Below are 54,626 nucleotides of genomic sequence, written 5' to 3'. Positions count from 1 at the left end.
TCGATCTCCTCCGCATCAGAATCCTCCTCAGAAACTGATGGTCCAACAGCCGCGATGACTGCCCCGGTCAGTAAGGGCCATGGCAGAGACTGCCGATCAGTCACCGACGAACCATACGTACCTATGGGACCCTTCCTCCGCTGTCCGGCACATGGCGCGCACCCGATCGACCCAGGGGCCGCTACGCTCCGCGGGCAGTTGATCCAGCTCCTCCAGCAGCATGGGTCTCTGCCAGCTGTTGAAGACGGTGTCCGCGTATGGGCACAGCCCGGCGAGCATGGGGAACTGCGCTCGGTCGATGTCCACAAGCGCCTCGTCCCAGGGCACACCGGCAGAATGCGCCAGGATGCTCCCGACCTCATCCCGAACCTGCAAGTCGATCACCGAAATACGCTACCGCTCCATCAACCCGTTCACCGGGTCTGGCGCTGGACACCAAGCCGGTTGCGGGCTTGTTTCAGCGCTGTCAGTGGGGCAGGGCATGATCCGGTAGATGCGTTACACCACGTGGACTTCAGATCGCATGTTCGTCTCCTACGGGCAGTACTACCTGCAGGGCGACGACTTTCTTACCGAGTACGACGACACCGACACGGTCGGGCGGATCTTCGCGGGAAACAGTCTCGCAGCCGGAGGCCCAGAACACCTCACGGTGATGGCGGGCACGCACACCGGCTGGATACGGCTGACCACCCGGCACTGCGCGGATGAACCACCTCTGCCTACGCAGGAGTGGGAGACCGCAGTGGACGTGAGCATCTGCAGCACGACTGGCATCCTGCGACTGTTCCGATGGGGCGGGGATGTCGAAGAGGATGCCGGGAACTTCGCCACGGCCGGGGCGGGCTGGTACCGCGTCCGCGTTCAGGTACGCGGACGCGACGAAGGCCATGCACACGAAGGCGACGACCCTGTCGAAGAGCACCTTGTCAGCGTCTGGCCGGCACCGCCGCAAGCCGACACCGTCCATCGCGCAAACGACACCTTCGCCCGCACCCACTACGACCCCACCCGGCCGCCCGGCCAACCCATTCACCCTTGACCACGTTCACTGGTACGCCGTGGAGCGACTGAAGGTGTACGCCGACGAGAACTCTCCCAGCTGGAACGAGCTCAATCGGACGGTGTGACCGGGGACCACATGCCGAACCACTGCTGGGCGCCGTAGGCCTCGAAGCGCTATACCTCGATGAACCGCAGCTTCTCCGCGAGGTGCATCGAGCGGACGTTGGCGGTCTGGGTGGCGAGCACCACTGGTTCGCCGGGAAGCGCGTCGGTGAACCATTCGAGGGCTGCTGCGCACGCCTCGGCGGCGTACCCGTAGCCCCACGCTTCCGGTAGGAACAGGTAGCCGAGCTCGGCCCTCCCGGCAGCCTGACTGAGGTGCCCTGTTTCTCTGTAGAGCGTGATCTGGCCGATCATCGCTCCGTCGAGATCGACTATGAACCGGCCGGGGCGCCGGCTGGGCGCTTCGGGCATCGCGCGCTCGAGCTCATCACGCGGTCGAGGGCCACCGAGGTAGGTGCCCACCTCGGGCGAGGCCAGCAGCTCGATGATTGCCTTACGGTCCCGGGCCTCGGGCTCGCGGAGCACGAGCCGCTCGGTCCTGATCGGGGCAGGTGGCCAGGCAACAGGTCCGAGGTCAGTCATGCCGGACAACCTAACCAGCCCGTTCGGCAGCGATCAAGATTGGCGGACCGCTCCACCCACCGGCCTGCGGCCCCACTCTCGCCAGCGGGACCGGGCCTCTACAAGGCACGCCTGTCATGGCCGCAGGCCGAAGGACCGTGTCATCAAGCTATCCGCCCATCTCACCGGACATCCCGGATACTCGGGGCCGCACAGCACGCGTCACCCGCGCTCCCCAAGACGCTGAGCCGCTTGGCTTCACCAATGAGTTGTGGCCCACCCAACGAGTTTTGGCCCCACCTTCAGGCCGCTCTGCCGTCTCCCTCGCGCTGGTCTGACGTGAGAGTCTTGGCCGCTGGAGAAGGGGTGGCGACATGGCGGAGACGGCAGACCAAGGTGACCGGGCGGTCCTGGAGACGCTGGAGCGGGGCCAGGTCTGCAAGGGGGTGGTGTCGTCCATCGAGCGGTTCGGCGCGTTCGTTGACGTCGGAGGCTTCCACGGACTGGTGAACGCGGCCGAGTTGACCTGGGCTTACCACTTCGACGCGGTGTCGGACGTTGTGGAGGTCGGACAGGAGGTCACCATCGTGGTCCTGGACGTCGATATCGCGCGGGAACGGGCTTCCTTCTCACTGAAGGCGCTTTATCCGGATCCGCTTGAGGAGTTCGCCCGTGTTGAGTTCGGTCGGGTGATTGCGGGCCGCGTGGAGAGGGTCGTGCGGATCGGAGCGTTCGTCCAAGTCCACGAGAATTTCGCGGGACTGGTTCCGATCCATGAGCTCGCAGAACGCGATGCGGATGAGCCTGAAAGCGTCTTGCGGAATGGCGATGAGGTCAGGGTCGAAGTCGTCGGAATCAACCTGCATAGGCGCCGGATCCTGCTGTCTCTCCGCTCGTGATGAGGGTACGGCTCACGGTTGGGGTGATCTGTGTCAAGCCACAGGTCATCCTGTGTTTGTCGCTGCCTGCTGGACGCGGTCTCGGAGGTCGCGTTCAGGAGCGGATGGCAGTACGCCTCCGCTATGACCAGTTCCCTTTCCACCAGTCCTGCAATTGACGTGGAGGCGCTGCGGGCCTGCTCGCGCAGGGTCTTGGTGATGCCGATTCGGTTGAGCCGCTTTCCTGTCGTGCTACCGCGGCTCTTTTTCGACAACTTGGTAAGGTGCGCGGGTCGCACCGCTGGAAGAGTTGTGGCAGCGCACGAGGGGGAGGGCCAGGCGACGATGCAGGCGTCAGAGGTCTCGCGTGCGGTGGCCGCGGCCATGTCGACCGCCTCATCACTTGATCTGAGAGTCGACGACGCGATCGTTCTTCATGACTCGAACAAGCTCACTCTGCGTCTGCTGCCTTGTGACGTCGTGGCCCGGGTGGCACCCGTAGCGCATCAGGTCGCACAGTTCGAAGTCGAGCTTGCTCAGCGGCTCGCCGAATCCGGGTGCCCTGTGGCTGCTCTCGACCCTCGCGTGGAGCCACGCGTATACGAGCGTGATGGCTTCGTGGTCACGCTGTGGACCTACTACGAACCCGTGACACCTCGAGAGGTCTCACCAGCCGACTACGCCAATGCGCTCGAGCGGCTGCATGCCGGCATGCGCAAGCTCGATGTCCCGACGCCGCAATTCACGGATCGAGTCGAGCAGGCTCAACAGCTCGTGGCCAACCGCGACCACACTCCGGCGCTCGCCGACGCGGACCGGGCACTGCTCGGCGACACGCTGCGAAACCTGAGACGAGTGATCGGCGAGCGCGGCGGCGCCGAGCAGTTGCTGCACGGCGAGCCGCACCCGGGCAACGTGCTCGCCACGAAGAACGGGCTGCTGTTCATAGACTTTGAGACGTGTTGCCGTGGGCCCGTCGAATTCGACCTTGCCCATGCGCCCGAAGAAGTCACCGAGCACTACCCGGGTGTCGATCAAGACTTGCTGCGGGAGTGCCGGACCCTCGTGCTGGCGATGATCACAACGTGGCGCTGGGATCGAGACGACCAACTCCCCAACGGGCGCCGGCTGGGCACAGAGTGGCTCAGCCAGATCCGAGCAGCGCTCGATCGAAACAGCCTTGATACCCATGGCTGATCGCGGACCTTCGAGGTCGTAGCCGGCCTGGCTGTTGATGTCGACCGGCAAAGGCCAGGATCACGTGCAGCGCATCCGAGCGGGATGCGCTGATGTCGATGTCGATGACGGCGACGGAACCCTTCTCAGGCACTAGAAGGGAGCCCATTCTCGCGGGCGAGGCCGGCTTGCCAATCCTGGTCCCGTGCGCGCGGGCGGGCGTTGGGGCGGATGCCGTCTCGGCCGACCGGGCTCCGCCAGTTCCTCGTGCAGCAACCGCGGGGTGTCGCGGTCGAGCAGTACCGAGTTGCTGCCGACTGCATCCGGCTGATGTCGGCCGGCGTGTCACATCTGGCCGGCTTCGTGCTTAAGGAGGTGAAGCGGCGCGGAGGGACCGCGCCCCGGTCACAGAGCGGTGGTGTGGGTATGGATCCCGTGACGGCGGTGGTCGTCGCAGCGGCCGGCAGCGTGCTGCGCCTCGGATACCGATGGCTCAAGTTCCGTGCGCAGGCCCGGCACGCGGAACTTGACCAGCAGGGTCTCTTGGAGCGGACGCGGTCGCTGCCGCCCGGCAGCCGCCTCATCGAGAGGACCGCGTACCACGACGTCGACATGTTGGTGGGCAGCTTGCCTGCCGCCGACGGACCGACGGAGGGCTGTCCGACGTGAGTACCGAGCAACCCGCTGTGTCCGCGGCCGTCGGTGGCCCATCCCCTGTGCAAGAGGGACCGGGCGTCTTCAAGCGAGAGGATTTCGATTCCTTCTACCGGAGCGAAATGAGTGCGGTGACGGTGTTCCTGATGCACCAGGGCGCCTCTGTCTACGAAGCTGCCGACGCCGCGCACGAAGCCATGGCCAAACTCCTGCCCGACCTGTGGCAGACGCTGGAGCATCCCCGGACCTGGCTGCGGGTCACGGCGCAGCGCTGCTACTGGCGCCAGAACAACGTGCGCGCCTCGCCCGCCGATCCGGTGCCTGACCGGCCGGGCAGCACGTGCCCCCTCACCGAGGCGGTCTTCTCGGAGTTCCAGCAGAGCGTCCTGGGCGCCTTGCGGCAACTTCCGCCGACGATGCGCACAGTGATGGCCTGGGACATTGACGGTTTCGGGTATGCAGAGATCGCCGACGAGCTCGGGCTCACTGTCGGCGCCGTACGGCAGAACATCAGCCGGGCCCGCAGGCGGTTGATCAGTCTCCTCGATCTGGACAAGGGGGACGCACATGCCTGATCGCATGTCCCGTGAAGGTGGGTTCGGCGAGGCCGAGCAACGGCTGGCTCAGGTGCTGGCCTCCAACCGGGACCAACTGCTCGTCAACGTCACCCACGCCCTCGACACCGACGCCGGCCTGGAAGCACTGGCTCCGCTGCGTCGTGAACTCTTCCAAGGGCTCAAACTCCGCCACCTGGCCGTGCCTTTGAACAGCACGGCGAACAACGCGGCGGGCCGACCGGCCAACTCTTCGGAAGCCAGTGGCCTTGAGGAGGTGAACAGGCGGCTGGTACAGGCCACGGGTTTGATGGCAGGGATCAGCACTGCCACGCCGTCCATGGCAGAGGTGCACACCCTGGCCTGCGAGGCCCGCACCACTCTTCAGCTCCTGCACGAGGGGGTGATGGAGCGAGACGTGACCCGTGACCAGGTGCGCGCCCTGTTCCGGACTCTGAAACAGCAGATCGCTCACATCAGCACGGCCATGCTGGGCCCTGATCCCCAGGCACCCAGGCATGTGGTGGAGGCGTGGCTCATCGGCATCCGCCCACTGAGCGACCTTGAGCGCACGGTCCTGAGGCTGTTCGGGGAGGTGGACGACAACGTGCCCCGGGCCTGAGGCGCAAGCAACTGCTTCTGATCGTCGGGGGGTTGGGATCGTTTTTGGGGAGCGCCTGTGCCGCTAGGGGGATCGACGGTCAGATGTGGTGCCCGTGCCAGCCGCTCGTCCCCGACCTCCTCACCCTGTCCGACGGGGCCTCCAGGAGATCTACAACGCTGAGGACCGTTGCCACGCCGAGAAGGCGGTCACCGCATTCGACAAGACGTACGGGGCGAAGTGGCCCAAGGCCACGGCGAAGGTCACCGGCGAGGCCGAGGAGCTGCTGGCGTTCACGACTTCCCCGCCGAGCACTGGATCCACCTGCGCACAACAAATCCAATCGCATCAACTTTCAGTACGGTCAAGCTTCGAACCAAGGTCACCCGCGGCGCCGGCAGCCCGACCGCCGCCCTCGCGATGGTCTTCAAGCTCGTCGAGTCCGCCCAGGCCCGCTGGCGCGCGATCACCGCACCTACTCTCGTCGCCCCGGTCCGAGCCGGCGCCCGGTTCGAAAACGGCGGCCTCGTCGAGCGAGCACCGGCCGCGGCAGCCTGACGGCCCCGTCCACTCGTCGCGCTGCGCTACAGGGAGACAAGGACCAGCCAATGCCCGAACCCACCGTCCCGCGCACCGCGTTCATTCGCGCCTACAAGGAGGCCACCAACAGCCATGACATCACCCAGCTCGTCTCGCTGTTCGACCCCGAGGCCGTCTACCGGTTCTCCGACGGATCGCACCACGGCTGCGCCGCGATCCTCTCAGCCATCGCCGAGACCTTCGCCGCCATCCGCGCGCCCCTCGTACTCACCCAGGCCCAGGGCCTGCTCCATCTCGCGGTAGTCGCACTCGATGGACCAGCGGCTGGTGGCGTGCCGGACCAGCACCGCCAGTGGGGTGTCGGCGGGCAGGTCGGTGATCCAGGACCGAAAGGCCACCCCGCCGCGAATGCGTTTCCAACGGATCAGCAGCGTGCACCGGGGTAGCAGGCTGAGCCCCCGATCACCGGATCGACCACACCGAATGGGTCTGGAAAGTCAAGATGTCGGCGCTGTGTGCGTAGGGTCCGATGAGTTCTCGACGCAGACGGGGTCTACATGGTTATGACTACGCAGGTGCTCAAGACTCCCGAGGCCGACCTCGCCTACGATGTCCACGGCCCGCTGCCGGCCGCCGACAGACGCCCGCCGCTGTTCATGGTAGGCCAGCCCATGGACGCCAGCGGCTTCGGCGCCCTGGCGTCACATTTCCCCGACCGCACCGTGATCACTTACGACCCGCGTGGCCTCGGCCGCAGCATCCGCAAGGACGGCCGGGTCGACCATGCGCCCCAGATCCATGCTGCCGACGTGCACGCCGTCATCGAGGCGCTTGGCGCGGGCCCGGTCGAGATGTTCGCGAGCAGCGGCGGTGCGGTGACCGCGCTCGCCCTCGTGGCGGCGTACCCCGATGACATGACCACCCTGGTGGCGCACGAGCCGCCGCTCATTCCGGTGCTTCCCGACGCCCAGGCTGCCGAGCGCGCGCAGGCCGGCGTCCGGGATGCCTACGAGGATAGGGGCCAGGGTGCCGGCATGGCGGCCTTCATTGTGATGACGTCGTGGAGGGGCGAGTTCACCGGCGAGTACTTCGCCCAGCCCGCCCCGGATCCCGCTGTGTTCGGGATGCCGGCCGAGGATGACGGCTCCCGTGACGATCCGCTGCTCTCCGACCGGTCTTGGGCGGTCAGCAGCTACCGGCCCGACGTCGACGCGCTGACCGCGTCGCCGACCCGGGTCGTTATCGCAGTGGGCGAGGAGTCCCTGGACACCATCACCGGACGCACCTCGGTGGCCACGGCCAAGCTGCTCGGTCAGCGGGCGACGGTGTTCCCGAGCCACCACGGCGGCTTCCTCGGTGGCGAGTTCGGCTACGTCGGGCAGCCTGAGGCCTTTGCGCGCAAGCTGCGCGAGGTCCTCGACGACATCAGTTGACGATCGCCCTTCTCATGGCCACGCGGTGTGTGTCTGATTCCCCGACGTTCGGCCACATGGCGAGTCGGCGTACACCGCGTGACATACAGTGGCGTGACGATCACCCCGGTTGCTGCACGCCGCGTTGCCAGCAGCGGGTTCGGCCGCCGGCCGCGGTCATCTGCCCACAGCTGGTCGCACCCGTCCACGACGGCGCCATCATCGTCTACGGCAAGCTCATCGAGCGACCCAACGACCACTGCCGACCGTCGAGGATCTCACCGCGCTGCTGACCTCGGCGGGGGAGCGCTGACGTCGAGACAGTTACCGCTCCCGGACTGTGTAGGTCAGGTGGGTCACCCGCTGCGTCGGCTCCGCGCGGACCGGCTCCAGCGCGACCCTGGATGCGTCCACGCCGTCGAAGAGGCGGGTGCCGGAGCCGAACAGCACGGGTGAGAGCGCGATCGAGAACTCGTCGATCAGGCCGGCGTTCATGTACTCCAGGATCGTCGCGCCGCCGCCCGCGATGCGGACGTCTCGGTCGCCGGCGGCCTCGCGGGCCTGGTCGAGCGCGGTCTCGATGCCGTCGTTTGCGAAGTGGAAGGTGGTCCCACCCGGCCGCTCCCAGGGGTCACGCTTCTCGTGCGTCACGACGAAGACCGGGGTGTGGAAGGGCGCCTCCTCCGGCCATGCCGGCTCGCCGAGGTCGAACATGCGCTTGCCCATGACGCTCGCGCCGGTGCGCTCGAACGTCTCCCGCGCGATGTCGTTGTCGCGGCCCTCCTCGCCGCCCTCGCCCAGCTTCAGGTTCTCCCGGATGAACCGCAGCGGGAAGGCCCACTGCTGCAGCTCCGTCCACTGCGCCATCCAGCGCTGCACGTCCGGGTCGTCCTGCTTGTCGGCCGCGAAGAAGTCGTCAACGGCCACGGGCTCGGGCGCGATGAAGCCGTCCAGCGACATCGTCACGCTGAAGAACACCTTCCCGGCCATCAGCCCTCCGCCCCTTTCTGCGCGAGGTCGGTGACGTAGGCCGCCAGGTTGCTCAGGGTCTGCCGGCCGCCCTCGAGCGCGTGGTACTTCTCGACCGCCTCGTCGCGCAGTTCCTTTGTGGGGAACACCGTGCGCATCTCGATCCGGGTCGCTGCGCCGTCCGGCGCGAATGTGAGGACCGACTCGAAGGCGTTCGGGTCGTCGCGGGACTCACCGTGGAGCAACGCGATCCGCTCCGGCGGGGCGATCTCGGTCCAGGAGATCCACTCCTGGTAGTCCGTCCCGTCCGGCCCGTGTAGCACGAAGTCCCACACCCCGCCGACGCGGAATTCGAACGCCCGCGTGGTGGTGGTGAACCCCTCCGGACCCCACCATCGCGACAGGTGCCGCACCTCGGTGAACGCCTCGAACACCAGCTCCCGCGGGGCACTGATGACCCGGGAGATCAGGATCTCGCGGTCGGCCGTCGCTGACTGCGCCGGCGCGTCCCGTTCTGTCGCTGCCATCGGTCACTCCTCCTGACTTGCCTGCTTGAGGTCCTGCACGTACTCGTCCAGCCGGTCGAAGCTCTCGTTCCAGAACCGCTCGAACCCGCCGGCCCACTCGTGGACCGGCCGCAGCCCGCGGGCGTCCAGGCCGTACAGGCGCTGCTTGCCTGCCTTGCGATCCCGCACCAGTCCGACCTCCCGGAGCACCCGGAGGTGTTTGGACGCCCCCGGCTGGGTCATCCCCAGCTCCTGGGCCAACTCGGTCACCGGCCGCTCACCCGCCCGCAGCAGTACCAGGATCTCCCGGCGCTGCGGCTCGGCGATTGCGTTGAACACGTCCGACGTCGTCGCTGCTCGTGCCATGGGCACCATCATATTCCGATATCGGCATGCGTCAAGCCGGTTAGGAATCGGACGAATCTTGTCGGATGGCGATTGCGTAGCCTCTCCGCCGCCGAGCAACGAAGCGGTCCCACGGCAAGCCGCTTCCTGGGGCCACTTCAAGGCTCCCGATCTTCACCCGACCGTCACGAAGTGGGGCCGGCCGGAGTCGCCTTGGTGGAGCCAAAAGAAGACGCTCCGGCCAACCCCTGGCTAGGGCGTTCGCTATCGGCCCCTCCGAGGCCAGTTGAACTGGCCCCAGTGGGAGGGGCGTTCGGGGGCACTGGGGGGTGGTGGCGAGGCGGAGTGGCCCCACCTTGGCTCTTGCGGTGGAACGGTGGTTGTGGTCCGCCGAGGGTGGGTGCTGTGGATGTCCTTGTCCAAGCAGGAGTTGTTTGAACGGATCCGCCGGGACAGCTGGCAACAGCAGCTGTCGATCCGGGCCTTGTCGCGGAAGTACGGTGTACACCGGCGTCTGGTGCGGGAAGCTCTGGCCTCGCCGGTGCCGAAGCCACGCAAGCAGCCGGCGCGAACATCGCCGCGGATGGAGCCGTACAAGAAGACGGTCGACGACTGGCTCCGCGCCGACTTGGAGGCGCCGCGCAAGCAGCGGCACACCGCGAAACGGATCGGTACGCGACTGGAGGAGGAGTTCGGGGTCACGCTTCCGTACACCACGGTGCGCGACTTCGTCACCGCACGCCGTCGGGCGATCGCTGCCGAAGGCACGCCCGCCGAGAGTTTTCTGACCCGGCACAATGCGCCTGGTGCGGATGCAGAAGTGGACTTCGGGGAGGTCTGGGTCGACCTGGCCGGACAGCGGGTGAAGTGCTATCTGTTCGCGTTCCGTCTGGCCTAATCGGGCCGGGCAGTGCACCGCATCTCCCGCTCGTGCGGGCAGCAGGCGTTCTTCGAAGGGCACGTGCACGGGCTGTCCGTGCTGGGCGGCGTACCGGCCGGGCAGGTGCGCTACGACAACCTCACCCCGGCGGTGAGCAAGGTTATTTTCCGCAGCCGGCTGCGGGAGGAGAACCCGAAGTGGACTGCGCTGCACGAGTTTTGCGGGTTTAGCCCGTTTTTACTACGAGCCGGGGCTGCGGGGAGCGCATGAGAAGGGCGGAGCGGAGGGCCAGGTCGGTTACTTCCGGCGCAACTGCCTCCCCCGTTCCACGGGTGGAGACGCTGGAGGATCTCAACCAGCGGATCACTGCGTTCGAGGAGCGCGAGCTGAACCGGCGTATCGGGTCGCGGATCCGCACGATCGGCCAGGACTTTGCCCGGGAGAGTCCGCATCTGCTGCCGCTGCCACCGGACCCGTTCGAGACGGCGATGACCTTCCAGCCGAGGGTTGGACCGCTACAGCCGGATCACGGTGATGATGTGCTCGTACTCCGTCCCGGTCCGGTTCATCGACCGCAAGGTCACCGTCCACCTGACCGGCGACACCCTGGTCGTCTATGACAACCGGTGTGAGATCGCCCGCCACGCGAGGCTCGCCGACCGCGGTCTGGAGCACCTGGCCCTGGATCACTACCTGGAGGTGCTGCTGCGCAAGCCCGGCGCACTGGACCGTTCCGAGGCCCTGCACCAGGCCCGCGCCGAGGGCGCCTTCACCGCTGAGCACGAAGCGTTCTGGGCGATGGCCCAGCAACAGCTCGGCGAGATCGAGGGAACGAAGACCCTGGTCAGGATCCTGCTCTTGCACCGCCACCAGCAGCACGCAGACGTGCTTGCGGGCCGCCGTCGCGCTGGGCACCTGCAGTGACGACGTGGTCGCCCTGGAGGCCCGCAAGTCCGCCCAGTCGGCCGGCCGAGCCCCCACCGTCACTGCGGCACCGGCGCCCGCGGGCCCATCCGAGCCGCCCGGCCCGCAGCTGCCGCAGGTCAGCCACCTCACCCCGCGCCGCCTGGCCAGGCCCCTGTCTGGTCGGGGACTCCGGCACCGGCAAGTCCCACCTGCTGATCGGCCTGGGCACCGCGGCCGCCATGGCCGGCTACCGCGTCCGCTACACCGCCGCCGCCCTGGTGAACGAGCTGGTCGAAGCGGCTGACGACAAGCAGCTGGGCAAGAACATCGCCCGCTACGGACGCGTCGACCTCCTGGAGATCGACGAGCTCGGCTATCTCGAACTTGACCGTCGCGGCGCCGAGATGCTCTTCCAGGTTCTTACGGAGCGTGAGGAGCAGAACAGCATCGCGATTGCCTCCAACGAGGCGTTCACGGGCTGGAGCAAGACCTTCACCGACCCCCGTCTTTGCGCGGCGATCGTGGACCGGCTCACCTTCAACGCCAGCCTCATCGAGACCGGCACCGAGTCCTATCGCCTGGCCCGCACCAGGGCGAACAAAGCCAACGGGACCTGGTGATCGCCTGTGACCAGCAGGGACGAGGGGCCCTAAGCAGCCGTGATCGCGGCGAGCAGTCCCTCGGCCGCGTCGAAGGCGATCGCCCCGTCGAGCGGGTTGGAGTAGATGCGCGACCAGGTGATCAGCCCGTCCCGGATGCGGGCGAACATCACCATGTCGAAGGCGAACTGCTTCCCGGTGGCCAGGACGCGGCCGTGGAGGCGGTAGTCGGCGACCACGAGTTCGGGATCGGTCGTCTCGTGCACCTGGACGTGGTCCACGGCCGTGAACTTCTGCAGCTTCGCCCCTTCTTGCAGGTGGGCCCGGAAGGCGTCTCGTCCCGGCTCCTGCACGGGTGCGCTCGGCGGCAGGTAGGGCATCTCGAAGACGGCGTCCGTGGTGAATAGGTCGGCCATCCCCTCGCCGGGGCCGTCGGCTGTCAGACGGAGGAAATGCTGGAGGACTTCACGCGGTGCCGCAGTGGTCATGGGACACTCCTCTCGACATAACCGGGGCGATGACCCCGGTTGCGTGATTGAATATACGGGGCGCAGGCCCCGGTTATCAATACTCCAAACCCCCGTCCCTGGAGGGCAGTTGACCACCGAGCGACAGCGCCCCTTGCGCGCCGACGCACGCCGCAACCGGGAGCGCATCCTGCAAACGGCCCGCACAGCCTTCGCCGCCGAGGGCCTCGCGGTCCCGCTGGACGAAATCGCCCGCCGGGCCGAGGTCGGGCCGGGCACCGTCCACCGCCACTTCCCCACCAAGGAGGCGCTGTTCGAAGCGGTCGTGCGCGAGCGCCTGGAGCAGCTGACGCTCGACGCCCGCGCCACCCTGGCCGAGGCGGAGGCCGGGCCGGCGTTCTTCGCCTTCCTCGCCCGGATGACTGCCGAGGCCGATGCGAAGCAGGACCTGACCGAGGCCATCACGGCGGAGGGCGGCCCCATGGGCGTCGAGGCCGAGGAACTGGCGGCACAGCTGCGCGAGTTGTTCGGCGCGCTCGTCTCCCGCGCCCAGCAGGCCGGGGCGGTGCGCGACGACGTTGACGCAGCAGACGTGCAGGCTATCGTCGTGGCCGCGCTGACGGCCGGCCGCCGACGCGGCACGAGTGAGAGGTCCGGGAGGCTGGCAGAGGTTGTCTTCGACTGCCTGCTCCCACGCCACACCCACGCCGACGGGAATACGGCATGACGCACTCGCTCGACGCGCCGGAGATCACCGCACGCGTTGAAATCCGATCAGGCGCTCGCCGCTCCGCACCTCTGCCAGCGGTGGTCCCAGATCAAGCCGCCCACCGGGGCCACTGCACAACGCCCGATCTTCACGAATCATCCGCGAACTGGGGCCAGTTCAACTCGCCTCGGTGGGGCCGATAGCGAACGCCCTAGGTGTGTTGCCCGGGCAGGTTGGTGACGCGGCCAGCTTGGCCTTGGCGTTCCTTTCGACGTACGTCTGGTGGGCTGTTCGCTCAGGCCGAGTGCGTGGTCGCGCCGCGCGTGCGTGTCTTGGTGTACAGGGCGAACTGTGCGTCGTCGTACTGCTCCTTGAGCGTTGCGACGAGGTCTGCGACGGTCGTGCTCTGTTTGACGGCGCCGATGCCTTGGCCTGAGCCCCAGACGTCCCTCCATGCCTTCGGCTTCGCGGTGTTGCTCGTGCCGAAGTCCATGGCGGTCGGATCCGACTCGGAGAGGTTGTCCGGGTCGAGTCCGGCAGCGGAGATGCTGTCACGCAGGTAGTTGCCGTGGACGCCGGTGAACAGGTTGCTGTAGACGATGTCCTTCGCGGCGCTGTCGACGATCATCTGCTTGTATGCGGCCGAGTTGTTCGCCTCAGTGGTGGAGAGGAATGCGGAGCCTACGTACGCGAGGTCCGCGCCTGCGGCCAGCGCGGCCAAGATGGAGCGGCCGTGGGCGATTGCGCCCGACATCAGCAGTGGACCGTCGAACCATTCCCGAATTTCCTGCACAAGGGCGAACGGTGACTGCGTGCCGGCGTGGCCGCCGGCCCCGGCGGCCACCCCGATCACACCGTCGGCACCCTTTTCGATGGCCTTGTGCGCGAACTCGTTGCTGACGACGTCGTGGAGCACGACGCCTCCGTAGGAGTGCACAGCGTCGTTGATCTCCGGCCGTGCACCAAGCGACGTGATGACGATCGGCACCTGGTGCTTCACGATCACGTCCATGTCGTGCTCGAGGCGGTCGTTGGAGCGGTGCACGATCTGGTTCACCGCGAACGGGGCGACGACGGCCTGCGGGTGCGCGGCTGCGTAGGACGCGTTCTCCTCTGTGATGCGCTCGAGCCAGTCGGACAGGAGCGAGGCGGGCCGAGCATTGAGGGCCGGAAACGAGCCGATGACCCCGGCCTGGCACTGGGCCATGACCAGCTCGGGGCCGGAGGCGATGAACAGCGGCGAGCCCAAGACGGGAAGCGTGAGGGGCAGCGAGAGAACAGGGGGCAACGGCATGACGAGTCCTTCAGCGGGTTGGGGGGTCAGCCCTGTGGCGGGCGTGGCTCTCTGCGCCGGCCATCGGGTTCCGAGCGCAGGTGCAGAGCGGATTCACAACGCGGTGCATCTTGAGACAGTCCACGACTCCTGAGCGGGAGTAACTCGCCCCCGCTGACTGGCGTCCGCAAGGTTTTCGCCCCGGGCCCCGACCGCGAGGGGCATCGAGTTGGCGACGGGCATCGAGTGAGTGCCGGCCACGCTCACGCGCGCTTCGCGAACGCGTGTCGTGGCGCGTCAACTCCCCTTGAGGTCCAGGGCAATGTCGGTGATCATGTCTTCCTGCCCGCCGACCAGCTTGCGGCGGCCCACCTCGACCAGGATCGCCCGGGTGTCCAGGCCGTACTTGCGGGCGGCGGCCTCGGCGTGCCGCAGGAAGCTGGAGTACACGCCGGCGTAACCGAGGGTGAGGGTCTCGCGGTCCACCCGCACCTCGCGGTCCTGCAGCGGTCGTACGACGTCGTCGGCCGCGTCCATCAGCGGGAACAGTTCGCAGCCGTGCTCCCAGCCCATCAGGTCGGCGACCGCGACGAACGCTTCCAGTGGGCAGTTGCCCGCCCCGGCGCCCTGCCCGGCGAGGGAGGCGTCGACGCGGGTGACGCCGTTCTCGACGGCGACGACCGAGTTGGCCACGCCCAGGCCGAGGTTGTGGTGGGCGTGGATGCCCAGTTCCGTTGCCGGGTCCAGGAGGTCGCGGTAGGCGCGGACGCGGTGGCGGATGCCGTCCATGGTCAGTCTGCCGCCGGAGTCGGTGACGTACACGCAGTGGGCGCCGTAGGACTCCATCTGCTTGGCCTGACGGGCGAGTTCGGCGGGCTCGGCGAGGTGGGACATCATCAGGAAGCCCGCCACGTCCATGCCCAGCTCTCGCGCGGCGGCGATGTGCTGGGCGGAGATGTCGGCCTCGGTGCAGTGGGTGGCGATGCGGACCGAGCGGATGCCCAGGGAGTGGGCCTGCTTGAGGTCGTGGACCGTGCCGATACCGGGGAGGAGGAGTGTGGTGGGGATGGCCTGGTGTACGGCTCCCACGACCGCCTCGATCCACTCCCAGTCGGTGTGTGCGCCGACGCCGTAGGTGACGCTGGAGCCGGACAGGCCGTCGCCGTGGGCTACTTCGATCGCGCGGACTCCGGCCGCGTCGAGGGCGCCGGCGATGGTGCGGGCCTGGTCGAGGGTGTAGCGGTGGCGGACGGCGTGCATGCCGTCCCGCAGGGTGACATCCTGGACGTACAGACGGGTCATCGGGATGCCACCTCCGGGGTGCGGTGGGCGGCGATGCGCTCAGCGGTGCGCAGCGCGGCCGAGGTCATGATGTCGAGGTTGCCGGCGTAGGCGGGCAGGTAGTGGGCGGCGCCCTCCACCTCGAGGAAGACGGACACCTTCACGGCGTCGCCGGGGGCGAGGGTGCGCAGCGGGTCGGCGGCGGCCACTCGCTCGAACTGCACCTTCTGCTTGAGGCGGTAGCCGGGGACGTACGTCTGGACGCGGGCGACCATCTCCTCCACGGAGTCCGTCACGGCGGCGTCGTCGCAGTCGCCGACCAGGCAGTGCACGGTGTCCCGCATGATCAGGGGCGGTTCGGCCGGGTTGAGCACGATGATCGCCTTGCCGCGGGTCGCGCCGCCGACCTTCTCAACGGCGGCGGACGTGGTCTCGGTGAACTCGTCGATGTTGGCCCGCGTGCCGGGACCGGCGGATCGCGACGAGATCGAGGCGACGATCTCGCCGTAGTGGACCGGGGTGACCGCGTTCACTGCGGCGACCACCGGGATGGTGGCCTGGCCGCCGCAGGTGACCATGTTGACGTTGGGGGCGTCCAGGTGGGCGTCGCCGTTGACGGGCGGGACGACGTACGGGCCGAGGGCGGCCGGAGTGAGGTCGACGACCGTACGGCCCAGAGCGCGCAGCACCTCGTCGTGACGGCGGTGGGCGCCGGCGGACGTGGCGTCGAAGACGATCGAGAGGTCCTCGAACTCGTCCAGGCCGACCAGGCCGTCGACACCGTCGTGGGTCGTGGCCACCTTGAGGCGGCGGGCGCGGGCCAGGCCGTCCGAGTCCGGATCGATGCCGGCCATCGCGACGATCTCCAGGGATTCGGAGAGCCGTAGAATCTTGATCATCAGGTCGGTTCCGATGTTCCCGGACCCGATGACGGCGGCCTTGGTGGTCATGCGGAGGCTCCTTCGCTCGCGAAGGTGACGCCGACGGTGCCGAGGCCTTCGATGCGTGCGGTGAACTCGTCGCCCTCGGCGGCGACCGCCATCGGGCCGAGCGCGCCGGTCAGGACGATGTCGCCGGCCCGCAGCGGGTCGCCCAGGTCTGCCAGGGTGGCGGCGAGCCAGCGGGCGGCGGTGAGCGGGCTGCCCAGGCAGTCGGCGCCGGTGCCCTGGGAGACGGTCTCGCCGTTCTTGGTCAGGGTCATCCGGACGTCGCGCAGGTCGACGCGGTCCAGCGGGACCGGCGTGCCGCCGAGGACGAACAGGCCGCAGGAGGCGTTGTCGGCGATGGTGTCGACGATGGTGATGTCCCATTCGGCGATCCGGCTGTCCACGATCTCCAGCGCGGGCAGCGCGAAGGCGGTGGCACGCAGCAGGTCGGCGACGGTGGGGTCGCGGTGCGGTAGGTCGGCGTCCAGCACCAGGGCGACCTCGGCCTCGATCTTGGGCTGGAGCAGTCGTCCGGCCACGATGGGCTCGCCCTCGCTGACCGCCATGTCCGCGAACAACGCCCCGAAGTCGGGTTGTCCGACCCCGAGTTGGCGCTGCACGGCGGGTGAGGTCAGCCCGATCTTGCGGCCCACGAGCCGTCGGCCGGCGGCCACGCCCCGCTCGACGTGCATCCGTTGCACGGCGTAGGCGGTCTCGATGTCGCCGTTGGGGAGGAGGGCGCGGACCGGGGCACAGGGGGTGCCGGTGCGGGTGGCTTCGGCCAGGACGTCGGCCACCTTGGTCACGAGGTCGGTGTTCATGCCCACAGGTATAGGCGCACGCCTCGGGGTGCGGCAAAATATGTTCCATGACACGGAACAGCTCCCAGGGCAACATGCTCGACAAGGCAGTAGCTGTCCTGAACTGCTATCGGCCGGACGGTGGCGAGTTCCGTCTTACGGAACTCGCAGGGCGGACCAAGCTGCCGAAGACGACCGTGTTCCGGCTCTGCGCCGAGCTGGTGCGGCTCGGCCTTCTGGAACGGGACGCGGAGACCTACCGGCTGGGCGGGGCGTTGTTCGAGCTGGGGTCGCTGGTGCCGCGCCGGCAGGACCTGCGGGAGGCCGCGCTGCCGTTCCTTCAGGACCTCTTCGAGGCTACGCACGAGACCGTGCACCTGGGGGTGCGCGAGGGCCACGAGGTGGTCTACGTCGAGCGCATCCACGGCCACGACGTGCTGCGGCTGCCGTCCCGGATCGGCGGGCGGCTCCCGCTGACGTGCACCGGGGTCGGCAAAGCCCTGCTGGCTTTCTCAGGTGCCGATTTGGTCGAGGAGGTGCTGGCGGGGCCGCTGCCGCGGCTGACGCCACGGTCGATCACCGACCCGGCGAGGCTTCGGACGGCCGTCGAGCAGGCGCAGGTCGCAGGCCTGGCTTACGAGGAGGAAGAGGCTGTGGCGGGGGTGAGCTGTATCGCGGCACCCGTTTTCGGCGGGCCGACCGCAGTGGCGGCGCTGTCGGTGGCGGTGCCATGCGGGCGGTTCCGGCCGGCTCAGCTGGCGCCGGCGGTGAGGACGGCGGCGCTGGGGTTGTCGCGGGCTCTGCGGTCCGGCCGGTGATCTGCTCGGCGGATGCCCCTATGGGTTTCGTCAAGCCGGCGGGGCGGGCTGGGGTCGCAGAAGGTGGCGTCGCGGAGCATCGCGAAGAGCACGTCGGCTCGTCGTCTCGCGAGGCGGAGGAGGCTTGGGTGTGGCTCTTGGCGGCGCTCGTTCGACCCTCCGACCCTCACAGCCGCAATCGCTGAAGGCTCCTTCACTCGACGAACTCTCGCGCCGACAGCCGTGGGCGAGTTCGGCCTGCAAGCTGCGACCGAGCCGCGTACGAACACCTTCTGGAGCCGGCCGTGTCGCTGTCGACCGGTGCTATCCCCCGGCAAGGATCGTGTGCATGAGGGCGCGAAGCTCAGCGGCCAAGGCGGGACGTGAGAAGAACTGGCGGGTCTGTGCGAGGTCGTTGACGACGGCGAACGCGGCGTGGACGCGGACCCGCGCCTCCTTCGGCTCCCTGATCGATGCCGCGGCGCTCGTCGTCTCAGCCCAGTACGCGGCGAATGCACGCTGGAAACGGCGCAGTTCCGTGCGGTCGCGTTCGGGCAGGTTGTGGCCTTCGGTGAAGTAGGCGGCGACGAAGTCCCGGTAGTCCAGGACTGTGTCGACGTAGGAGATGACCAGGAGGTCGAGGGTGTCGCTCGCGGGAAGGCCGGCCGTCTGCGCGGCCGTGACATTCTGCCGCAGGCGTTCGCGGATCCGGCTCGCGGCGGTCTGGAGCAGGTCGATCTTGCCCGCGAAGTGGGTGTAGATGCTCGGCCCGGCGATGCCGGCCGCGGCGCCGATGTCCTCCATGGCCACTGCGTGGAATCCACGCTCCCGGAAGAGCCGGGCCGATACGGCGAGCAGCTGTTCGCGCCGGGCGTCCAGGAGGGCCGGGGGGCTCGCCGTCGAGTGCTGGGGTGCGGAGGCGGCGGTCAGGTCGGTCGCCAGGACGTTCAGGACGATCGCCGTGAGGAGCTTCTCGAAGGCCGCGCGCGGCAGCCGGACGCGGTGGTCGGAGATGCTCCCCAGGACGCTGAGCGCCCCCCAGGTGAGCAGTGACGCCTCGGAGGGCTCCAGCTCGGGGCGCTGGTTCCGCAGTGCGCGGATCAGTGGCGTACTGATCCGCGCCGCGTGCTTGCGCACCTCGACGGCGTCCTCCGGTGCGAGGTGGCGGCGCTCGCGTCGCCAGAGGATGCCGAACTCCGGCCAGGCGACCACGAGGGCGGCCAACTGCGCGTAGGCCTCGGCCGGTTCGGGGCGGGCCTCGCTCCCGGTGCACCGGTCGAGTGTCACCTCGGCCTCGTCGAGGCCGGCGCGCAGGACATGAGCGAGTACCGCTTGCTTTCCTCGGAAGTGGCGGTAGAGCGCCGGCCCGCTGAGCCCGGCGGCTGCGGCGATGTCCTGGACGGAGACGTTGTGGTAGCCGTCGCGCGCGAAGAGTCCGGCGGCGATCGCCCCCAACTGGTCGCGTCGCGTCGGCTTTCCCGGCCGGGAGACGGCGCCGGTGGGCGCGGTCACTTGTCACCGGCCCATGGCAGGAAGTCCGGGAGGCCGTCGGCGATGCGACCCGGGAAGTTTGGCGGCCGCCGTTCCAGGAACGAGGTGACGCCCTCCACGGCGTCTGCGCTGAGAGTCAGTGCGGACACCAGTTGAGTCTCCAGTTGGTGGGCTTGGGCGGGCGAGTCGAGTGCCGATACACGATAGATCATCTGCCGGGTGATCGCGACGGCCACCGGAGCGGTGTGGTCCGCGATCTCGTGCGCGAGCGCGTAGGCCGCGTCCAGCAGCGCTTCGGGCTCGTGGACGCTGTGCAGCAGACCTGAGCGCAACGCCTCCTCCGCGCCGAACACCCGCCCGGTGAGCGTCCAGTCCAGGGCGGTGGACAGGCCCACCAGACGGGGCAGGAACCAGGTGGAGCCGCCCTCGGCGACGATGCCGCGCCGGGTGAACGGGAAGCCGAACCTGCTGTCGTGGGCCGCCAGCCGGAAGTCGGCGGCCAGTGGCACCGTCGCCCCCGCGCCCACCGCGGCGCCGTTGAGCGCGGCGATCACGGGCTTGTTCATGGCGAACATACGGGCGGAGACACTTCCGGCGGGCTCCAGCTCCAGCGGCAGCAGGTCCTCCTCTCCCTCTCCGTCGACGTCGAAGCCGCCCCCGGAGAGGTCGGCGCCGACACAGAAGTCGCGTCCGGCACCGGTGAGGACGACGACCCGGATCCGCTCGTCGGCGTCAGCCTGCGCGAACGCGTCCCGCAGCTCCTGCGCCATGCGGAGGGTGTAGCCGTTGCGTGCCGCGGGGCGGTCGAGCGTGATCGTCGCCACTGGGCCGGTCGGCTGATAGCGAATCTGCTGGTAGGCGGGCATCTCTAGCCTCTCTTGTTAATCATCCTTAGGTTGAGTCTCATCCATTCCTAGCCTTGACAGCAAGGGTCGAGGTGAATGAAGTTAATGACCATTAGGATGCTATGAAGACTGAGAGGGCGTCGCATGACCACGACGGCATACCGATCCCCATGGCTGACCGACGAGCTGGACGCCGTGCGCAACCTGGCCCGCACCTTTTTCACGAAGGAGGCAGCGCCGCGTGAGGAGGAGTTCGCCCGACAGGGATTCCCCGCGAAGGAGCTGTGGCGCCGGGCGGGCGAGCTGGGCCTGCTGTGCGCGTCGATCCCGGAGGAGTACGGGGGTGGCGGTGGAACGATCGCTCACGAGACCGTGCTGATCGAAGAGCAGATGAAATCAGGCGCCGGAGCCATGCCCATGATCGTCCACTCCGGCATCGTGGCCCACTACGTCAACGCCTACGGCAGCGAGGAGCACAAGCGCCGCTGGCTGCCCCGGATGGCGAGCGGCGAACTGCTCGGCGCGATCGCCATGACCGAACCGGGTACTGGATCCGACCTCCAGGGCATCCAGACCCGGGCGGTCCGCACCGGGGACGAGTACCTGATCAGCGGCGCGAAGACCTTCATCACCAACGGCCACAACGCCGGCCTTGTGGTCATCGTGGCCAAGACCGACCCCGGCCAGGGCGCCCGCGGCGTCTCGCTCCTGGTCGCCGAAGTGGATGAGGACACGCCTGGATTCCAGCGCGGCCGGGTGCTGAAGAAGATCGGCCAGCACAGCACCGACACCGCGGAGCTGTTCTTCGACGAACTCCGGGTCCCGGCGGCGAACCTGCTCGGCCCCCGCGAGGGCCTCGGCTTCGTACAGCTGATGGAGCAACTGCCTCAGGAGCGGCTGCTGATCGCCGCCATCGGACTCGCCTGGCTGGAGGCCGCCGTCGACGCCACGGTCGCGTACACCAAGGAACGGCACGCCTTCGGACGGCCGCTGTTCGAACTGCAGAACACCCGTTTCGAGCTGGCGGACTGTGCCACGACCGCGCGGGTGGCCCGGGTCTTCCTGGACGACTGCGTCCAGCGCCACCTGAACGGAGACCTGGACGCCGCCACCGCCTCGATGGCCAAGTACTGGATCACCGACCGGCAGACCGAGGTCGTGGACCGCTGCCTCCAACTGCACGGCGGCTACGGCTACATGACCGAGTACCCGATCGCCCGGATGTTCGCGGACGGCCGGATCCAGCGCATCTACGGCGGAGCCAACGAAGTCATGAAGGAACTCGTCGCCCGCTCGCTGTGAGCGGCCGCCGAGGCCGAGGAAGGAATCCACGGGTATGACCACGGAAGCTTTTGTGTACGAGGCGATCCGCACCCCGCGCGGTCGTGGCAAGCAAACCGGCTCCCTGCACGGGACGAAGCCTGTCTCCCTGGTGGTCGGACTGATCGACGAGATCCGGGCCCGGCATCCGGGACTGGACCCCTATCTGATCGAGGACGTGGTGCTCGGCGTCGTCTCCCCGGTCGGCGACCAGGGCGGCGATATCGCCAAGACGGCGGCGCTGGCCGCCGGACTGCCCGAGACCACTACCGGGCTGCAGCTCAACCGGTTCTGCGCCTCCGGTCTGGAAGCGGTCAACACGGCCGCCCAGAAGGTCCGTTCGGGCTCCGAGGAACTGGTGCTCGCGGGCGGCGTCGAATCGATGTCGCGGGTGCCGATGGGCTCGGACGGCGGTGCCTGGGCCAGTGACCCCGACACCAGCTACGGCACCGCCTTCATCCCGCAGGGCGTCAGCGCCGACCTGATCGCGACGATCGAGGGCTTCTCCCGGCGGGAGGTCGACGAGTACGCGGTGCGCTCCCAGGAACGCGCCGCGACTGCACGCGACAAGGGCTGGTTCGCCCGCTCCGTCGTACCGGTCCGTGACCGCAACGGACTGACCGTGCTCGACCAGGACGAGTTCATCCGCCCCGAGACCACCGCGGAAGGACTCGGCGGGCTCAAGCCCTCCTTCGCCGCCATCGGCGAGCAGGGCGGCTTCGACGCGGTGGCCCTGCAGAAGTACCACTGGGTCGAGCGGATCGACCATGTGCACACACCCGGCAACTCTTCCGGCATCGTCGACGGCGCCTCCCTGGTGCTGGTCGGCAGCGAACGGGCCGGACGCGCGGCCGGGCTCAGGGCCAGGGCCCGGATCCTGGCCACGGCCCTCTCCGGTGCCGACTCCACGATCATGCTCACCGGCCCCGCACCGGCCAGCCGCAAGGCCCTGGACAAGGCCGGGCTGAGCATCGACGACATCGACCTCGTGGAGATCAACGAGGCGTTCGCCGCCGTGGTCCTGCGCTTCGTCAAGGACATGGGCCTCCCGCTGGAGAAGGTCAACGTCAACGGCGGCGCCATCGCGATGGGCCACCCGCTGGGCGCGACCGGGGCGATGCTCGTCGGCACCGTCATCGACGAACTGGAACGCCGGGACCAGCGCTACGGCCTGATCACCCTGTGCGTGGGAGGCGGCATGGGCATCGCCACCGTCATCGAACGCTGCTGAGACCGCCGTGGGCCACCAGGTACCGAGCAGACAGGAAGAGTTGATGAGTCAGCAGAACCACATCCGCTGGGAGCGGGACGCGCACGGAGTCGTCGTCCTCACCATGGATGCCCCCGGTAAATCGGCGAACACCATGGACCGCGCCTTCGTCGAGGCCCTCGCCGAGGTCCTCGACCGGCTGGAGGCCGAGCGGGACGACATCGCCGGTGTCGTGATCACCTCCGCCAAGAAGACCTTCTTCGCCGGCGGCGACCTCAACGAGCTGATCCGGGCCACCCCGGACGACGCGGCGCAGACCATGGACTTCGCGACCCGGATCAAGTCGCTACTGCGCCGTCTGGAGACCCTGGGCCGCCCGGTCGCGGCCGCGATCAACGGCGCCGCGCTCGGCGGCGGCCTTGAGATCGCGCTGGCCTGCCACCACCGGGTCGCGCTCGACGCCCGCGGCAGCGAGATCGGCCTGCCCGAGGTGACGCTCGGACTGCTGCCCGGAGCCGGTGGAGTCGTCAGAACCGTACGGTTGCTCGGCATCACCGACGCGCTGCTGAACGTCCTGCTCCAGGGCCAGCGGCACAAGCCGGCCCAGGCCCTGGCCATCGGCCTGCTGCACGAAGTGGTCGACAGCCCCGAGAAGTTGCTGGCCCAAGCCGGGCGATGGGTGCTCGACCACCCGGACGTCGCCCAGCCCTGGGACTCCAAGGGGTACCGGATGCCCGGCGGCATCCCCGCACACCCGGCACTCGCGGCCCAGCTGCCCGCTTTCCCGGCGAACCTGCGTAAGCAGATCAAGGGCGCCAACTACCCCGCTCCGGTAGCCATCCTGGCCGCCGCGGTGGAGGGCGCTCAGGTGGACCTGGAGACCGCGTTCACGATCGAGAGCCGTTACTTCGTGGAACTGGTCACGGGTCAGATCTCGAAGAACATGACCAAGGCGTTCTTCTTCGACCTGCAGCACATCAACGGCGGCGGCAGCCGCCCCGTAGGCCACGACGAGTGGCGCGCGAGGAAGGTCGGCGTACTCGGCGCCGGGATGATGGGGGCCGCCATCGCCTACGTCTGCGCCCGCGGCGGCATGGACGTCGTACTGAAGGACGTGTCCGTCGAGAACGCCGAGAAGGGCAAGGCCTACTCGGTCGGTCTGTTCGAGAAGGCCGTCGCCCGAGGCAGGACGACACACGAACAGGCGGACGAGACACTCACCCGGATCACGCCCACCGCCGATCCGCAGGACCTGGCCGGCTGCGACCTCGTCATCGAGGCGGTGTTCGAGAGCCCCGAGGTCAAGCAGCGCGTCTTCCAGGAGATCCAGGACATCGTCGCGCCCGGCGCGCTGCTCGGCTCCAACACCTCGACGCTGCCGATCACGACTCTGGCCGACGGAGTGAAGGACCAGGAGAACTTCATCGGCCTGCACTTCTTCTCACCCGTCGACAAGATGCCCCTGCTGGAGATCGTCGTCGGTGAGCGGACCTCGGACGCCGCCCTCGCCAAGGCCATCGACGTGGCGCGGCAGATCCGCAAGACGCCGATCGTCGTCAACGACAGCCGCGGCTTCTTCACCAGCCGGGTCATCGGCAAGTTCCTCGACGAAGCGGTGGCGATGGTGGGGGAGGGGATCGACCCGTCCTCGATCGAGCAGGCCGGCAGCCAGGCCGGTTACCCGGCTCCGCCCCTGCAGTTGATGGACGAGCTCACGCTGACTCTGCCGCGCAAGATCCGTGAAGAGTTCGTGGCCGCAGCGCGGGCCGAGGGCCGGACGTGGCAGCCGCACGGTTCCGAAGCGGTGATCGACCGCATGATCGACGATTTCGACCGCACGGGCCGGTCGTCCGGCGCCGGTTTCTACGAGTACGCCGACGGCAGGAGGGTCGGCCTGTGGCCGGGTCTGCGGCAGCACTTCACCGTGCCAGAACACGAGATCCCGTTCCGGGACATGCAGGAGCGGATGCTGTTCGCCGAGGCGGTGGACACGGTCCGCTGCTTCGATGAGGGCGTGCTGCGTTCCGTGCCGGACGCGAACGTCGGCTCGATCCTCGGGATCGGTTTCCCGGCCTGGACCGGTGGCGTCATCCAGTACGTCAACGGCTACCAGGGAGGCCTGCCCGGATTCGTGGACCGGGCGTACGAACTGGCCGAGCGGTACGGCGACCGGTTCACCCCGCCCCGCTCCCTGGTGACCAAGGCCGAACGGGGTGAGCGCTTCGAGTGACCCGACCGCGGCCGCGGGCCACAAGACTCGGCTCAGTCAGACCGACACAGATCACGCCGGTGGCCGCTGCCAGGGCAGCGATCCGCCCCGGGCGTTGAGGCCATCGCCACTGGTCTCTCGCACCGTGGCCTGCAACCGCATTGTGTCGATCCATCGCGCCTTCTCCTGCCGTATCGGACGGAAACACATCCGGAGATGGAATCTCCGTTTTACTGCTCCGGCACCGTAACACAAAACGGAGATGCAATATCCGCTTCAATCTAAGTGAGTGGGACCGGCGGCCTGTCGGCGCAGCCGGACCCGTGGATGGCGCGGCCGTACGATGTGCCAGGACGATCACGCGCCCCCGAAAGTGAGACCCCTGCATGGCGGCACACTCCGCATCCGGCGAGGCCGGCGGTTCCGGCGGGACGCGTACGCCCAGGCCGCGGCGCGACCGCGAGCGGAACCGGCGCAAGCTCCTCGTCGCCGCCCGCGAGGTGTTCCGTGAACACGGTCTGAAGGCAACCCTGGACGACGTCGCCCACCATGCCGGGCTCGGGGTGGGCACGGCCTATCGCCACTTCGCCAACAAGCAGGCCCTGATCGACGAGCTGGTCGACGACATGTTCGCGCGCGTCGAGGAAGCCACCCGGGAAGGGGCGGAGGACGCCGACGCCTGGCGCGGGCTGACGGTCAGTCTGGAGCGGGTCGCCGAACTGCAGGCGCTCGACCGCGGCCTGCGCGAGGTCGTGCTTCACAGTGACCGTGCGGTGCCGGCGGGACTGCGGCACCAGGAGCAGATCAGGCGCAACGTCGACCTCGTGGTCGAACGGGCCAAGGAGCAGGGCGCGCTGCGTGCCGACGCGGAGCCCTGGGACCTGGTCGTGATCCAGCAGATGCTGGCCGCGGTGACCGAACGGAGCGGGCAGTCGGATCTGTGGCGCCGCTATCTGCGGCTGTTGCTGGACGGCCTGCGAGCCGGTCCGGAGCGGACGGAGCCGCTGCCCGGTGAGGACTCCGGCAAGCACTTCGACCTGCGGAGAGCGAACGGGATCGACCCGCCGTCGCCGGACTCGGACACCTCGGGCTCACCACGCGACTGAAGGAAGATCCTCGACTCCGGCTCTTGGCGCCGCTCGATCGACCCCCACATACGCAGACGTTCGGCGTGGCCGGCGGCACGGCGGACGCCGAGGACGGTGTGATCGTCGCGGCGACAACGCTCGACCCCGCAGCCGACCCACGCGAGGTCGACCCGATCCTCGGCCGCTGTGCCATCCGGTGCGAAGTCGCGGTGCGGTGACGGGCAGCGGCCGGCCGCGTGCGGTATGAGGGCGGTCCCGAGCACCGCGACGAGATCGTCCTGGTGCTCGGGACCGGGTGGCCGAAGGCGTGACGCTACTTTCCGAATGCGTCGCTGAACTGCTCCCAGGTCTTGTCCGAGACCCAGTTCGCACCGCACGAGGGAATGGCCCCGTCGCTTTCGGCAGCCACGATGTAATGCTGGCCGACCGTGAAGGTCAGGTTCTCCGGGAAGTCCGGGTCGTTACTCACCAGGATCGTGCGAGTGCCACCACCGCGCAGCCAATGGTCGACGTGGAAGGAGATCAGGGGCCCCTTTACAGAGGTGACCGTCCCATAGAAAAGCGTCGGGTAACCCGCCAGTTGGTCGGGAACAGGTGCCTGGCACTTGCCGTTGCCGTTCCCGGTGAGATTCAGCTCCTTGACGGCTTCGGTCGCGGGGCCGTTTCCGGAATTCGCCGTGATTCCCGCGGTGAGACCACCGCCGAGGAGCAGCGCGGCAGCCGCCGCGAGCCCGAAGAGACGCTGGCGCCCCCTTCCCGCGGTGATATTCGTGGTGGGAGTTGTGGTGTCGAAGTCGGTGTTCATGGCAGCCTCCACAAGACGATTGATGTCGGGCAGCGGAGCTCGTGAGGTGAGTGCGGGGTCCGCGTCCCTCAGTAGGGTCAGCAACTCGTTGTCATTCACTGACCGCTCCTTCCTTCACTCATCTTGTGTCCGGCGTGCTCGGCGTTCTTTCGCGCCGACTGGAGCCGTTCGGCGATTTTCTTTTTCGCCCGATGCAGCCGCACGCTCACCGCATTGGCCGTCAATCCGGTCGCCTCCGCGATCTGCCGCGGCGCCAGTTCCTCCCACGCCCACAGCCGTATCACCTCGCGATCCAGCTCCCCGAGTGCGGCCAGTGCGGCATGCAGCTCGCTGTGATCGGTGACCACGGGCACGGGTGCCTGCGACACAGGTGCCTGCTGAACACTCATCAACCGTTCCACCAGGCGGAGCCTCCGTCCGTCCGCCCGGCGGGCATTGGCCAGGCAGCCCCGCGCCACCCCGTAACACCAAGGGAGCACCTCATCGCGATCGGGCAGGGACCCGTTTCTCAGCCCAGGTACATGGTCGATGCGACGCCACAACACCAGCATCGTCTCGGACAGGACGTCCTCGACCATGTCAGGGGCCGTTCGTCGCAACAGATACCGGTGCAGGGGTTCCGTCACCACGTGCGCCAGTCCTTCGAAGCGTGCCCGTCGTTGCCGACGGGCCTCCTGTTCCGTCATGGATTCCACGCCCCGTCCGTGTCCGACACCGACCGGCTCCTTTCAGCAAGGGCGTTTTATCCGGATCGGCCGGTGCCAGTGGCTGCGGTGTGCTCGGTGTACATCGCCTCGATCTGCGAGGCGTAGTGCTCATGGATGGGCCCGCGGCGCGTCTTGCGGGTGTGGGTGACGAACTCGCTGCCGGGCTGCCAGTCGTCGGTCAGCACGAGGTGGGCGCGAACCTGTTCAGGGCGGGACAGGACAGAGTTGGCCGCGGCCAACCCCGTCTCGATCGCCGCGCGGACCGTGGGATGCCGGCACAGTCCGGCAAGTCCGCCGTCGAGGCCGAGTCGTGCGGCGAAGGCGTTGACCGCATCGGGATCGGGCACCAGGAGAGCGGTCACGAAGGGGCGAGCATCGCCGATCACGACCGCGTGCGCGAGCAGAGGGGAGTGGGAGAGGACGGCTCCCTCGATGACGGAGGGCGAGAGGTTCTTGCCGCCCGTGCTGATCATCAGGTCCTTCTTACGGTCCACCAGGGTGATCGCGCCGGTCGAGTCGATGGTGGCGACATCGCCGGTCCGCAGCCAGCCCTCGGCGTTCAGCGCGGCGGCGGTCTTCTCGGGGGCGCCCCGGTAGCCGCGCATGACGATCTCGCCGCGGACCAGTAGCTCGCCGTCCGCGGCGATCGAAACTTCCACGCCCGGCAAGGGGCGGCCCACCGAAGCCACTGGGGCCTCACCGGGAGGCGAGTAGGTCGCCATCCCCGACAGTTCGGACATGCCGAGGCCATTGCTCACCGGGATACCCAGGCCGCGCAGGTTCAGCAGCAGGCTCGGCGCGATCGGCGCGGCTCCCGAAGCCGCCACCCGCAATCGGTCCAGGCCGAACCGCTCCCGCAGCGGTGCCAGCTCCGCGGAGTCCAACGCCGCCCAGCGGTCGGCGAGTTCGGCGGTGAGTCGGCCACGCTCGGCGGCCTCGGCGTAGCGCAGGCCGAGACCGGGGGCGTCGGACAGCGCCTGGCGGCGTACCTCGTCGGGTTCGCTGGCCGCGGCCTGTTCCAGTGCCGCGCGGAGGCCGTTGTGGAGGCGTTGCCAGATCTGTGGCACCGCTCCGAAGACCTGGGGGTGGACGTCGGCGAGGGCGGCGGCGATGTCACGGGGCTTGTCGACGGTCGTCAGCTCGGTTCCCGCGGTCATCTGTGTGTAGTGCGAGGACCAGCGGTCGGCGATATGAGCGGAGGGCAGGAAGGAGATCATCCGATCGCCGGCGTTGATGCCGAGCCGTTCGTTCGCGCCCGCGCACTGGGCGAGTTCGGCACGGTGGGTGATCTCGACGCCTTTGGGCTGCCCGGTCGTACCGGAGGTGTAGATCAGCGTGAGCACGTCCTCCGGACGCACGGAGCGCCAGATCGCCTCGAAGTCGAAGCCCTCGACCGTACGGGAGGAGACGTCGTCCAGCGACAGGATCCCGGGGAAGGCGCCGTCGACGGTGACGACCGTCGCATCCACCTCGCGGGCGGGGTGGTCGAGCACGGGCAGGAAGCACTCCTCCGTGATAACCAGACGGGCCCGCGAGTCCGTGAGCAGGTGGGCGACCTGCTGGGACGAGGAGGTGTTGTAGATCGAGAATGGGATCGCCCCGAGATGGAAGACGGCCGTGTCGGCGACGTGGAAATCGGGCCGGTTGCGCAGCATGAGCGCGACCGTGTCGCCGCGGCGCACACCGAGGGCCGTCAGCCCCTCGGCAAGTGCCCGGACCCGGTCGGCGTACTCGGACCAGAGCAGCGTCGTCGTGTCACCGACGGTACGCAGGGCGAGCTGGTCGGCCTGGCGCGCTGCGGTCCGCTGGAACACCTCGCAAAACGTCCGGGGGGCGGTCGGCGTCACCGGGCAGCTCCTTTGCTGTCGGGGGAATCGGGCCTACTCGAAGGAGGCTGCCGGAGTCCCGCGGTGCCCGGCACGCACCGGGCGTGGCAACACTGTCGACCCACTATTGGCGACCAGTCAATAGTTGCCGGGTGATTTCACCTCCGTTTCTTGACGGGTCGCCAATAGGCAGCGAGAGTGTCCGCACCCCGGCACCTCACACCCGGAGCCTTCGCGCCCACGATCGACCCGAAGTCGATCGCCCCATCCAATTCGAATCGCCCCGCGCAGTCCGGTGGCGCCGGAGGCGGCGCCCGGCGTACCACGTACCACGGCTTCCGCCGACCTTCGCCGACGGGGGCCGTGAAAGGATGAAACCGTGACAGCCCCCTTCCCCGCCGAAGGGCGGGCACGGACCCGAATGGAGCCGGAAGCCCGCCGTGACCAGATCATCGCCTGCGCGCGCCGGGCCTTCGGCGAGAAGCCCTACGGCGCGGTGTCACTGGCGGACATCGCACGTGAGGCCGGCGTCACCCGGGGCCTGGTCAACCACTACTTCGGCGGCAAGCGAGAGCTTTACCTGGAGGTGCTGCGCGAGATGGTCGCCGTGCCCGACTCCGTGCTGGAGCGGCTGCCCAAGGGCACCCTCCAGGAGCGGGTGAACGGCGTCGTCGACCGCTTCCTCAGTGTCGTCGACCGCAACCGCGGCATGTGGCTCGCGACGGTCGACGCGCTGTCGCACGGCCACGATCCGGACGTCGACGCCGTCATGCGGGAAGCGGAGGAGACGACCGTCGACCAGACCCTGCGCGCACTCGGCATCGACCCGGACACCGAGGCGGACGAACCGCTGCGCGGCATGTGCCGGGCCTTCGCCGCGATGACACGGTCCGCGACCAACGAGTGGCTCAACCGCGGCACCCTGAGTCGTGGGCAGACGTTCGCCTTGCTGGAGCGCACCCTTCTGCTGATCATCACGGAGTTCGGGCCGGAGAGCCGCGGGGAGTGACGGAACGCGGGCCCGAGTGACCCCGCTGATCTCGACGTACCCCCTGCGTACAGACCTTCCTGACACCTGGGACCCGGCGCTCTCCGGTGCCCTCGCCGACTCCTCACGCCTCCTGTTGTCGGGTCGCCAATAGCGTGTTACGTTCCCGAATACGACCCCGGCGGTACCGCGAGCCCCCCGCCCGGCGGCACTTGAGCCCCCGCGACCGGTCGCGGATGCATGCGCGCCCCATTGCTCTGGAGCGCATCGAGGCTCCCCATCGAGACCGCCCTGCAGTCGAGTGCGGCACATGCCCTCGGACCACCGAAATCACCGAACCGTCGCATCTCGCGCAACTGAACAGACTAGGAAAGGTCATGAAATGGGAACTTCACTGGCCCGCCTGGGATCAGCTCCCGCAGACTTCGACCTCATCGGGATCGAGCCCGCCGCCGTGCAGTCGTGGGAGGACGGCAGGCGCACCGATGGAAGCGCCGGGACCTACGAGTGGTGGTACTTCGACGCCCACCTCGACGACGGCGCGAAGCTGGTCATGGCGTTCTTCACCAAGGACTTCGCCGACGTCGGCCGGCCGCTCTCACCCATGATCCGGATCGACCTGGACCTTCCCGACGGTACGAGTCACCGCAAGATCGCCGAGTGGAAACCCGAGGAGTTCTCGGCGTCCCAGGAGGGGTGTGACGTCCGGATCGGCGACCACTTCTTCCGCGGCGATCTGCACACCTACACGATCAGCGCCCGGATCGAGAACGTCGCCGTCGAGGTCACCCTCACCGGCGACATCCCCTCATGGCGGCCCGCGACAGGCCACTGGTACTTCGGCGCGGAGGGCGAGAAGGAGTTCAACTGGCTGCCCGCGGTCCCCCAGGGACGGGTGAAGGCGACCTACACCGTCGACGGTACGACCCGCACCTCCGCCGGTGTCGGCTATCACGACCACAACTGGGGCAACGCCCCGATGAACTCCCTCATCAACCACTGGTACTGGGGACGCGGCAGCGCGGGCCCCTACGCCGTGATCGCCTCGTACATCACCGCCGAGAAGGCGTACGGCAACACGCCACTGCCCGTCTTCATGCTGGCCAAGGACGGCCGGGTGATCGCCGACGACCCGGCCAAGGTCTCCTTCGAGACGCTCGGCGATTACACGGACGTCACGACGGGCAAGCCGGTCGGGAACGTGGTCCGCTACACCTACGCCGATGGCGACGACACGTACACCGCCACCTTCACGCGCTACCGCGATCTGTCCCTGAACAAGCTGATCGACAGCCTCCAGGGGCCGAAGAGGCTGGCGGCCAAGCTGGTCCGCTTCGACGGCGCCTACCTGCGCTTCGAGGGCGAGTTGCGCATCGAGCATCTCAGGGCGGGGAGTGTGGTCGAGAGCCACACGGATTCCGCGATCTGGGAGCTGATGTACATGGGCAGGACGCAGTAGCGGAAAGGCTGTTTCGTAGCGGAGGGCTCAGACACCCCCACGCTCACCGGGCTTCGCCGGTCGCCATCCGGAGTGCCGCATCGTGCACCAGCCGGGCGTGCATTTCGAGCAACGCCACCAGTTCGACGGAGTTCCCGCCGATCTGGCGCTGCACGAACAAGCCGTCAACGCCTGCGATGCCATAGGTGGTCAGCGTTCGGATCGCGTCCTCGTCCAGCTCCGGGAAAAGGGTCCGCGCAAACTCGGCGATCCTGCGACGGGCGGTCTCCCGGACCTGGAGGAAAACGGTCCTGCCCCGGGGCTCACTGGGCCGTCGCTCCAGGGCGAGCATGAGGCCCAGGCGCAGAAAGTCAGGGGCGTCGACCAGTGACTTCGCCACGCTGGTGGCCATGACGGTGATCCGCTCCAAAGGCGTCCCCGTGCCCTCATCCGGCAGCTCCACCGCGGTCAGCCAGGTGTCGAAGCTGCGCTCGATAACGGCGGCGATCAGGTCGTCCTTGTCCTTGAAGTGCCAGTAGATCGAGCTGGCGGGCAGCCCGCACTTGACGCTGACGGCCGCGATGGACGTGCCCTCGTACCCGCGCTCACCCGCGATCTCCACGGCGGCGTCGAGGATGCGCTGCCGCGATTCGATGCCGTTCGCGCGCTTCTTGCGAGTGGCCTGGGACCTGGTCATGAGCACTCCCTCCCGATCATGCCTGCTCTTGACTGTATCCGGCACCACGCTTACCGTAGTAGTCATTCCAATTGGATCGATCGCTACGGTAACCTGAAGGTCGTAGCCCTCGATCGCGACGCCGAGATCTCCTCGCGTGTCCGAGCCCTCTCCGTGGACTGAGAGGGCCCCGGCGCCCACGTCGCCGCGCCCGTCGTCGCGCAGTTCCCCCGCCGCCGACAGGCGTCACCCCGACAACAGCCCTTCGCCCACCGCGACCATCACCGCAAAGCGAGGAACGACATGACCACTCCGACCGACCTGCCGACGATGCAGGAGACGACCTATGACGTCGACGGTAAGAAGATCTTCGTCGCGGAGACGGGTGACGGCCCGCCGGTGGTGATGCTGCACGGCGGCGGTCCCGGCGCCTCCGGCGTCTCCAACTACACGCGCAACATCGCCCAGCTGGCCGAGCGGTACCGGGTCATCGTGCCCGACATGCCCGGTTACGGCCGCAGCAGCAAGGGTGTCGACAGCGCCGACCCCGTCGGGTACCTCTCCGGCCTGATCCGCGGTCTGCTGGACGAACTCGGCCTGGACAAGGTCCACCTGGTCGGTAACTCCTACGGCGGCGCCTGCGCGCTGCGGCTCGCCCTGGACACTCCCCACCGGGTCGACCGCATGCTGCTGATGGGCCCCGCCGGCGTCGGCACCACCCGCACCGTGCCCACCCGCGGCGCGAGGAGCCTGCTCGGCTACTACACCGGCGACGGACCGTCCCGGCTGAAACTGGAGACGTTCATCCGCAACTACCTCGTCTTCAACGCCGCCAGTGTCCCGGACTCCGCCATCGAAGACCGCTACCAGGCCAGCATCGACCCCGAGGTCATCGCCTCTCCGCCCACCAGGCTTCCCTCCGGGCCGGGCGCACTGCGCACCCTGTGGAAGATGGACTTCACCCGCGACCCGCGCCTGAGCCGGCTGTCCGTCCCCACCCTCGTGTTGTGGGGCGCCGAGGACAAGGTCAACCGCCCCTCCGGTGCCCGCATGCTGGCCGACCGCCTGCCCAACTGCGACCTGTACATGGTCGCCAACACCGGGCACTGGGTGCAGTTCGAGCAGGCCGGCCTGTTCAACCGTCTCTGCTCCGACTTCCTGGGAGGCCACCGATGAACACGTATGAGGGGCACGACGCCCCGTCGGTCTTCGGAGCCGTCCACCTCGGCTACATCATCATCGAGACCAACCGCTTCGCCGACTGGCAGCGGTTCGGCACCGACGCCATCGGCATGCATCACGACGCGCTCTCCCGTGACCTGATGCGCTTCCGTCTCGACGAGCAGGAGTGCCGCTTCCTGCTGCGGCGCGGCCCCGCCGAAGACGTCGTCACCACCGGCTGGCACATCGACGACCATGTCTCCTTCGAACAGATAGAGGCCCGCATCCGCGCCCACGGCGTGCCCCTAGTCGTCGGAACCGACGAAGAAGCCGCCCTGCGCGGTGTCGAACGCCTGCTGCGCTTCCCCGGGCCCAAAGGCATCACCCAGGAGATCTACACCACCCCGGTGAAGTCCGCCGAGCCCCTGCGCATGCTCGCCTCCGGCTTCGTCACCGGCGATGCCGGCATGGGCCACATCGCCCTGAGCTCCACCAGGCCGACGCAGATCCGCGGCTACTTCAACACCGTCTTCGACGCCCGCCTGACCGACTACATCGACGAGACCATGAGCGGCCTCAAAGTCAAGATCCGCTTCCTTCGCGTCAACGAACGCCACCACACCATCGCGGTGGCCAACCCCCTCAGGGTGCCGATCGACCCGATCCCCACCCGTGTCCAGCACCTCAACATCCAGGCCGCCACCCTCGACGACGTCGCCCAGAGCTACCAGCGCGTCCACGAACTCGGCTTCGGCTCGCTGACCGTCGGTCAGCACAGCAACGACCGCGAACTCTCCCACTACGCCCGCACCCCCTCCGGCTTCGACTGGGAAGTCGGCTGGAACCCCGTCGTCGTCGACGAGGCGACGTGGGAGCCCAGCACCCATCAGGGCATCAGCATCTGGGGACACCTCCCGGTCGGTGAGACCATCCTCGACAAGCTCGCCCAGTTCCGGGCCAGCGCCCGCTCCCTGGCCCATCCGGAAAACACCGTCCCCGCCCTCAGCGGTACGGGCATCGCCGACGACTGAACTGAGGGTGAGAACAAACGCGTCGTGCGGTTAGTCCGACGCCTCGGTGAGCCGGTCCAGATCCGCGTCCGTCAGACGCAGCGATTCCACCGCTAGGAGCGCGGGAAGCTGTCCCGCCGCGTAGCAATGGCCGACGAGGGCGCATCCGGTCTTTCCAATAGTTGCCGGCGGAGCCGCCGACGTCGTTCAAACCGTCTTTCCCGTGATCGCCGGGCGACAGCATGTGGAAGCGGGCCCTGCCCCCACAGCATTCCGCAGGATTGGCCCGGTACGGCTGTGACCGTATCCCTCACCCGTCGTACGGCACACGTTGTACGGGCCAGTGACGGTGCCCGGGGGATGTGCGGGTGAGCGGCGGACGACACCTTTGGCACGACGAACTCGACGCCATGTCTTGGCTCTTCGTCTCTCGCCCTGCCACATCCCATTGCGCGCGAACCGGCCGGAGCATTTCGGCGCGGTCCGCGGGAGGACAGACCATGCAACGCCTATTCGCCGGCATCGCCGCCGCCTCGCTTCTGCTCGTGGCCACGGCCTGTGGATCGTCCGGAAATTCCGGCGACTCCGCGTCGGAAAGCGGGGGCATCACCAAAGTCGAGGTCGGAGTCATTCCGATCGTCGACGTGGCCCCCATCTATCTCGGCCAGAAGCAGGGGATCTACAAGAAGTACGGTCTCGATGTCTCGATGACCACGGCGCAGGGTGGCTCGGCGATCGTGCCGGGCGTGGTCAGCGGCCAGTTCCAGTTCGGTTTCAGCAACACGACGTCGCTGATGGTCGCTCAGAGCAACGGCATACAGGTGAAGGCGGTCTCCAACGGTGCGGCGACCACCGGCGTGGACGGCGACGACTATGGCGCGCTCGTCGTCAAGAAGGGCAGTCCTCTCAAGTCCGCGAAGGACCTGGAGGGCAAGACGGTCGCCGTCAACACGCTGAAAAACATCCTCGACACCTCGGTCCGCGAGTCCGTACGCAAGGCCGGGGGCGACCCGTCGAAGGTGAAGTTCGTGGAGCTGGCCTTCGACCAGATGCCCGCGGCCCTGGAAAAGGGCCAGGTGGACGCCGCGACGGCGGTCGAGCCCGCGCTGACCACCATCCTGAACCAGGGCGGCGTGGAGATCGCGTCACCGTATGTGGACGTGGCCAAGGATCTCACCGTCGCCATGTACTTCACCTCGCAGTCGTATGCGACGAAGAACCCCGCTGTGGTGAGCAAGTTCCAGCAGGCCACCGCAGAGGCGCTGACCTACGCGAACAGCCACCCGGACGAGGTCCGCGACATCGTCGCCACGTACACAGAGATCCCAGCTTCCGTCCTGTCGAAGGTGACGCTGCCGAAGTGGCCGGAGGACATCAGCCGGTCCTCGGTGGAGACTCTGGAGAAACTCGGCGAGCAGGACGGCCTGTTCAAGACCGCCCCGGACCTGGATGAGCTGCTGCCGTGAGGATTCCGAACATCGCACTCGGAGCGGCAGGGCTCGCGACCTTCGTCGCCCTCGGCGAGGCTGCGCCGCGGCTCGGCCTGGTCGACGCCGACTACTTCTCGCCCCCGAGCAGGATCGCCGGCGCGCTGCGCGAGGAACTCGGCGACGCCGCCTTCTGGTCGGCACTCGGGGACACGCTGACAGGCTGGGTCATCGGCCTGGGGATCGCGTCGGGCGCGGCCGTCCTCTGCGGCCTGCTCATCGCCGTTGTGCCATTTCTGCGCCAAGTGACGGCGTCGACGATCGAGTTCCTGCGTCCCATCCCGTCCGTGGCGCTGATCCCGCTGGCGGTACTGCTGTACGGCTCCGAACTGCGCTCGGTGCTTCTGCTGGTGGTGTACGCGTCGTTCTGGCAGGTGCTCATCCAGGTGCTGTACGGCGTCCAGGACGTGGACCCCGTCGCCGACGAGACGGCACGGTCGTACGGGCTCGGGACCTGGGCCCGCATCCGGCATGTGACGTGGCCGACGGCCCTGCCCTACGTCATGACCGGGATCCGGCTCGCCGCGGCGGTTGCGCTGGTGCTCGCCATCACGGCGGAACTGGTCATCGGAGCACCGGGATTGGGGTCGCTGATCGCGGTCGCCCAGGCGTCACAGGCCGTGCCCGACATGTACGCGCTGATCACGGTGACCGGAGCCCTGGGGCTCTTGATCAACCTGGGGGCCCGAGCGGTGGAGCGGCGAGCCCTGGCATGGCACCAGTCCGTACGCGGGGAGACCGTACTGTGAGGGCGCTGACACGACAGGCGCTGTTCGCGGTCGGCCTGCCTGCGGTGCTGCTGGGACTGTGGTGGGCCGCGTCGGACGGGAGCACCGACCCGTTCTGGCCGCCGCTGCGCACGATCTTTCAGACCTTCCCCTCGGTGTGGACCGGCGAACGCCTGCGCGCAGACCTGCTGCCCAGTGTGCTGCGCCTGGCCGGCGGCTACACGCTCGCGGGCGTCGTGGGCATCGGCCTGGGCACCGTCATCGGTTCCTACCGTGGGGTGCGCGCCTTCTGCGAGCCCGTACTGGAGTTTCTGCGGGCAGTGCCGCCCCCGGTGCTGGTGCCGGTGATCATGCTGTTCGCGGGCATCGGCGACACGATGAAGATCGTGGTGATCGCGAGCGGCTGTGTCTGGCCGATCCTGCTGAACACGGTGGAGGGCGTGCGCGCGGTCGACTCGGTCATGCTGGAGACAGCGCGTTCCTATCACATCCGCGGTGTCGGGCGGATGCGCAACTTGGTGCTGCCCTCGGCGAGTCCGCAGATCGTCGCCGGTCTGCGCCAGGCCCTCTCGATCGGCATCATCCTCATGGTCATCAGCGAGATGTTCGCGGCGAACAACGGCATCGGCTTCAGCGTGGTTCAGTTTCAGCGCAGTTTTGCCATCCCCGACATGTGGACCGGAATCCTGCTCCTGAGCCTGCTCGGATTCCTGCTCTCCCTTGCCTTCTCTTTCGCTGAGCGGCGGGTGCTCGGCTGGTACCACGGCCTGCGCGCGTCCACCCGGCGGTCGTGAGTGAACATTCCGAAAGGGCGAACCATGCTCGACGTACGTGGCCTCCGGAAGACCTACCAAGGGTCCGGCCGGCAGGTGGAGGCGGTCCGCGACCTCACCTTCACGGTGAAGGCCGGTGAACTCGTCTGTCTGGTGGGACCGTCGGGCTGCGGCAAGACGACCCTGCTGAAGTGCATGGGCGGCCTGCTCAGCCCGACCTCGGGACAGGTTCTCCTCGACGGCGTACCGGTGACCGGCCCGCCGCCCGGAATGGCGATCGTCTTCCAGGAGTACGGGCGCAGCCTCTTCCCCTGGATGAAGGTCGCTGACAACGTCGAACTCCCCCTGAGGGAGAAGCGGATACCGAAGGCGAAACGCCGGGAGCTGGTCACCGACGCACTGCGGTCGGTGGGACTCCCGGACGCCGCCGACGCCTATCCCTGGCAGTTGTCCGGGGGGATGCAGCAGCGAGTGGCTATCGCCCGCGCGCTGGCCTACGAGCCCCAAGTCCTTCTGATGGACGAGCCGTTCGCCGCGGTCGACGCGCAGACCCGCGCCGACTTGGAGGACCTGGTGCGGGTCCTGTGGCACGAGCGCGGGATCACCATCCTCTTCGTCACCCACGACATCGACGAGGCGGTCTACCTCGGCGAGCGGGTAATCGTCCTCTCCGCCTCGCCGACCGTCGTGCAGGACGAGCTCCACATCGACCTGCCCGACGAACGGGATCAACTGCACACCCGGGTCGCCCCTCGCTTCACCGAACTGCGAACCCACGTCTACGAGCAGATCCAGGCGGCGAAGCGAGCCGTCCGGACGGACTCCGCGTCCACGGCATCGGCTGCGGCGACCGCGTCCGCGACCGGCGGGCATCCGACCGACTGAGCCCCGGCCGACGGTCCTCGTGATCGCCGCCGCTGTCACCGTCCCGGTCCCCGGGCTTCGCGGGGAACGGGACAGGGCGGCGGCGATCTCCATCACCGTACCCGGAGACGAACTCTCCGCTTTGCCGTAGGGTGACGGCATGAAGGACGCCATGATCCGGGTGGTCATCGCCGACGATCAAGCTCTGCTGCGGGGTGGATTCCGCATTCTGATCGACTCGGCCGACGACCTGGAGGTGGTGGGAGAGGCGGAGACTGGCCACGAGGCCATCGAAGTCGTCCGCCGCACCACACCGGACATCGTGCTGATGGACATCCGTATGCCGGAGCTGGACGGCCTGGCGGCCACGCGGGAGATCACCGCGGATCCGGATCTGGACAGCGTCCGCATCGTGATCCTCACCACCTACGAGGTGGACGAGTACGTCCTGCAGGCCCTGCGGGCCGGGGCCTGCGGCTTTCTGGGGAAGGGCATGCGCCCCGCGGAACTGCCTGAGGCCATCCGAGTTGCGGCGCGCGGCGAGGCCCTGCTGTCACCCAAGGCCACCCAGACCTTGATCACGAGGTACCTTTCACTGCCCGACGGACCGCCGGCCGCCCTCCCTGGAGAACTGGCCGAACTCACCGACCGCGAGCGGGAGATCGCGGCGCTGGTGGCAGAGGGACTGTCCAACCAGGCGATCGCCGAGTACCTGTTCATCTCCCGTCAGACCGTCCGCACCCATGTGCACCGGGCCATGGCCAAGGTCGGGGCTCGGGACCGGGCACAGCTTGTGGTGATCGCCTACCAGACAGGGCTCGTTCGCCCCGCGGCCGCAGAGCGCTAGCCCGGGACCGAGGCCCGAGGGGCGCCGGCCGGAACCGGGGTTCAGGGGTTCGTAGGGAGCGCGGGAAGGAACGCGTCCACGCTGAACTCCTCACGGCCCTCCGCGATGTCGAGGCGACCACCGACGGAGGCGGCTCGCTCGCGCAGACCCAGCAGGCCACGACCGGTGCCCCAAGGGGAATGCCGCCCGTCCTCGGTGCGGGTCACCGGGTTGACCACCGTGATCCGAAGCCGGTGGGCGGCGAAGGACAGACGGATCGTCGCGGACCGGGGCGTGGCGTACTTGAGCGCGTTGGTCAGTGACTCCTGGATGATGCGGTAGCCGGCCATGCTGACGGCCGGGCTCAGGCTGAAAGTGCTTCCGCCGCGCTGTACGTCGACCACCAGGCCGGCGGCCCGGAAGCCGTCGAGCAGATCGTCGAGGCGGTCGAGAGCGGGTATGGGCTCCGACAGGAGTGGCTCGCCGTCGGGCCGGCGCAGGACGGTGAGCATGGTGCCGAGTTCGGCGAGGGTGGTGCCACTCGCCGTGATGACGTGCTCGATGGCCGCCTCGGCCGCGTCGGGCTCCCGTCGCAGCAGGTGGGCGGCCGCCCCGGCCTGGAAGTTGATCACCGTGATGCTGTGGGCCACGATGTCGTGCAGGTCGCGGGCGAGCCGTAGGCGCTCCTCGGCGACCCGCTGGGACGCCTCCACCTCCCGGGTCCGTTCGGCGCGCAGGGCGCGGTCCTTGATGGCCTGGATGTAGGCGCGGCGGTTCCTGGTGGCGTCACCGATGGCGGTGGCCGCGCCGAGCCACGCGATCAGCATGAGGTTGGCCGGGTCGAAGATGTGAACTCCTGTCACGATCGATGTGAAGAGCTGGATCATGGTCCCGGCGATCGCGCCGGTGATCAGAGCGCGGGTACGCGGGGCCGCCACGGCCTCGGAATACAGGGCCACCAGACAGCACACGATTCCCGGGCCCGGCTCCTCCATCCACAGCAGGGCGACGAGGTAGCCGACGGTCGTCCCCGCGAGCGCGGCCACCGGCATATTCCGTCGCACCGTCAGCGGCCCTGCAGAAAACAGGGAGAACAGCATCGCGGGCCATACCGAGACGCCCTCCCGAAAGAATCCCGGGAGAATGAGCGCGACCCCGACAACGGCGATCAACCCATCGACGAGGAACGGATTGCCGAGCACCCGGCCGCGGATTCCGTTCAGCACACTCACCCTCTCCGGAGTCCGGCCGGTCTTTTCTCGCGACAGGGCGCGTCCACACAGTTAACGCCGTTCACGGTACGCACCACAACCGGCCGGGACACCTCAACCGCCGTACCGCACTGCGGTCGACCCATCCGCGGCGAACCTTCGCGTACATGGATCCACCTGCGCCTTCGCGGTGTCCAACGGATCCGGTCGACGGTTCGCCCTACGCCGACCCACGTACACCGCGGGGCAGGATACGGCGGGCACCGTATGCGCGAGAGACGGCATTCAGGGGACGCAGGAACCGGTTTTGAGAAGGCAGTTTGAATCCATGGCTTCCCCCCACGCGACGAGACCATTGCATCTTCTTCGGTCTCACCCGACCGTGCCGGGGAAACTGCGACGGAATGGCCCGGTATCGACCCGGCGTGACGCTCTTTCTCAGGAAAAGCACAGTATCAGCTGCTTGTTCGTGTCAAGGAGTGTCGCCCGTCGTCCATGACGTCACACAAACCCGCACTCCGAGAAGGATGTTGATGTGAAGCGCCGAATTTTCCTTTCCGGCATGGCAGCCACCGCTGCAGGAGTGACCGCCACCACGTACTACGGCGTAGCGCAGGGCGCGGCGGCTGCGACCGTAGGCACGCTGACGTTCCCCAAGGACTCCTACACAACGAAGGTCAAGACCGTCACGACGGCCGACGGTGCCGAGAAGAGCGTCACGTACCGGTTCTGGGAGAACATCGTCTACGTCGCCAATCCCGTGGACCCGACCTACCAGTGCCTCAACGTCGAGCAGCCGGTCGAGATCGACGGGCAGGCCGTCGACGCCTCCCACGCTCCGATCTTCTTCTCCATCCCGCTCGGCGGCTTCAACTCAGGCACGCCCACCGGCCGCACGAACCCCGGCGGCGGCTCCAGCCCGTCCCCGAGCGACAGTTCCTCGGCCGACCCCAGCGCCACCCCGACCGCGACGCCCACGACCAGGCCGCCGCTGCCCCCCGGGGCGGGCGACCAGGGCGACAACTCGGCGCTGGCCCTCGCGGCCGGCTACGTCGTGGTCACCTCGGGCGCGCGTGGACGGGACAACGTCAAGGACGGCAAGTACTACGGCAAGGCTCCCGCCGCCCTCGTAGACCTGAAAGCGGCACTGCGGTACGTCCACAAGAACAAGGGAGTGCTGCCCGGCAACCCCAGCAAGATCATCACCAACGGCGGCAGCGCCGGCGGCAACTTCTCCTCGATGATGGGCGCCTCGGTGGGCAGCCCGCTGTTCGACTCCTACCTCCGGGAGATCGGCGCGGCCGAGGCGAGCGACGCGGTGTTCGCCTCGGCGGTCTTCTGCCCCATCATCGACCTCGGCAACGCCGACAAGGCCTACGAGTGGATGTTCGGCTCGGCCGAGCTGAACGGTGAATTGGTCGACCAGACGGCCTCGAAGCAGCTGACCGCACAGTTCGCGGAGTACCAGGCGTCCCTGCGCCTCCAGGGCGTGGGCCGGTTCGGCCGGGTGACGGCCGCCAACTATGACCGCTACTTGCTGGAGAACTACATACAGCCGGCCGCGACCAGCCAACTGCGGGCCCTCTCCGAGGTCGATCGGACGACCTACCTGACCGCCAACCCCTTCATCAAGTGGGCGGGCGACAAGGCGTCCTTCTCCTGGGACGGATACATCGCACACATCGCCCGGTCCCGTTCCGTGCCCGCCTTCGACGACAAGGCCATGGCACAGCCGGAGCCGGGTTACTTCGGCGACGAGACCCACAACTCCCGGCACTTCACCAACTTCGGCCTGCGGTACGCGACCGGTGACAAGACCGCCACGATCGATCGCGACATCCCGCACAAGGTCAAGCTGACCAACCCGATGACCTACCTGGAGGAGCGCAACCCGCGGCGGGCGAGGCACTGGTGGCTGCGGATCGGCACCAGCGACACCACGCACTCCCTGACCGCGATCACCAACCTCGCCCTCAAGACGCAGAACCTCGGTGACGACGTCAACCTTAAGATGTACTGGGACGGCGGCCACGGCGCCAACGAGGACCCGGGCGACCTGATCAAGTGGATGGGCGAGATCACCGGCTACACCGTCGGGTAGCACTACAGCGAAACCCGGTTGAACACCCACGAAGGACACCCTTCCACCCCGGCCTGGCCGTGACAGAAAGCAGAGAGCCCGACGCCTGGGCGGGGCGCCGCACGGTGCCCCGCCCAGGCGTCGCGAGGAAGCACAGACGATCAATCTCATTCTCTGTTGGTGCGGTTGAGTCGAGATGGCCGGATCGGGTAGTGGCTGGGTCCTCTGGTGTGGTTTCGTGCCCTTCCACGTAGATGTTCAGCGCCGTGGCCGCGGACGGTGCGATGGAGATGGTCCGAGAGCCGGTATCGAGCCGGGGTACAGGCACAGGGGTGTAGTTCCGAACGGCGAGTTCGGCAGTTTCGCCGACACGGAGGCCCACACGAACCGTCCGGCGAGGCCGGGTTCCTGCGCTAGGACTATGCGCTCGGGGCCGGCCGGCTGGCCGATCGCGACCGGCGTGATCGAAGGTGCCTGCCGGCATCTGATCGCCGACCGGCTCGACATCTCCGGCACCCGCTGGGGCCGCGACGGTGCCGAAGCCGTCCTCAGCCTCCGCGTCGTGCACAGCAACGGCGACTTCGACGCTTACTGGCGATCCCACGTCGCCCGCGAACACGAACGCCTTTACCAACCAGCTGGCCAGGGCGAGTACGCCGTCAGAGCCTGATCGCCACCTCACTCGAAACGAGCCGCACCCAACTCAGTTGGTCTGGTCCCCGGCGCTTGCATGCCGGTTGATGTATCAGTTGATGTGGTCCCACCTCGCCGGGGCGAGCCGGCCCGCCCCGGTAGGATCTCCTGATCATGGACGTGGTCGCGGGAAACGAGATGGTCGCCATCCCGTCGGGGCGGGTGACTCTGTCGGACCGGCGGACGCAGCGCAGTTGGTCGGTGGAGCTTGCGCCCTACCGGCTCGCGGCATTTCCAGTCACCCAGGCGTTGTATGCGCAGATCACCGGCCGACGGCCGAGCGCCGCTCACGGTGACCAGTTGCCCGTGGAGTCCGTTTCCTGGTGGGACGCGGCACGGTTTTGCAACGCGCTGTCCCTGCAAGAGGGGTTCACGCCTGCCTACCACCTCCCTGCCGACGGCGAAGGTATCGAGTGGGACGCATCCGCCGACGGGTACCGGCTGCCGACCGAAGCCGAGTGGGAGCACGCCTGCCGTGCGGGTACGACCGGGCCGCAGTACGCGCCGCTGGATGAGATCGCCTGGTACCGCGGCAACTCGAGCGAGCGCATCCATGCCGTAGGCGGCAAGCACCCCAACCCGTGGGGTCTTTACGACATGCTGGGCAACGTCTGGGACTGGTGCTGGGACGTCTACGACCCCGAGGTCTACGGCGCCTACCGGGTGCTGCGCGGCGGTGGCTGGTTCGATGAGCACTGGAGTTGCCGGGCCTCTGCGCGGCGCCGTAGCCACCCGACGTTCCAGGTCGACGACGTGGGGTTCCGCATGGCGCGCTCCGTCGGGTGAGGACCGGTTCCCGCGCGTCGTCGGGAAAGGGCGGGGTCTGTATTGATGTGCGGCTCCGCCGCGTGGGCCCGCCGAAGGCGCCCACCTCCGCCTCCACCAGCGTCCGGGAACGCCATGGCCCCGCCCCGCGTTGCCACGAGCATGACGACGAATAGGTCGAGGCCCGAGGTGCTGCGATACACCGCCTTCTCCAGCACCCCCGAAGGCGGAAACCCCGCCGGTGTCGTTCTGGACGCCACCGCCCTGGACGACAGCGCCATGCTGGCCATCGCCGCCGACCTCGGATACTCGGAGTCCGCGTTTCTGACCGCGCCCCCGGAGGGCCTCGGTGGCCAGGAGGGGCGGGCGTACAGCATCCGTTACTTCAGTCCCAAGGCCGAGGTGCCGTTCTGCGGGCACGCCACCGTTGCGACCGCCGTCGCGCTCGCCGAGCGGATGGGCCCCGGGGAGTTGGTGTTCGCGACGCGCGCCGGCGCGGTGCCGGTGGAGGTGGTCGAGGAGGGCGGGACGCTCCGGGCCACGCTCACCAGTGTCGAGCCGCACATCGAGGAGATCACCGACGCCGACCTCGCGGAGGCGCTCGCCGCGCTCGGCTGGCCCGCCGCTGATCTCGACCCGGCCTTCCTGCCCCGTATCGCCTTCGCCGGCGCCCGCCATCTCGTTCTCGCGGCGGCGACGCGCGCCCGCCTCGCGGATCTCGCGTATGACTTCGCGCGCCTCGAAGCCTTGATGCACCGCTTGGACCTGACCACAGTCCAGCTGGTGTGGCGGGAGTCGGCCGCCGTCTTCCATGTCCGTGACCCGTTCCCCGTCGGCGGCGTCGTCGAGGACCCGGCGACCGGCGCCGCGGCCGCCGCGTTCGGTGCTTACGCCCGTGATCTCGGCCTGGTTTCCGAAGACGCCGTCCTCACCCTGCACCAGGGCGCGGATCTGGGCCGCCCTGGCGAGCTCACGGTGACGCTGCGCGCGGGTGAACTGCGCGTCCGTGTCAGTGGTGCAGGAGCTCGCATCAGCTGAAGCGCAGCCATGATGGCAGCGCAGGCACAGGTCTTCCCGGTGATCACAGAGCATCGCAATTCCATATTCCGTGATCGCTAGGCCCGTGCCTCTTCTGCTCTCGGGGTGCTCCATCGCGCCTATCCGCGCGAGCTCTCAGGGCTCCTACCAAAGTGGTGGACTTGACCTGGTCAGCGGTCGGTATAGCGCACGGGGCCGCCGGGTAGGGGGACGTGGTCAGCCGCGCCGCGCACGCGATAATCCCGGCGACGTCGGTGGTCATCCCCGGGATACTGGTCGCCCATGGATGAGGTCGAGGTCGTTGTCGCCCATTCCGAGCGCGCGACTGTGCGCGTCGGTGACGTGTTCTTGAAAGTGGATGCCGATCAGGCGCGGATTGATGTCGAGGTCGAGGCGATGGCCCTGGCGCCGGTCCCGACCCCGGAGGTCCTGTGGCGCAAGCCGCCCGTGCTGGCGATCGCCGCGCTCCCGGGGACGACGCTTGGGCGCCTCGGCGGGCCGTCGACCGGGTCGCCAGCGGCGTGGGCCGCGGCCGGCGCCGCCATCCGGAAGCTGCACGACGCGCCCCTGCCGCCCCGGCCCGGCCAGGCCGGCCGGAGCATCGTCGCGCTGGCGGCGGAACTCGACAACGAGTGCGAGTTGCTCGTGACGAACGGCCTCCTGCCCGCCGACCTGGTCACCCGCAACCGCCAGGTCGCCGAGGCCGCGCTCCGGCCGTGGACTCCGGCGTTCACGCACGGCGACCTGCAGATCGCGCACGTCTTCGTCGACGGCGACGAGATCACCGGCATCATCGACTGGTCCGAGGCGGGGCAGGGTGATGCCCTGTACGACCTCGCCACCTTCACGCTCGGACACGAGGAGCACCTCGACGACGTCGTCGCCGGCTATGGCACCGACGTCGATCTCGACGTGATCCGCGCGTGGTGGTCGTTGCGAAGCCTGCTGGTGGTTCGCTGGCTGAGCGAGCACGGTTTCGACCCGTTCGCGCCGGGCTGTGAGGTCGACGTGCTGAGATCCCGTATGTGAGGCTGCGCGGGTCCGACTGCTACGTACGCGTTCTGACGCAATGAGCAGGTGGTTTTGTTCACGGAGCACGACAGCGGTTGTCCAGCACTCCGGGAGGCGCCCGCCCGGGGGCGAGGTCGATGTTCACGAGAACGGCCAGCACGTCGGCTGGAAAGGCAAGGTAGACCGGCTTGACCCTCGATCCTCGGGGGTGTCCCCGGAACGTTCACCTCGCCTGCGGTACACACACGTGGTGCGATGAAACAGGGGGTCGGGAAGGAGAGAGCGATGATCCCACCGGCAGGTGAGCGCAAGAGTGGCACGGGCCCTATGTCGGTCCGCCCGCTGGATGAGGCGGACCTTGATCGGGCCGACGAGGTCTTCAGGGTCGCCTTCGGGACGTTCCTCGGGGCTCCCGAGCCGAAGACGTTCTTCGGGACCGTCGACTACGTCCGCACTCGCTGGGCGGCCGATCCACAGGCGGCCTTCGCGGCGACGGTCGAGGGCGAAGTCGTTGGATCGAACTTCGCCGCCAACTGGGGCAGCGTCGGGTTTTTCGGACCGCTGACCGTACGTCCGGATCTGTGGGACCAGGGCATTGGCAGGCGTCTGATGGAGCCGGTCATCGACTGCTTCGACACCTGGGAGAACCGCCACCTCGGCCTGTTCACCTTCTCGCACAGCCCCAAGCACCTTGAGCTCTACCGCCGTTACGGCTTCTGGCCCCGATTCCTCACCGCCATCATGAAGAAGCAGGTCACTGACGGTGCCGCAGTCCCCGGCCGAGTGCTCTACGGCGAACTGCCCGCCGCCGAGCGGCCCGACGCACTGAGCCTCTGTCGCGCACTGACCGAAGCCGTGTACGAGGGCCTGAGCCTGGAACGCGAGATCGTGGCCGCGCACACGCAGGGACTCGGTGACACCATCCTGCTCCAGGGCGCCGGCTCCGAGCTCGACGGCCTGGCCGTCTGCCACTGCGGAGCCGGGTCGGAAGCCGGCGAGGACGTGTGCTTCATCAAATTCGGCGCTGTACGTCCTGGTCCGGAGGCCGCCGACCGGTTCGAACGACTGCTCGACGCATGCGAGCAGCTGGCCGCCGATCGCGGACTGGGTCAACTGGACGCTGGCATGAACCTGGGCCGCCCCGATGCCTACCGGCGCATGATCGACCGCGGTTTCCGCACTTGGTTGCAGGGCGTGACCATGCACCGGCCCAACGAACCCGGCTACAGCCACCCCGACGCGTATGTGATCGACGACTGGCGTTGACCACCGCCGCGCTCGGCCCGTTAGGAAGGCCCGGTGCTGTCGGAACCCGTGAATATTCCGAGCCAGTCGTCGCGGATCTCCCAGCGGATGCGCAGGCGGCGGAACCAGTGCAGCAGCGCGATCGCTCCTCCCACGACCCAGTGGTAGACGCCCAGGCCGGAGCCGTGCCCAGTGCCGCGCCGGGCAATGTGCGGGGTGATCTGCAACCGGCGGGCCTTGTCCCGGTAGACCTCGTGGTCATAGTCGCTAGCGGCGCAGGGTGGTTTCGCGTTCCAGGTGGGACAGTTTCTCGGGGTTGCGTACGGCGTAGAGCCCCGTGACGAGGCCTTCGTCGATGCGCATCGCCAGGACAGTGTCGATCTCGCCGTCCAGCCGGACGATGAGTGCCGGGTCGCCGTTGACGTGGGTCGGCTGCAGGGACATCGCGGCGGCGATCCTGCCCAGTACTTGGGCGACCTGGTCGGCTCCCACGACGGGTGCGAGTGCGGCCTGCACGACTCCGCCGCCGTCGGTGAGCAGGACGACGTCGGGGGCAAGGATGTCGAGCAGGCGTTGCAGGTCGCCCGTTTCGACGGCCCGCTGGAACGCCTCGACGGTGCGGCGGGTCTGGGCAGGGGAGGCGACCCTGTGCGGTCGGCGTGCGGCGACGTGGGTTCGTGCCCGGTGGGCGATCTGTCGGACCGTGGCGGGGTTCTTGTCGATGGCCTCGGCGATCTCGTCGTATCCGAGGTCGAACACGTCGCGCAGTACGAACACCGCCCGTTCGGTCGGGGCGAGCGTCTCCAGCACCAGCAGCATTGCCATGGAGATGCTGTCGGCCAGCTCGATGTCCTCGGCAACGTCGGGCGCGGTGAGCAGGGGTTCGGGCAGCCAGGGGCCGACGTAGGACTCCCTGCGCCGGGTGAGTGTACGCAGATGGCTCAGCGCCTGCCGGGTGGTGATGCGGACCAGGTAGGCACGCTGGTCCCGCACGATGTCGGGATCGACGCTCGTCCACCGCAGCCAGGTCTCCTGCAGGACGTCCTCGGCGTCCGCGGCCGAGCCGAGCATCTCGTAGGCGACGGTGAACAGCAGGTTGCGGTGGGCGACGAACGCCTGGGTCACGCTGTCCATGCGGTCGCCGCGAGTGGCCGGCTCGGATGCGTCCTTTGTCCCGTCGCTCACCGTTCGGTCGTTCATCGTCGGCTCCTGCCCGTTCGCTGTCGACTGCGCCGTACACCAGACGCCGGCCCCCACCGCTTTGTGACACCCGCGAGCGGTGACGCACGCCACATCGCCGTGCCGTCACAGGGGCCGGGCCGTCGGCATCTTGTGTTCGTCATGTGCAGCAGCACGCGACCCCACGAGTCACGAGTGAGGACTACGTCATGGAACCTCGTTTCAACCTGTTCGACAGCCCGACCGCCGCGAAGGTCGCCAAGCGGTTCTACAACACCTCGTTGGCCCTGGAAGGGTCGACGCTGCCGAAGGCCCTACAGGAACTGGTGCAGCTGCGGGTCAGTCAGATCAACGGCTGCGGTTTCTGCGTCGATGCCCACACCAAGGAGGCGGCGGCCGCCGGTGAAACCGCGCTCCGGCTCAACCTGGTCGCCGCCTGGCGGCACAGCACCGTGTTCACCGAGGCCGAGCGGGCCGCGCTGGCACTCGCCGAGGAAGGCACCCGGCTCGGCGACCACGGTGTGTCAGACGAGACCTGGGCCCAGGTGCGCAAGCACTACGACGACGATCAGGTGGGTGCGCTGGTCTGCCTGGTCTCCCTGATCAACGCGGCCACCCGGATGAACGTGATCGTCCACAATCCGGGGGGCTCGTACGAGCCCGGCAAGTTCGCCAATATGTCGAGCTGACCGGCAGGCGGAGCGCGGCTCGTCTCGGATCGTTCGATGTGGGGCGGGCCCGTACCTGCCGCGGACGGCAAGGATGTGCACCGTCCCATGCCGCGAAAGGAATCGTCGGATGGCGGCTACCAAGAGATCGTCCTGGAGCTGCGCGACGTATCCGACATGACGGCCGAAGGTGTGCAGGGCCTCGACCTGCTCGGCGGTGGCCGCACCGCTCAGGCCCCCAGCGCGCACGCATATCCGAAGATCCGGACGGTCTTGGCCTGCACCACGGCCAATGCATCGGAAAGAGTGAGCTCGGGCCGGCGCTCGTTGCGGACGTCGGTGACCTGTTCCGCGCACAGATGCTGCAGCGCCGCCCCCATATCTCTGCGAGGCTTCGGCGGCAGCCGGGAAGCTCTGCTCCGCGAGGATCTGGAACGCCAGCGCGAGCAGGGCATTGCCGGCAGCACCAGCGTCACCATGCGGTGCCGGGAGAGGAAGCCTTGCGGAGGCGATCCCCCTGGCCGGTCCAGCCATGGTGATATTCGACGATTTCCCGGACCGGCGAGGGAAGACGCTGGACCTGTGCTCGCAGGGTCGGCTCCAGCAACTCGTACAAATCTGTGAGGATCTGTCGGACCGTTCGGGCTGGGGGAATCGTCACAATGAATCCTCCGCAACAGGAGACACGATTCAAATACGGCCGTTGCGAAGCGCAGCCGGTGCCCGTCGGCGCGACGGTGCAGCGCCCACCTCCGTCCCGGCGGACGAAGCCGTTTCCCCGCTCACAGCCGGCAGAGAATCTATCCCTCATACGCCCCACCCAACCTCGTGGTTGCGCCCTCGAAGAGGTGAACCACTCCGCGACTGACCGGAGCCTGCCTTCGCACCTTCTATGGGTGGAGCACCAGGCAGGTGGTGGTGGCGTGTGCGATCAGTTTTCCTCGTTCGTCGAAGACTTTCCCTTCGGCTGTCGCGGTGCTGCGGCCTGTGTGGATGACGGTGCCTTCGGCGGTGAGGGTTTGTCCGTCGGTGTGTGCGGCGCGGATGTAGTTCACCTTCAGTTCCAGGGTGGTGTAACCGACGCCTGCGGGCAGGGTGGTGTGGACCGCGCAGCCCATGACCGAGTCGAGCAGGGTGGCGGCGATGCCGCCGTGAACGGTGCCCAGCGGGTTGGCGAAGTCGGGGCGGGTCTGCAGTGAGGCGACGAGACGGCCGTGCTCGACTTCGTCGAAGCGCATGCCGAGGAGCCGGCCGATGGAGGGGGTGTCGGCGGGGTGCTCGGTCTTGAACCAGCGCATGAGTTCGAGGCCGGTCAGAGCGGTGAGATCGGTGGTGGTCACGGATGTTCCTTGCTTTCGTGTTGATGGTCAGGCCGCGCAGCGGTACGGCGTGTGCCGTGTCAGCCGAGGGGGTTGGCGGTATCGAGCAGGGCGGCCAGCGCGGGGGCGTACATGCGGGCCTTGATGGTGGCGAGGGTGTCGCCGGCCTTGTTCACCTGTGTCCGGGCGAGTTCGATGGCGACCGTACGGACGGCGTCTTCGGCGACCGCCTGGTCGACGATGCCGGCAGTTGTGGCATCGGCCCCGCCGTAGCGGTGGGCCGTGAGCATGGCCCGGTGTGCGGTCTGCGGGGTCAGCCGGGCCTGGATGAGGGCGGACATGCCGGGCGAGAAGGGGATGTTGATGTCCGCCTCGGGCAGACACCAGTAGCCGCGGTCGGCGCGCATGACGCGGAAGTCGTGGGCGAGGGAGAACATCGCGCCGGCGGCGAACGTGTGCCCCTGGAGGGCGGCGACAGTGATCATCGGCAGTGACAGCAGCCGCGCGAACAGGTCCTGGACCGAGACGATGTAGTCCTGTTGCTGGTCGGCGTGGGCGAACAGCCAGTCCAGGTCAAGGCCGTTGGAGTAGAACTTCCCGGTCGCGGCCGTCACCAGGGCCCGGGGGCCTTCGGTCTTCTCCACCTCGTCCAGCGCGGCGCCGACGGAGGCAAGCCAGTCTGGGTGGAAACGGTTCTCGCCGTCCCCGAGGTCGAGGACGAATACGTTGTCATGGCGATCGAGCGTGGGCATTTCGGCTCCCTCACTGTGCGCTGGTCAAGGGTGGGGGCGCGTTACGGCCTGGGCTCGGTGCCGGAATCGGGCCGCGCCCGTAGTGCGTGGGTCAGCAGGTCATGGATCTCGGCCGCGGCCGCATCCAGCGGGGCGGAGCTCTGTTCGACGCGGCACATGATCACCGCGCCTTCGATCGCGGCGATGATGAACGCGGCCAGCCTCGTGGCTCGCTGATCGGGCAGTCCGTGCCGTACGAGCGGGGCTGCGAGCGCCTCCTGCCAGCGGGCGAACACGGAGGCGGCGGAGCGGGCCAGCTGCGGGGCATCGTCGTTGGTCTCCACCGCCACGGCCACGACGGGGCAGCCAGCCCGGAAGTTGCTCTTGACGAGCCGGTCACGCCACCGCGTGAAGAACTTGTCGATCGCCTGTACCGGGTCGTCGTCCTGCATTGCGGCGTCGAGCAGACCGGCGATGAAGTCACCTGCGAGAGCCACCGCCTCGTCCAGGAGTTGGGTCCGCCCGCCAGGAAAGTGGTGGTACACCGAGCCGCGGGGGGCGCCGCTGTGCTCCAGGACACGGTCGATGCTGGTGCCGCCGGCCCCGTACTCACGCAACAGCGCAGCGGCACTGACGATCATGCGCTCACGGCTGTCGCTCTTGCGGGGGCTCATTTGGAGGGCCTTTCTGGCGCGGTCGTACGGACCTCGCCCGCGTTGACTACCTAGCGGTAACATATGGTGTATGGCATAGAACATGCAAGGGGTGGCTCATACGACTTCCCGATGGAAGTGCAGGCGTCACCGGGGCGGGCGGAACCTCCCGTTCGACCCCGTCCTGACGCATGTCGGACTGGCCGAATCCCTCGTGCGAGCTGGCCACTTGGGCGCGGCCTGCGGCCACTGGGGCGCCTTCCTGGGCCACCGTCCGCATCTGCGCTCGGCCCAGGTGGAGCGGCGGGTGGGGTGCCTGCGCCTGCGTCGGGCTATCGACAGGCGGCAACCGTTGTCGACCGGGCGCAGGAGGCCGCGCCGGCGTCGACGGCTTCTACTGCCGCCCCGGCCTGGTCGGCGCCCACGAGAAGGCGGGGTCGAGGGCGACGTCGGCCGCTTCCGACGCATCGACTTCGTCCTCGTCCCGGAGGTCGGCTCGCTGGCCGAGCTGAACATGCTGGTCGAGCGGTGGGACGGGGAGGGCGAGGCTCGCCGGATCCGGATGCGACCGCGCACGGTCGTTGCTGGAACTCACCGACAGGCGTTGCTGCCTGTCATCGACGTACTCACTGACCGCTTGGGCTTGCTGCTCGACCAGTTCGTATGGTTCCGATTCCGGCGACCGGCACGTCGATGTGCTGTTGGGGACCAATCTCGAGTTCATCCACCACGCGGCCGAGACCGCGTTGCTCCGTGACCTGTGGGGAGCTCACTGCGCCACTCCCGGGTAGACCCCTGCGCGCCGGGGGTTGGTGCCATTGCTGTGAACCGTCCATCCGGTATATTTTCTGACTGTTGATACGGCTGGCTGGGTTGGGTGGGTCAACTCCTGTGGGGTGGTGGGGAGTTGTTGGGGTGGGCTGGGTTCTTCTGGTCGCCTTCTGGCCGTCTTCCTGGTCGTCTTGTGGTCGTTTTCTGGTTCGTGTTTCTGGTTGTGGTGTTGCTGGTGTGCTGGTCCGTGTCTGGGGGAGGTTCGGGATGGTGCGTGGCGTGCAAGTGCAGGCGCAGGTGGTGATCTGCGGTGGGGGGCCGGTGGGGATGCTCCTGGCGTGTGAGTTGGCGGGGCGTGGGGTGTCTGTAGTGGTGGTGGAGGTGGAGGCTGGGGTCTGCCAGCGGCCGAAGGCGACGACGTTGCATGCGCGGACGGTGCAGTGTCTGGTGCGGCGGGGTCATCTTGCGGGACTTGCGGCGGCCGGGGAGGGCGGCGGTGCGGGGTCGGGTGGTGTGTTTCATTTTGGGGGGTTGTCGGGGTTGTTGATTTCGGTGCCGGTGGGGGAGCCGGTGGCGGTGTTGAAGTGTGCGCAGGTGGTGTTGGAGCGTCATTTTGAGGGGCGTGCGCGGGGGTTGGGGGTGCGGGTGTTGCGTGGTTGTCGGGTGGTGGGGGTGCGTGAGGAGGCGGAGGGGGTGCATGTCACGGCTGAGGGGCCGGGTGGCCGGGTGGAGTGCACGGGGGCGTATCTGGTGGGTGCGGATGGGGCGCGGAGTGTGGTGCGGGAGGAGGCGGGTTTCGCCTCGCGGTCGTATCCGGCGACGGTGTCGGCGATGGCGGGTGATGTGCGTTTCGAGGGGAATGGGGGTTTTGTGTCGGGGTGGCATCGCACGCCGCGGGGGTGGGTGGTGGCGAAGGAGGTGGGGGGTGGGGTGGTGCGTCTTCGGACGTTGAATTGTTCGGGTGCGGTTGGGGGTGTGGGGCGTGGTGTGGCGTTGACGGTTCAGGAGTTGGGGCGTGAGGTGTCGTGGATCGCGGGGCGGGAGGTGGGGGTGCGGGATGGCCGGTGGTTGAGCAGGTTCAGTGATTTCTCGCGGCTGGCCCGTTCCTATCGCAGGGGGCGGGTTTTTTTGGCGGGGGATGCGGCGCATGTGCATTTCCCGATCGGCGGGCAGGGGTTGAGTACGGGGTTGCTGGACGCGGTGGATCTGGGCTGGAAGCTGGCGTTCGCGGTGCACGGTCACGCGGGTGCGGGGCTGCTCGACAGTTACGACCTGGAGCGGCGCCCCGCGGCGCAGCGGGTGATCGATCACACGCGGGCGCAGCTGGCGCTGATGCGGCCCGGTCCCGAACTCGATCCGCTGCGGGCGCTGTTCGGTGAGCTGCTGGCCCGCGGCGGGGGTGGGGAGGGCGGGGTGCTGGCGTCGATGGTGAGTGGGCAGGACACGGTGCTGCCGGCGCGGGGGGCGGATGCGCCGCCGTGGGAGGGAAGGTTCCTGCCCAATACCGGCCTGGTCACCCGGGAGGGCCGTACCGATGTGATCGGCCTGCTGGCTGAGGGGCGGCCGCTGCTGCTGCTGTTCGGCGGGCCGGGCAGCAGCGGGGGGTATGAGGAGGAGGCGCGGGGGTGGGCCCATCTGCTGCGGGTGGTGTATGCCGAGCCGGTGCCCGAGTTCGGGTGTGAGGCGCTGCTGGTGCGGCCTGATGGTTACGTCGCGTGGGCGTCGGGGGGTGTGGGGCCGGCTGCCGCTCTGGCGGCGTATTTCGGTGCGCGCCGGGGCGTGGGGGCCGGGAGTGTGCGGGCGGGGGCGGCCGGCTGACGAGGCCTGGCCGCGGTATGGCTGTGGGGGTTGGCCGGCTGACAGGCCTGGCCGCGGTGAGGGTGTGGGGTTGGCGGGCTGACGGGGCGT

At 68.3% G+C, this 54,626-nt stretch carries 57 protein-coding genes and 5 pseudogenes (1 of these 62 running past the window's edge); 37 read left to right on the top strand and 25 right to left on the bottom strand.

Going from position 1 to position 54,626, the window contains the following annotated elements:
• On the top strand, positions 1 to 38 hold the 3' end of the coding sequence (locus tag OG219_RS00315; protein ID WP_266821607.1) for a transposase. 211 nt of this gene lie to the left of the window's left edge; only the last 38 of its 249 coding nucleotides appear in the window; the start codon falls outside the window, past its left edge; the stop codon is at positions 36 to 38.
• A 58-nt stretch (positions 39 to 96) separates the two neighbouring features.
• Here the strand turns inward: OG219_RS00315 and OG219_RS00310 are convergent, their stop codons facing one another.
• On the bottom strand, positions 97 to 384 hold the full coding sequence (locus tag OG219_RS00310; protein WP_266821605.1) for a hypothetical protein: 288 nt from the start codon (positions 382 to 384) through the stop codon (positions 97 to 99).
• Between the two features lie 109 nt (positions 385 to 493).
• Between OG219_RS00310 and OG219_RS00305 the strand changes: the two genes are divergently transcribed.
• Entirely contained in the window at positions 494 to 1,042 is a 549-nt protein-coding gene (locus tag OG219_RS00305; RefSeq protein WP_266821603.1) for a hypothetical protein, read from the top strand.
• A 137-nt stretch (positions 1,043 to 1,179) separates the two neighbouring features.
• Here the strand turns inward: OG219_RS00305 and OG219_RS00300 are convergent, their stop codons facing one another.
• Positions 1,180 to 1,650, bottom strand: a complete 471-nt coding sequence (locus OG219_RS00300; RefSeq protein WP_266821601.1) for a GNAT family N-acetyltransferase — start codon at positions 1,648 to 1,650, stop codon at positions 1,180 to 1,182.
• A 353-nt stretch (positions 1,651 to 2,003) separates the two neighbouring features.
• Here OG219_RS00300 and OG219_RS00295 point away from each other — a divergent pair, with 353 nt between their 5' ends.
• The 6 genes and pseudogenes from OG219_RS00295 to OG219_RS00270 all read left to right on the top strand — a co-directional run.
• A complete protein-coding gene (locus OG219_RS00295) occupies positions 2,004 to 2,528 on the top strand; it encodes a S1 RNA-binding domain-containing protein (protein WP_266821599.1) in 525 nt (174 codons plus the stop codon).
• 324 nt (positions 2,529 to 2,852) lie between these two features.
• A complete protein-coding gene (locus tag OG219_RS00290) occupies positions 2,853 to 3,704 on the top strand; it encodes a phosphotransferase enzyme family protein (protein ID WP_266835952.1) in 852 nt (283 codons plus the stop codon).
• A gap of 405 nt (positions 3,705 to 4,109) precedes the next feature.
• Positions 4,110 to 4,352 carry a hypothetical protein gene (locus tag OG219_RS00285; RefSeq protein WP_266821597.1) on the top strand — a complete coding sequence of 81 codons (243 nt, stop codon included), beginning with the start codon at positions 4,110 to 4,112 and terminating at the stop codon, positions 4,350 to 4,352.
• A gap of 107 nt (positions 4,353 to 4,459) precedes the next feature.
• Positions 4,460 to 4,912, top strand: coding sequence for an RNA polymerase sigma factor (locus OG219_RS00280; protein ID WP_266821595.1), 453 nt, complete (start codon positions 4,460 to 4,462; stop codon positions 4,910 to 4,912).
• Positions 4,905 to 5,513, top strand: a complete 609-nt coding sequence (locus tag OG219_RS00275) for a hypothetical protein (RefSeq protein WP_266821593.1) — start codon at positions 4,905 to 4,907, stop codon at positions 5,511 to 5,513. The genes OG219_RS00280 and OG219_RS00275 overlap by 8 nt, the downstream gene beginning before the upstream one ends.
• Before the next feature lie 139 nt (positions 5,514 to 5,652).
• Positions 5,653 to 6,050: pseudogene (locus OG219_RS00270) on the top strand (transposase); the annotation flags it as partial.
• A 225-nt stretch (positions 6,051 to 6,275) separates the two neighbouring features.
• Here the strand turns inward: OG219_RS00270 and OG219_RS00265 are convergent.
• Positions 6,276 to 6,421: pseudogene (locus OG219_RS00265) on the bottom strand (IS701 family transposase); the annotation flags it as partial.
• A gap of 174 nt (positions 6,422 to 6,595) precedes the next feature.
• Here OG219_RS00265 and OG219_RS00260 point away from each other — a divergent pair.
• Positions 6,596 to 7,465 (top strand): alpha/beta fold hydrolase, encoded by an 870-nt coding sequence (locus tag OG219_RS00260; protein WP_266821590.1) that lies wholly within the window; start codon positions 6,596 to 6,598, stop codon positions 7,463 to 7,465.
• 303 nt (positions 7,466 to 7,768) lie between these two features.
• Here OG219_RS00260 and OG219_RS00255 read toward each other — a convergent pair whose 3' ends face one another.
• From OG219_RS00255 to OG219_RS00245, 3 genes are read right to left on the bottom strand one after another with little or no spacing between them, the layout of a single operon-like run.
• Complete coding sequence (locus OG219_RS00255; protein ID WP_266821587.1) at positions 7,769 to 8,434, bottom strand: dihydrofolate reductase family protein; 666 nt, start codon at positions 8,432 to 8,434, stop codon at positions 7,769 to 7,771.
• Entirely contained in the window at positions 8,434 to 8,940 is a 507-nt protein-coding gene (locus OG219_RS00250; RefSeq protein WP_266821585.1) for an SRPBCC family protein, read from the bottom strand. Before OG219_RS00250 ends, OG219_RS00255 begins: the two co-directional genes overlap by 1 nt.
• Before the next feature lie 3 nt (positions 8,941 to 8,943).
• Positions 8,944 to 9,285 (bottom strand): metalloregulator ArsR/SmtB family transcription factor, encoded by a 342-nt coding sequence (locus OG219_RS00245; protein ID WP_266821583.1) that lies wholly within the window; start codon positions 9,283 to 9,285, stop codon positions 8,944 to 8,946.
• 394 nt (positions 9,286 to 9,679) lie between these two features.
• Here OG219_RS00245 and OG219_RS00240 point away from each other — a divergent pair, with 394 nt between their 5' ends.
• The 4 genes and pseudogenes from OG219_RS00240 to OG219_RS00225 form a co-directional block, all read left to right on the top strand.
• Positions 9,680 to 10,162: a hypothetical protein gene (locus OG219_RS00240; protein WP_266821581.1), complete on the top strand. Its 483-nt coding sequence runs from the start codon at positions 9,680 to 9,682 to the stop codon at positions 10,160 to 10,162.
• 12 nt (positions 10,163 to 10,174) lie between these two features.
• Positions 10,175 to 10,414 (top strand): hypothetical protein, encoded by a 240-nt coding sequence (locus OG219_RS00235; protein ID WP_266821579.1) that lies wholly within the window; start codon positions 10,175 to 10,177, stop codon positions 10,412 to 10,414.
• A gap of 237 nt (positions 10,415 to 10,651) precedes the next feature.
• The gene (locus OG219_RS00230) at positions 10,652 to 11,068 is read left to right on the top strand and encodes a hypothetical protein (protein ID WP_266821577.1); all 417 of its coding nucleotides are present in this window, start codon (positions 10,652 to 10,654) and stop codon (positions 11,066 to 11,068) included.
• Positions 11,069 to 11,220: 152 nt separating this feature from the next.
• Positions 11,221 to 11,670 (top strand): annotated as a pseudogene (locus OG219_RS00225) (ATP-binding protein); the annotation flags it as partial.
• Between the two features lie 29 nt (positions 11,671 to 11,699).
• Here the strand turns inward: OG219_RS00225 and OG219_RS00220 are convergent.
• On the bottom strand, positions 11,700 to 12,137 hold the full coding sequence (locus tag OG219_RS00220) for a nuclear transport factor 2 family protein (protein ID WP_266821574.1): 438 nt from the start codon (positions 12,135 to 12,137) through the stop codon (positions 11,700 to 11,702).
• Between the two features lie 109 nt (positions 12,138 to 12,246).
• On the opposite strand from OG219_RS00220, the gene OG219_RS00215 reads away from it, so the two are divergent.
• Positions 12,247 to 12,843 (top strand): TetR/AcrR family transcriptional regulator, encoded by a 597-nt coding sequence (locus tag OG219_RS00215; protein WP_266821572.1) that lies wholly within the window; start codon positions 12,247 to 12,249, stop codon positions 12,841 to 12,843.
• 277 nt (positions 12,844 to 13,120) lie between these two features.
• Here the strand turns inward: OG219_RS00215 and OG219_RS00210 are convergent, their stop codons facing one another.
• The 4 genes from OG219_RS00210 to mhpD all read right to left on the bottom strand — a co-directional run bounded on the left by OG219_RS00210 (position 13,121) and on the right by mhpD (position 17,126).
• Positions 13,121 to 14,119, bottom strand: coding sequence for a nitronate monooxygenase family protein (locus OG219_RS00210; protein WP_266821570.1), 999 nt, complete (start codon positions 14,117 to 14,119; stop codon positions 13,121 to 13,123).
• A gap of 276 nt (positions 14,120 to 14,395) precedes the next feature.
• The gene (dmpG, locus tag OG219_RS00205; protein ID WP_266821569.1) at positions 14,396 to 15,400 is read right to left on the bottom strand and encodes a 4-hydroxy-2-oxovalerate aldolase; all 1,005 of its coding nucleotides are present in this window, start codon (positions 15,398 to 15,400) and stop codon (positions 14,396 to 14,398) included.
• The gene (locus tag OG219_RS00200) at positions 15,397 to 16,329 is read right to left on the bottom strand and encodes an acetaldehyde dehydrogenase (acetylating) (protein ID WP_266821567.1); all 933 of its coding nucleotides are present in this window, start codon (positions 16,327 to 16,329) and stop codon (positions 15,397 to 15,399) included. The genes dmpG and OG219_RS00200 overlap by 4 nt, the downstream gene beginning before the upstream one ends.
• Positions 16,326 to 17,126: a 2-keto-4-pentenoate hydratase gene (gene mhpD, locus OG219_RS00195; protein WP_266821566.1), complete on the bottom strand. Its 801-nt coding sequence runs from the start codon at positions 17,124 to 17,126 to the stop codon at positions 16,326 to 16,328. The genes OG219_RS00200 and mhpD overlap by 4 nt, the downstream gene beginning before the upstream one ends.
• Before the next feature lie 74 nt (positions 17,127 to 17,200).
• Between mhpD and OG219_RS00190 the strand changes: the two genes are divergently transcribed.
• Positions 17,201 to 17,923, top strand: a complete 723-nt coding sequence (locus tag OG219_RS00190; protein WP_266835951.1) for an IclR family transcriptional regulator — start codon at positions 17,201 to 17,203, stop codon at positions 17,921 to 17,923.
• 303 nt (positions 17,924 to 18,226) lie between these two features.
• Here the strand turns inward: OG219_RS00190 and OG219_RS00185 are convergent, their stop codons facing one another.
• Entirely contained in the window at positions 18,227 to 19,414 is a 1,188-nt protein-coding gene (locus OG219_RS00185; RefSeq protein ID WP_266821565.1) for a TetR/AcrR family transcriptional regulator, read from the bottom strand.
• Positions 19,411 to 20,259 carry an enoyl-CoA hydratase-related protein gene (locus tag OG219_RS00180; RefSeq protein WP_266821563.1) on the bottom strand — a complete coding sequence of 283 codons (849 nt, stop codon included), beginning with the start codon at positions 20,257 to 20,259 and terminating at the stop codon, positions 19,411 to 19,413. Before OG219_RS00180 ends, OG219_RS00185 begins: the two co-directional genes overlap by 4 nt.
• 123 nt (positions 20,260 to 20,382) lie before the next feature.
• Between OG219_RS00180 and OG219_RS00175 the strand changes: the two genes are divergently transcribed.
• From OG219_RS00175 to OG219_RS00155, 5 genes are all read left to right on the top strand, one after another.
• Positions 20,383 to 21,540 carry an acyl-CoA dehydrogenase family protein gene (locus tag OG219_RS00175; RefSeq protein WP_266821562.1) on the top strand — a complete coding sequence of 386 codons (1,158 nt, stop codon included), beginning with the start codon at positions 20,383 to 20,385 and terminating at the stop codon, positions 21,538 to 21,540.
• 34 nt (positions 21,541 to 21,574) lie between these two features.
• Entirely contained in the window at positions 21,575 to 22,789 is a 1,215-nt protein-coding gene (locus tag OG219_RS00170) for an acetyl-CoA C-acetyltransferase (protein ID WP_266821560.1), read from the top strand.
• Positions 22,790 to 22,832: 43 nt separating this feature from the next.
• Complete coding sequence (locus OG219_RS00165) at positions 22,833 to 24,998, top strand: 3-hydroxyacyl-CoA dehydrogenase NAD-binding domain-containing protein (RefSeq protein ID WP_266821558.1); 2,166 nt, start codon at positions 22,833 to 22,835, stop codon at positions 24,996 to 24,998.
• Between the two features lie 365 nt (positions 24,999 to 25,363).
• Positions 25,364 to 26,083: a TetR/AcrR family transcriptional regulator gene (locus OG219_RS00160; RefSeq protein ID WP_266821556.1), complete on the top strand. Its 720-nt coding sequence runs from the start codon at positions 25,364 to 25,366 to the stop codon at positions 26,081 to 26,083.
• A 65-nt stretch (positions 26,084 to 26,148) separates the two neighbouring features.
• A complete protein-coding gene (locus tag OG219_RS00155) occupies positions 26,149 to 26,283 on the top strand; it encodes a hypothetical protein (protein ID WP_266821554.1) in 135 nt (44 codons plus the stop codon).
• A gap of 95 nt (positions 26,284 to 26,378) precedes the next feature.
• On the opposite strand, the gene OG219_RS00150 is transcribed toward OG219_RS00155, so the two are convergent.
• Genes OG219_RS00150 through OG219_RS00140 form a run of 3 tightly spaced genes read right to left on the bottom strand, consistent with a single transcriptional unit; the run spans position 26,379 to position 29,424 of the window.
• Complete coding sequence (locus OG219_RS00150) at positions 26,379 to 26,969, bottom strand: hypothetical protein (RefSeq protein ID WP_266821552.1); 591 nt, start codon at positions 26,967 to 26,969, stop codon at positions 26,379 to 26,381.
• Positions 26,966 to 27,556, bottom strand: a complete 591-nt coding sequence (locus tag OG219_RS00145; protein WP_266835950.1) for an RNA polymerase sigma factor — start codon at positions 27,554 to 27,556, stop codon at positions 26,966 to 26,968. Before OG219_RS00145 ends, OG219_RS00150 begins: the two co-directional genes overlap by 4 nt.
• Positions 27,557 to 27,612: 56 nt before the next feature.
• Entirely contained in the window at positions 27,613 to 29,424 is a 1,812-nt protein-coding gene (locus OG219_RS00140; RefSeq protein WP_266821550.1) for a long-chain fatty acid--CoA ligase, read from the bottom strand.
• A gap of 358 nt (positions 29,425 to 29,782) precedes the next feature.
• Between OG219_RS00140 and OG219_RS00135 the strand changes: the two genes are divergently transcribed.
• Positions 29,783 to 30,412, top strand: coding sequence for a TetR/AcrR family transcriptional regulator (locus tag OG219_RS00135; protein ID WP_266821548.1), 630 nt, complete (start codon positions 29,783 to 29,785; stop codon positions 30,410 to 30,412).
• A gap of 361 nt (positions 30,413 to 30,773) precedes the next feature.
• A complete protein-coding gene (locus OG219_RS00130) occupies positions 30,774 to 31,850 on the top strand; it encodes a hydroxyneurosporene dehydrogenase (protein ID WP_266821547.1) in 1,077 nt (358 codons plus the stop codon).
• A 43-nt stretch (positions 31,851 to 31,893) separates the two neighbouring features.
• Here OG219_RS00130 and OG219_RS00125 read toward each other — a convergent pair whose 3' ends face one another.
• Positions 31,894 to 32,526 carry a TetR/AcrR family transcriptional regulator gene (locus OG219_RS00125; RefSeq protein WP_266821545.1) on the bottom strand — a complete coding sequence of 211 codons (633 nt, stop codon included), beginning with the start codon at positions 32,524 to 32,526 and terminating at the stop codon, positions 31,894 to 31,896.
• A 282-nt stretch (positions 32,527 to 32,808) separates the two neighbouring features.
• On the opposite strand from OG219_RS00125, the gene OG219_RS00120 reads away from it, so the two are divergent.
• The 7 genes from OG219_RS00120 to OG219_RS00090 all read left to right on the top strand — a co-directional run bounded on the left by OG219_RS00120 (position 32,809) and on the right by OG219_RS00090 (position 39,375).
• Positions 32,809 to 33,681: an alpha/beta fold hydrolase gene (locus OG219_RS00120; protein WP_266821543.1), complete on the top strand. Its 873-nt coding sequence runs from the start codon at positions 32,809 to 32,811 to the stop codon at positions 33,679 to 33,681.
• Positions 33,678 to 34,697, top strand: a complete 1,020-nt coding sequence (locus OG219_RS00115; RefSeq protein ID WP_266821541.1) for a VOC family protein — start codon at positions 33,678 to 33,680, stop codon at positions 34,695 to 34,697. Before OG219_RS00120 ends, OG219_RS00115 begins: the two co-directional genes overlap by 4 nt.
• Positions 34,698 to 35,176: 479 nt before the next feature.
• Positions 35,177 to 36,142, top strand: coding sequence for an ABC transporter substrate-binding protein (locus OG219_RS00110; RefSeq protein WP_266821539.1), 966 nt, complete (start codon positions 35,177 to 35,179; stop codon positions 36,140 to 36,142).
• Positions 36,139 to 36,912, top strand: a complete 774-nt coding sequence (locus OG219_RS00105) for an ABC transporter permease (protein ID WP_266821536.1) — start codon at positions 36,139 to 36,141, stop codon at positions 36,910 to 36,912. The genes OG219_RS00110 and OG219_RS00105 overlap by 4 nt, the downstream gene beginning before the upstream one ends.
• Positions 36,909 to 37,685, top strand: a complete 777-nt coding sequence (locus tag OG219_RS00100) for an ABC transporter permease (RefSeq protein WP_266821534.1) — start codon at positions 36,909 to 36,911, stop codon at positions 37,683 to 37,685. Before OG219_RS00105 ends, OG219_RS00100 begins: the two co-directional genes overlap by 4 nt.
• A 24-nt stretch (positions 37,686 to 37,709) precedes the next feature.
• Positions 37,710 to 38,549, top strand: a complete 840-nt coding sequence (locus tag OG219_RS00095; protein ID WP_266821532.1) for an ABC transporter ATP-binding protein — start codon at positions 37,710 to 37,712, stop codon at positions 38,547 to 38,549.
• 139 nt (positions 38,550 to 38,688) lie between these two features.
• Positions 38,689 to 39,375, top strand: coding sequence for a response regulator transcription factor (locus OG219_RS00090; RefSeq protein WP_266821530.1), 687 nt, complete (start codon positions 38,689 to 38,691; stop codon positions 39,373 to 39,375).
• 41 nt (positions 39,376 to 39,416) lie between these two features.
• On the opposite strand, the gene OG219_RS00085 is transcribed toward OG219_RS00090, so the two are convergent.
• Positions 39,417 to 40,580, bottom strand: a complete 1,164-nt coding sequence (locus tag OG219_RS00085) for a sensor histidine kinase (protein WP_266821528.1) — start codon at positions 40,578 to 40,580, stop codon at positions 39,417 to 39,419.
• 547 nt (positions 40,581 to 41,127) lie between these two features.
• Here OG219_RS00085 and OG219_RS00080 point away from each other — a divergent pair.
• The 6 genes and pseudogenes from OG219_RS00080 (at position 41,128) to OG219_RS00055 (ending at position 47,418) form a co-directional block, all read left to right on the top strand.
• Positions 41,128 to 42,666 (top strand): subtype B tannase, encoded by a 1,539-nt coding sequence (locus OG219_RS00080; RefSeq protein WP_266821526.1) that lies wholly within the window; start codon positions 41,128 to 41,130, stop codon positions 42,664 to 42,666.
• Positions 42,667 to 43,081: 415 nt separating this feature from the next.
• Positions 43,082 to 43,315: pseudogene (locus OG219_RS00075) on the top strand (ISKra4 family transposase); the annotation flags it as partial.
• Between the two features lie 137 nt (positions 43,316 to 43,452).
• Positions 43,453 to 44,124, top strand: a complete 672-nt coding sequence (locus OG219_RS00070; RefSeq protein ID WP_266821524.1) for a formylglycine-generating enzyme family protein — start codon at positions 43,453 to 43,455, stop codon at positions 44,122 to 44,124.
• A 141-nt stretch (positions 44,125 to 44,265) separates the two neighbouring features.
• Positions 44,266 to 45,141 carry a PhzF family phenazine biosynthesis protein gene (locus tag OG219_RS00065; RefSeq protein ID WP_266821522.1) on the top strand — a complete coding sequence of 292 codons (876 nt, stop codon included), beginning with the start codon at positions 44,266 to 44,268 and terminating at the stop codon, positions 45,139 to 45,141.
• A gap of 282 nt (positions 45,142 to 45,423) precedes the next feature.
• Entirely contained in the window at positions 45,424 to 46,170 is a 747-nt protein-coding gene (locus tag OG219_RS00060) for a phosphotransferase family protein (RefSeq protein WP_266821519.1), read from the top strand.
• Positions 46,171 to 46,437: 267 nt separating this feature from the next.
• Positions 46,438 to 47,418 (top strand): GNAT family N-acetyltransferase, encoded by a 981-nt coding sequence (locus OG219_RS00055; RefSeq protein WP_266821517.1) that lies wholly within the window; start codon positions 46,438 to 46,440, stop codon positions 47,416 to 47,418.
• A 65-nt stretch (positions 47,419 to 47,483) separates the two neighbouring features.
• Here OG219_RS00055 and OG219_RS00050 read toward each other — a convergent pair.
• A pseudogene (locus tag OG219_RS00050) lies at positions 47,484 to 47,618 on the bottom strand (IS5/IS1182 family transposase); the annotation flags it as partial.
• Between the two features lie 46 nt (positions 47,619 to 47,664).
• Complete coding sequence (locus OG219_RS00045) at positions 47,665 to 48,597, bottom strand: RNA polymerase sigma-70 factor (protein ID WP_266821515.1); 933 nt, start codon at positions 48,595 to 48,597, stop codon at positions 47,665 to 47,667.
• Positions 48,598 to 48,785: 188 nt separating this feature from the next.
• On the opposite strand from OG219_RS00045, the gene OG219_RS00040 reads away from it, so the two are divergent.
• Positions 48,786 to 49,265 carry a carboxymuconolactone decarboxylase family protein gene (locus OG219_RS00040; protein WP_266821513.1) on the top strand — a complete coding sequence of 160 codons (480 nt, stop codon included), beginning with the start codon at positions 48,786 to 48,788 and terminating at the stop codon, positions 49,263 to 49,265.
• A gap of 209 nt (positions 49,266 to 49,474) precedes the next feature.
• On the opposite strand, the gene OG219_RS00035 is transcribed toward OG219_RS00040, so the two are convergent.
• The 5 genes from OG219_RS00035 to OG219_RS00015 form a co-directional block, all read right to left on the bottom strand.
• Positions 49,475 to 49,624, bottom strand: coding sequence for a hypothetical protein (locus OG219_RS00035; RefSeq protein ID WP_266821511.1), 150 nt, complete (start codon positions 49,622 to 49,624; stop codon positions 49,475 to 49,477).
• A gap of 510 nt (positions 49,625 to 50,134) precedes the next feature.
• The gene (locus OG219_RS00030; protein ID WP_266821509.1) at positions 50,135 to 50,584 is read right to left on the bottom strand and encodes a PaaI family thioesterase; all 450 of its coding nucleotides are present in this window, start codon (positions 50,582 to 50,584) and stop codon (positions 50,135 to 50,137) included.
• Between the two features lie 59 nt (positions 50,585 to 50,643).
• Positions 50,644 to 51,315: an enoyl-CoA hydratase-related protein gene (locus OG219_RS00025; RefSeq protein WP_266821507.1), complete on the bottom strand. Its 672-nt coding sequence runs from the start codon at positions 51,313 to 51,315 to the stop codon at positions 50,644 to 50,646.
• A gap of 41 nt (positions 51,316 to 51,356) precedes the next feature.
• Positions 51,357 to 51,968 carry a TetR/AcrR family transcriptional regulator gene (locus tag OG219_RS00020; protein ID WP_266821506.1) on the bottom strand — a complete coding sequence of 204 codons (612 nt, stop codon included), beginning with the start codon at positions 51,966 to 51,968 and terminating at the stop codon, positions 51,357 to 51,359.
• 373 nt (positions 51,969 to 52,341) lie between these two features.
• Entirely contained in the window at positions 52,342 to 52,542 is a 201-nt protein-coding gene (locus OG219_RS00015; RefSeq protein ID WP_266821504.1) for a hypothetical protein, read from the bottom strand.
• A gap of 443 nt (positions 52,543 to 52,985) precedes the next feature.
• Between OG219_RS00015 and OG219_RS00005 the strand changes: the two genes are divergently transcribed.
• Positions 52,986 to 54,536, top strand: coding sequence for an FAD-dependent monooxygenase (locus tag OG219_RS00005; protein ID WP_266821502.1), 1,551 nt, complete (start codon positions 52,986 to 52,988; stop codon positions 54,534 to 54,536).
• The last annotated feature ends 90 nt before the right edge of the window (positions 54,537 to 54,626 follow it).

Origin of the sequence: Streptomyces sp. NBC_00038, from assembly GCF_026343635.1 — a bacterium.
In the GTDB taxonomy this organism is placed as follows: domain Bacteria; phylum Actinomycetota; class Actinomycetes; order Streptomycetales; family Streptomycetaceae; genus Streptomyces.
Note: the sequence above shows the minus strand (reverse complement) of the source record. Positions and strands in the feature narration are given on the sequence as shown.

What these genes read in the sequence shown, in the direction of transcription:
- OG219_RS00295 (WP_266821599.1), top strand. Translation starts at nt 2,004, where the DNA reads ATGGCGGAGACGGCAGACCAAGGTGACCGGGCGGTCCTGGAGACGCTG.
- OG219_RS00130 (WP_266821547.1), top strand. Translation starts at nt 30,774, where the DNA reads ATGGGAACTTCACTGGCCCGCCTGGGATCAGCTCCCGCAGACTTCGAC.
- OG219_RS00165 (WP_266821558.1), top strand. Translation starts at nt 22,833, where the DNA reads ATGAGTCAGCAGAACCACATCCGCTGGGAGCGGGACGCGCACGGAGTC.
- mhpD (WP_266821566.1), bottom strand. Translation starts at nt 17,126, where the DNA reads ATGAACACCGACCTCGTGACCAAGGTGGCCGACGTCCTGGCCGAAGCC.
- dmpG (WP_266821569.1), bottom strand. Translation starts at nt 15,400, where the DNA reads ATGACCCGTCTGTACGTCCAGGATGTCACCCTGCGGGACGGCATGCAC.
- OG219_RS00255 (WP_266821587.1), bottom strand. Translation starts at nt 8,434, where the DNA reads ATGGCCGGGAAGGTGTTCTTCAGCGTGACGATGTCGCTGGACGGCTTC.
- OG219_RS00080 (WP_266821526.1), top strand. Translation starts at nt 41,128, where the DNA reads ATGGCAGCCACCGCTGCAGGAGTGACCGCCACCACGTACTACGGCGTA.
- OG219_RS00095 (WP_266821532.1), top strand. Translation starts at nt 37,710, where the DNA reads ATGCTCGACGTACGTGGCCTCCGGAAGACCTACCAAGGGTCCGGCCGG.
- OG219_RS00285 (WP_266821597.1), top strand. Translation starts at nt 4,110, where the DNA reads ATGGATCCCGTGACGGCGGTGGTCGTCGCAGCGGCCGGCAGCGTGCTG.
- OG219_RS00145 (WP_266835950.1), bottom strand. Translation starts at nt 27,556, where the DNA reads ATGACGGAACAGGAGGCCCGTCGGCAACGACGGGCACGCTTCGAAGGA.
- OG219_RS00250 (WP_266821585.1), bottom strand. Translation starts at nt 8,940, where the DNA reads ATGGCAGCGACAGAACGGGACGCGCCGGCGCAGTCAGCGACGGCCGAC.
- OG219_RS00200 (WP_266821567.1), bottom strand. Translation starts at nt 16,329, where the DNA reads ATGACCACCAAGGCCGCCGTCATCGGGTCCGGGAACATCGGAACCGAC.
- OG219_RS00065 (WP_266821522.1), top strand. Translation starts at nt 44,266, where the DNA reads ATGACGACGAATAGGTCGAGGCCCGAGGTGCTGCGATACACCGCCTTC.
- OG219_RS00220 (WP_266821574.1), bottom strand. Translation starts at nt 12,137, where the DNA reads ATGACCACTGCGGCACCGCGTGAAGTCCTCCAGCATTTCCTCCGTCTG.
- OG219_RS00125 (WP_266821545.1), bottom strand. Translation starts at nt 32,526, where the DNA reads ATGACCAGGTCCCAGGCCACTCGCAAGAAGCGCGCGAACGGCATCGAA.
- OG219_RS00005 (WP_266821502.1), top strand. Translation starts at nt 52,986, where the DNA reads ATGGTGCGTGGCGTGCAAGTGCAGGCGCAGGTGGTGATCTGCGGTGGG.
- OG219_RS00260 (WP_266821590.1), top strand. Translation starts at nt 6,596, where the DNA reads ATGACTACGCAGGTGCTCAAGACTCCCGAGGCCGACCTCGCCTACGAT.
- OG219_RS00020 (WP_266821506.1), bottom strand. Translation starts at nt 51,968, where the DNA reads ATGAGCCCCCGCAAGAGCGACAGCCGTGAGCGCATGATCGTCAGTGCC.
- OG219_RS00245 (WP_266821583.1), bottom strand. Translation starts at nt 9,285, where the DNA reads ATGGCACGAGCAGCGACGACGTCGGACGTGTTCAACGCAATCGCCGAG.
- OG219_RS00300 (WP_266821601.1), bottom strand. Translation starts at nt 1,650, where the DNA reads ATGACTGACCTCGGACCTGTTGCCTGGCCACCTGCCCCGATCAGGACC.
- OG219_RS00190 (WP_266835951.1), top strand. Translation starts at nt 17,201, where the DNA reads ATGCTCGACAAGGCAGTAGCTGTCCTGAACTGCTATCGGCCGGACGGT.
- OG219_RS00055 (WP_266821517.1), top strand. Translation starts at nt 46,438, where the DNA reads ATGATCCCACCGGCAGGTGAGCGCAAGAGTGGCACGGGCCCTATGTCG.
- OG219_RS00040 (WP_266821513.1), top strand. Translation starts at nt 48,786, where the DNA reads ATGGAACCTCGTTTCAACCTGTTCGACAGCCCGACCGCCGCGAAGGTC.
- OG219_RS00280 (WP_266821595.1), top strand. Translation starts at nt 4,460, where the DNA reads ATGAGTGCGGTGACGGTGTTCCTGATGCACCAGGGCGCCTCTGTCTAC.
- OG219_RS00160 (WP_266821556.1), top strand. Translation starts at nt 25,364, where the DNA reads ATGGCGGCACACTCCGCATCCGGCGAGGCCGGCGGTTCCGGCGGGACG.
- OG219_RS00210 (WP_266821570.1), bottom strand. Translation starts at nt 14,119, where the DNA reads ATGCCGTTGCCCCCTGTTCTCTCGCTGCCCCTCACGCTTCCCGTCTTG.
- OG219_RS00110 (WP_266821539.1), top strand. Translation starts at nt 35,177, where the DNA reads ATGCAACGCCTATTCGCCGGCATCGCCGCCGCCTCGCTTCTGCTCGTG.
- OG219_RS00275 (WP_266821593.1), top strand. Translation starts at nt 4,905, where the DNA reads ATGCCTGATCGCATGTCCCGTGAAGGTGGGTTCGGCGAGGCCGAGCAA.
- OG219_RS00070 (WP_266821524.1), top strand. Translation starts at nt 43,453, where the DNA reads ATGGACGTGGTCGCGGGAAACGAGATGGTCGCCATCCCGTCGGGGCGG.
- OG219_RS00305 (WP_266821603.1), top strand. Translation starts at nt 494, where the DNA reads ATGCGTTACACCACGTGGACTTCAGATCGCATGTTCGTCTCCTACGGG.
- OG219_RS00175 (WP_266821562.1), top strand. Translation starts at nt 20,383, where the DNA reads ATGACCACGACGGCATACCGATCCCCATGGCTGACCGACGAGCTGGAC.
- OG219_RS00120 (WP_266821543.1), top strand. Translation starts at nt 32,809, where the DNA reads ATGACCACTCCGACCGACCTGCCGACGATGCAGGAGACGACCTATGAC.
- OG219_RS00035 (WP_266821511.1), bottom strand. Translation starts at nt 49,624, where the DNA reads ATGGGGGCGGCGCTGCAGCATCTGTGCGCGGAACAGGTCACCGACGTC.
- OG219_RS00115 (WP_266821541.1), top strand. Translation starts at nt 33,678, where the DNA reads ATGAACACGTATGAGGGGCACGACGCCCCGTCGGTCTTCGGAGCCGTC.
- OG219_RS00180 (WP_266821563.1), bottom strand. Translation starts at nt 20,259, where the DNA reads ATGCCCGCCTACCAGCAGATTCGCTATCAGCCGACCGGCCCAGTGGCG.
- OG219_RS00090 (WP_266821530.1), top strand. Translation starts at nt 38,689, where the DNA reads ATGAAGGACGCCATGATCCGGGTGGTCATCGCCGACGATCAAGCTCTG.
- OG219_RS00025 (WP_266821507.1), bottom strand. Translation starts at nt 51,315, where the DNA reads ATGCCCACGCTCGATCGCCATGACAACGTATTCGTCCTCGACCTCGGG.
- OG219_RS00170 (WP_266821560.1), top strand. Translation starts at nt 21,575, where the DNA reads ATGACCACGGAAGCTTTTGTGTACGAGGCGATCCGCACCCCGCGCGGT.
- OG219_RS00060 (WP_266821519.1), top strand. Translation starts at nt 45,424, where the DNA reads ATGGATGAGGTCGAGGTCGTTGTCGCCCATTCCGAGCGCGCGACTGTG.
- OG219_RS00045 (WP_266821515.1), bottom strand. Translation starts at nt 48,597, where the DNA reads ATGAACGACCGAACGGTGAGCGACGGGACAAAGGACGCATCCGAGCCG.
- OG219_RS00290 (WP_266835952.1), top strand. Translation starts at nt 2,853, where the DNA reads ATGCAGGCGTCAGAGGTCTCGCGTGCGGTGGCCGCGGCCATGTCGACC.